The following is a 57671-nucleotide window of genomic DNA, read 5'->3' as shown; positions in this document are numbered from 1 at the left end:
GGACACCGGTTGATATTAACTTCGACAACGACCGGAGCTTCAAACAGAATCTCGGTGCTCGTCGACGAAGATAATAACGGCGTGTTCGGCGAAGCCGCGGAGACGGATTTAATCGGGCTATCGAGGCTCGCGTTCAATCCCACCAGCTATGACGCCGCCGGGAATCCTACCGCCGGCGTTATGAATATGACCCAATCTCAGGCAGCCAGGGACGCCTCGCTTACCGTAAATGGTCTTGCCGTGACCAACTCATCGAATACGATAACGAATGTCATTTCCGGTGTCACTTTGAGCCTTAAGAAAGATTCGGCGGGCGGCACGCTCGCGCTCGATGTTTCGATGGATAGAGACGCGCTTAAAGCGAAGATGACCGCGCTTACCGGGGCCTACAACAACCTGATGGGCACCGTAAAAGATCTTCGGGGCGGCTCGACCGGCAAGGGCTTGCTTCGCACCGACAATGTCGTCAACACGGTCTACTCCGAACTGCGAGGGCTGACAAGCAACGCTTACAGCGGGTTGACCCTGGCCGATATCGGCGTCTCGGTAGACAAATATGGCGTGATGAGCTTTGATGCCGCAAAGTTCGACAGTAAGCTGTCGGCGAGTACGGCAGATGTGACCAAGATGCTCAACACTATGGGTACGAGCCTGGAATCGAAACTCGACAGCTATATCAAGACCGCTATTCCCGACAAGCAAGACGGATACCGGGCGACGATCAAGGTCATAACCAAGCGCGGGTCCGATATGGAACTCCGGTTAAGCAAGACCGAAAAAATGCTCAGAAAGAAATTTGAAAACCTCGACCGGCAGTTGGCGCAACTTCAAGGTCAGGGAAATTACTTAACCCAGCTGCAAACACAGATAAAGAGTATCGGAGGCAGTAAATAATGATGCCAAATACGGCTTACGCGCAAAACGCATATACGCATGCCATGGTCAACACATCGACAACACCTCTCGACCTCGTCATTCTTCTCTATGATGGAGCCATAGGGTTTCTCAATAAAGCGTCGCTCAGCATGAAAGATAATAACGTCTCTCAAAAAACGCAATACATTACGAGGACGATGGCGATTGTCGAGGAACTTCTAGCCTCGCTCGACCATGAGGCCGGCGGGGAGATCGCGGAAAGCTTGCAGAGCCTCTACCTGTATATGCAAAAGGAACTGACGATTGCCAATATCACTAACGATGCCGCGAAGATACGGCAAATCGAAGCGCTGCTAAAAGAGCTAAGGACCGCTTGGCGAGAGATTCGCTAAGCTTCTCAAAAATCAAGCACACCCTCTGGCCACCTTAGGATTTTCTAAGGTGGTTACGTGTTGTCGGAATGTGTCGCTTCTGTTATGGATTTTTGATAACATGGGTACATTATGGTTTCAGGGATTTTGCGACTCATATATCGCAGCGGTAATTAAAGTCTTTGTCTAGAAGTGGTTGAAGAAGGGGTTGCAGGTGAAGGTCGTATTCGTTAACTCCGGCTTGGATTCGGCTGATAAACCGTTTGATAGGTATATCGATTTAACCCTCCGCGATATGGGCGTCGATTACAGGTTGTTCGATTTTGCCGCTCACATCAAATTCTTCGACGATGCGTTTAACCATGCTAAAACAGCATATGACATAGACTATTCATCTAATCAACTCTATAGGCATTCAGCCGCTCCGCTTCTCCAGCTCGTCTCTGATTTTGAGCCCGATTTGGTTCTGGCTACCCAAGGCTGTTTTCTGCCGCCGATGACCGTTCGGTCGATGCAAAAAATGGGAGCCGTAGTCGTATTGTGGGTTTTGGACGACAATGGAGCGGACGAGACACTTAAGTATTCGTATGTTTACGACTACGTATTCACATTCGAGTCGAACCTCGTCGAAATTTACCTCGATGCCGGTTGCGCGAATGTAGCTTACTTACCACAAGCGGCATTCCCGGGTGTCTTTAAGAAACAGCCCGCTTCTCATTTTGAGTTTGACGTGTGCGTTATCGGCTCCGCCGATGGCGGCTCCGCCGAGGTTATCGATGCGATAGCCGGTTTTCTTATCGACGGCGATGTTCGAACGAGAATCTTAGGTGAGCGATGGGACGCGTTAAAATCCGCGCATATGCTTAATAAGTCGATTTCTAACCGGGCGATATACGCCGCGGATAGGGCGAGATACTATTCGAATGCGAAGATAAATCTAAATCCGCGGGGCAACCGCGATTTGACGCTCCGAGTCAACGGGCAAGAATGCGATATCGTGCGCTCTTCGCCGGAGCACAAGACCTTCGAGATTGCGGCCAGTGGCGGCTTCCAGCTAATCGAGAGCGTATCGCCCAATCTTGAAAGATACTTTGAGGTCGGCAGAGAGGTCGATATCTTCACATCGCCCGTTGAGTTGGCCGATAAAATCGCGTATTACTTAGAGCATTCTGACGAAAGAGAAGAAATGGCTCGTCTCGCACGTGAGCGATGTTTAAAAGAGCACACTTATGTCAAAAGGCTAGAGTTTATACTGGAGCATGCGTTACACAGAGATAGCGGGATGCTGATTCGAGATGCCGTCGCGTCCGTAAACAACGATAAGGCGCATACCTATGAAAAAAACAGGTTTAATTCCCGAAGAGATGACGAGATTATTGCGAGGACCGTGCCGGTCGAGGCAAAGAGGGTTCTGGAGATTGGATGCGGTGAGGGACTCCTTAGCGATATTTTGAGGTCGAAAGGTGTTAAGGAGATTTTCGGCGTTGAAGAGAACGAGGTCGTCGCGAACAAGGCCATCGACCGCCTCGACAAGGTTATTATAGGTAATATAGAAGAAGTGGAGCTTCCGTTTAGGAGTAATTTCTTTGATTGCATTATCTATAGGGGGGTGCTGGAGAACTTGCGGGAGCCCTGGCGGGCGTTGTCGAAGCAGGGGAACTTCTTGACCGCAAGCGGCAGGATTATAGCGTCCATTCCCAACACATTGTTTTTGCCGGTAATCAAGGACTTCCTGAAGGGTTGTTGGCGCTATAGCGGTAGCGGCACTTTGGACGGGACCCATCCCAAATCGTTTACCCTGCGCGAAATCGTTTATATCTTCAAATTGGCGGGATTTGAGATCGAAGCCGTAGAGGGGATCACCAATGGGCGTGTCGACTCCGATGAGGCTAGCGCTTTCATGAAGAGCATCAAACCGTTGAATGTGGCGGCGGAGAGCCTGACCGCCGAGATTCAATACTCTCATTATATGATGGTAGCTAAAAAGGTTAGGGCCGACGATAGAGGGGGGGTGGGCTTGTGCCTGGTAAAAAGCTAGACGACGAGAGAACGAGCGATTGCGGTTTAGCTTTTGGCCTCACGAGCACAGCCCCGGGTTTCCCGGCGGATGATTTGGGAGAAAGCGACCCGATAGAGGTCTTTGCCACACGCTTCATGCGGGAGCCTTGGCGATTTCCGGATAAGCATATCGAGCTTGCGTCGCTATCGGTAGCGATGATAGTCAGAAATGACGAAACCAATATCGCACGGAGTTTGGAGAGCATCAAAGACGTAGCGAACGAGATTATTATTGTCGATACCGGCTCATCCGATCAGACCGTAGAGATCGCGCGGAGTTATGGCGCGAAGGTATTTTTCCACCCGTGGAACAACAGTTGGTCGGAAGCCGGCAACATCTGCCTGGAGAACGCTACCTGCGACTGGGTGCTCTTTCTCGACGCCGATGAAGAGTTGATAGCGGAGGACGTATCGAGGCTGGCTGAATTGATTCAAGACATTGATCGTAGTCGATTCTATCTTAGTGAGATATATTACATCGGGGAGCATGAGGAAGATGGCGCCGTTTCAAATCTTTCCTTCAGTCTTTGGCGGAACAAATCGGAGTATCGTTTCGCTGACGGAGGCAAGGAGCAGTTAAAGGCGAGCGCCGGCCCTAACGACCCGAGTGTTGGTGTCGCGGAGGTCAGGGTCAATAATTTCAGCTATCTGAATAGACCAAACACCGGTAAGGCGCAGCGTGACCTTAGGTTTATTGTAGGCGAGCCGGATGACGGCTCGGGCGATTCGAGTATTCGAATCAAGGTCGGGGTCGATTACTTAGCGCAGGGTGACTTCAAGAGAGCGCTCGAGACTTACAAGCGTGCTTTCGCGAATCTCGCGGGTTCGGATATTCAAAACGCCGCGAGGCTCGTGAGTAACATGTCGCTGTGTCTTAAGGGACTGGGCCGGCACCGCGAGGCACTCAAGCTGCTCAGGGATGCTCAAGACGCTTATCCGGAATATGCGGATCTATTCTACTTGGAGGGCTTGGTCCATTTCGAGGAGCGGGACTACGCATCGGCCTCAACGTGTTTTGAGGCTTGCTTGACGATGGGTTCGCGAAGAAGTCTCTATTACGGCCATTCAGGCGTCGGTAGTTATATGGCGGCGTACATGGCCGCCCGAACATGTTTGGCCCTCGGCAACGAGGCGAAGGCTATATGTTATTATGAAAAAGCCCTGGCGTTGAATGCCGGGTATGGCCGGGCCGCGTATGATTTAGGACTGCTTCTAATGCGCAAAAACGGGCCGGAAAATGTCAGGCAAATTTTAGAGTCGCAGGTTGACCCGGCATCCGAGGCCGTGCTTTCTTCCTTATCGCTTCTATTTAGCCAAACCGGCTATTACGATATAGGCCTGATATATATAGAACGACTAGCGGAAAGAGGTTCCGCGCCCTCGCAAACGGCGCTCCTTAAGGGGGAATGCTTGTTTAATCTGGGGTATTTCAAGGAGGCGATCGCTGAGTTCGATAAGGTCGCGATATCGAGCCGACATTACTCCGCGGCATGCGCAAACAAGTCGGTCTGCTATATGCTCATCGGAGATAGTAAGCGAGCGATCGAGGCCATCGACCTCATCAAAAGCATCGAAGATTTTGCTTTGGTTCACGCGATTTATCGATCGGTCGCTTCCCTATCGAAGGGACAGGCCTCTTCGATTTCGCTGAATGATGCCGAGAAAGATAGCGCACTGGAAATTGTCGCCGACCTTATGGGAAAACTCTTAGAGCTGAAAAATCTGGACGTCTTCGAAAAAGCCGTAGCCCTATTAGACGAGTTCGGCCTGTCGCCGGGCGAGAGCAGTCTATTCCTTGGGAAGATATATTATGATGCAGGCTATAACGAAATCGCTGTCGAGGAGTTGATTCACGCGTACGAAAGCGGAAGCGCCGATGGAGAGTCTTTTTATATCCTTGGCAGCACTGCGTTCGACAACGAGTTCTTCGAGGAGGCTAAGACTTTTTTCTTTGAAGCGTTGCATAGAGGAGTCGAAGAACTCGGGCTCTTCGTACTGTTAGGTCGCACCCTCATAAAACAAGGTGAGATAGGCCTCGCAGCGGAGGTCTTCGACGCCGGCGCGGGCAAATACCCGAACTCCCCCCTAATTGCCGAGCTTAGACAGAGCATATAGGCAGGGCTATTAATCTTAAAAAACCTTAAAGCGCTCTCCGCTCCTTGCCGAAGTTAACATTAGGTCGCGAGACCGTTGATAAGGAGCGAAGATGTCGGAAGCAATAGCTTTAAGCATGGATTCTGAGGCGCGAGGCGAACAAAGGGTTGACAGGGCCGGGCTGGTAACAGGGGCCAGGGAATACCGAATGACAGAAGTATTCCGCACCAATCAAATCAACATCAACCTCCCCGAAGATTCCTCAGAGTTAGAGCCGAAAATTGTTTTCTTCGCCGCTCGCATGTAATCGTTCCAGCGCTGCGAGATAGGAAAAGATCAAAAAGATGTTATATCTTATTGAAAACGATAAAATGGCTTGTGGTTAGCACACAAAAAGCGCAAAAAACCGTATCTTATAAAATAGGCTTCTAAAAAATAATAATTTGGCTAATTAGTTGATAAGTAATCGGTTTTTATCTTAACATATAGAAAGCCGTTGATTGCCGGATGACGGATCTGGTGTTTAGCCGGCGAGACCAACGGCGAAGCCGGAGGATTGTGATGAAGAAGAGTACCACAGATATCATGACCGCAAAACAGCTTGCCGAATATTTGCAGATGAGCCGGATTACGGTTTGCAGGCTCGCGCGCGAGAAAAAATTGCCGGGTCTGAAAATAGGCAAGGCATGGCGTTTCCCTAAGGCGCTCATCGACAAGTATATTGCCTCGGGGAGCAATTTCGAAGAGGTCTTTGAGAGTCTAGAGGCGGCTGGAGGCGACCGGAATTGATTGGGAAATTGTTTTCAGGTGCCGCGATCGTCGTTCTGCAAAAAGGCTTGGACGCGACTTCGCTCAGGCAGCAGGTAATCTCGGAGAACATAGCGAATATTAATACACCCGGCTATAAAAAGCGAGAAGTCCTATTTGAGGGGGAGCTAAAGCGCGCGCTGGATAAGAAGTACGATTCGGGAATGCGGCAGACCGATGCGCGGCATTTCCCCGGAGGAAGGTCGCTTGCGGGGGTCGGTGCGCGAGTCGACGTGCTTAACGCGACTTCAATGCGCGAGGATGGCAACAACGTCGACGTCGATGAAGAGATGACGAATTTGGCGGAAAATAATATCCGGTTCAATACTATGGCTCAGCTAATCGCAGGCCGTTTCACCGGTCTTAAGAATGTTATCAACGAAGGAAGGAGGTAAGACGTGAGTATATTTTCGACGCTGCGGATAAGTTCATCGGGTCTTAGCGCAAACCGTTTATGGCTGGATACGATATCGAGCAACATCGCCAACGCGAACACGACGAGGACGGCCGAAGGCGGCCCCTACCGAAGGCGGGATATCGTCATGACGCCGCAGGGTCGAGGCGGTTTTTCTCAATTACTAGGGAGCGCGGGCAGCACTTTAGCAGGACAAGGAGTCAAAGTAGCGGCCATATTGAAAGATAGCGGCGCTCCCCGCATGACGTACAACCCCGAGCACCCGGACGCGGACGCGAATGGATATGTAGCAATGCCGAATGTAAATGTCGTAACAGAGATGGTAAACATGATTGCGGCGACACGTGCCTATGAGGCCAACGTCACTGTGATGAACGCGGCAAAAAGTATGGCTATGAAATCGCTGGAGATATAGTAAAGAAGGTCGGCCGATATGGAAATAGATCCCGTTAAGCTCAATCCGATACAGGGTGCGGCAATCTCACCGGCTAGGGTCGAAAGTCCGTCTGGGAAAGTCTTCGGCTCATTTACCGAGGTCTTCGATCAAACAATCAACAAAGTATCTGAATTACAGAAAAGCGCGGATACGGCGGTCGAGAAATTCGCCGCCGGTGAGCTTGATGTCCATGAAGTAATGATCGCGGTAGAAAAAGCAAGCGTCGCAATGCAGCTGACAATCCAACTCAGGAACAAAGTAATGGAAGCATATCAGGAAGTAATGAGAATGCAAGTTTAAGGTGGGTGAGAATTAGCTCATGGCATCGCCCCCCGGAGTGCTTGAAAACGCCAAAACAGGCTGGGATAAGCTTGATATAAATCAGAAGATGATTATCTTGATGACGGTCATCTTATTTGTCGTTGCGCTGGGTTCGCTCTTCTTCTGGGTCACAAGACCATCGTACTCCGTTCTCTTTTCGAACTTGAGTTCCGAAGACGCGGGCGCGATCGTGGCCAAACTCCAAGAGAAGAAAGTTCCCTATCGTCTCAACGGCTCGAGCATAATCGAGGTTCCGAGCAATCAAGTCCATGAAGCCCGTATCCAATTGGCTGGCGAGGGCCTGCCCGAGGGAGGCACGGTCGGTTTCGAGATATTCGACCAGACCAATTTTGGATTATCGGAGTTCGCTCAGAAGCTCAATTATAGAAGGGCCTTGGAGGGTGAGTTGGGGAGGACCATCTCGCAGATAAACGAGATACAGGGGGCCAGGGTACACATAGTCATGCCCGAACCTTCGCTCTATAAGGATAAGGAGAATCCGGCGACCGCTTCGGTCGTAATAAAACCCCGTGCCGGCGCCAGGCTTGCCGATAATAAGGTTCAAGGTATTGTAAATTTGGTCTCGAAGAGCATCGAAGGGCTAAAGACCGAGAACATAACGGTCGTCGATACCGCCGGCAATATCCTGAATGATGCCACCGGAGATTCGTCGTTCGCATCGGGCGGTAATTACACCAAGACCCAGCTGGGCGCCAAGGAAGCTTATGAGGGAACACTCGAGAAATCGATCGAGTCTATGCTCGGAAAAGTCTTGGGGAGCGAGAACAATGCCGTTGTGCGAGTCTCGGCCGACCTCGACTTCACCCAGAAGAGTACGGCGAGCAAAATCGTCAAACAAGAAGAGACACCTGTCGTAGTCAGCGAAGAGGTCGACAAAGAGAAATACGAGGGCAAAGGCGCCGCACCGGGCGGTATCCCCGGAGTCACGTCCCAAGTGCCGAGTCCTAACACCACCGAGCAGCAGGCATCCGCGACATATCCGAGCAGCGGCCAGGGTGACGGTGAGTCGAATTATTCGCGGCAGAAGAAAACGACCAACTACGGTTTTACCGAAATCAGCGAAGAAGAGGTAAAACCGCCCGGCGAACTCAAGAAGTTGTCGGTCGCGGTAGTCGTCAACAATGACGGCAGTAAGCCGATTCTTGATGAGACGATCGAGCAATTGGTAGCTGCGGCTTGCGGCATCGACAAGGGCCGGGGCGATGTGCTAACCGTTAGCAGCGTGCCTTTTGATACCGAATGGATGAAAAAGGAAGAAAAGGCTATCGCCGATGCCCAGCAGCGGGAGATGTATACGGAATACGGCAAATATGCGCTGGTCGCGATTGTATTTATAGTGGGTATGTTCGCTCTGTTGAAAGTTATCTCTAGCTTAAGGCCCGCAAGGCGACCGGAGTTGTTGATACCTCGCTCGGTGTCGGCGGCCGGGGCCGCGAGTCTAGACCTCGGAGATATAAGTATCAGCAATATTACACCCGAGAAGAAGAGAGAGATGCAGATTGAGCAGCGAAAATCGCAGCTCACGAAAGAGGAGATACAAAACCTCGCGAAAGAGAGACCCGGAGACGTCGCTCAGTTGCTGCGCATCTGGTTAAACACGTAGGCGCTCTGCCGGCCACAGGCTCCGGCACTCGGCGCACAATGCCGGCCTTTTGTCTTAAGGCCCGCGTCTTTTATCGTAACGGTCACGCGGAAAGCATATTAGTTTTATACAAAGTATCACGGGGGTTGATTGCAAGTGGTGGCAAGGATACGTTCGGGAGGCCTTAAGCAAGGAGTATCCGACAGGCAAAAAGCCGCAATCCTCCTGCTCGCACTGGGGCCGGATTTGTCGGCACAGGTGTTAAAGAGGCTCAACGAAGGCGAGGTCGAGCTGCTGGTCGCGGAGATAGCTCACGTTGAGAAGTTACCCCAAGGAGTCACCGACAAGGTTCTCAGCGAGTTTCATGACTTGTATGAAGCGCAGGGCTTTATCACCTCCGGCGGGCTCGAGTACGCGAGCGATATTCTTGAGCGGGCGCTCGGCAAGAACAAGGCCCGTGAGATTATCGAGCGCTTGAGCGCTACTCTCGAAATAGCCCCCTTTCATTTTTTACGTAACGCCGACCCTAACGAGATATTGAGTTTTATAGAGGACGAGCATCCGCAGACTATCGCGTTGGTCTTAACCCATCTTCGCCCGGAGCAGGCATCGTTGATTTTAAAACAGCTCGAGACGGTCTTGCGGGCCGAGGTGGTGCGGCGTATCGCTTTGATGGATAGGACGACGCCGGATATTATCGCTGAGGTAGAAAACATCCTCGAATCTAAAGTATCGTCTCTCGCCAGAGGTCAGGAGTATGCCGCCGTGGGCGGTCTCGATGCGACGGTCAAGATACTCAACCAGGTGGATCGCGGCACCGAGCGGGCCATTCTTGAGATTCTTGAGGACGAAAACCCGGAACTCGCCGACGAGATAAGGCGCAAGCTATTTACGTTCGAGGACGTTATCAACCTCGAAGACCGTGCGATTCAGCGTGTTCTTCGCGAGGTCGAGACGAAGAGGCTCGCCCTCGCGCTTAAGACCGCGAATGACGAACTCAAAGAGAAAATCTTCGCCAACATGTCGCAACGAGCCGGAGAGATGCTCCGCGAAGATATGGAGTTTCTCGGTCCGGTTCGCCTAAAAGACGTGGAACTCGCGCAGCAAGAGATAGTAAACACAGTCCGCCGTCTAGAGGAAGACGGGGAGATCATCATAGCGCGCGGCGGAGAGGAAGAGATAGTTGTCTAGAATTATTCGCAACCGCGACAGCGTAAAGAGCTTGAGTTTCGATAGGCTGGCTTATGAGCCCGGTGCGTCCGGGCTTACGGGGGGTCCCGAGGGCTTGGCCGATGCTCACGCGCAAGCGGCCGCTATTATCGAAAAAGCGCAAGCGGATGCGGTTGAAATCAGGAACGGGGCCCACGAAGCGGGGCACCGTGCCGGCATGGAGAGGGCGGCGTTGCGGGTCGCCGAGACGACTCAAGCGATAATCGCACTAGCCCAAGAAGCCTCCGAACAGAAATGGAAGTTCATTCACAGGGCGGAAGAAAATATCGTCGAGTTGGCGTTGGATATAGCGGAGAAGATCGTTGCCGAGCACGTCAAGCTCAATCCCGAGACCGTAACGAAGATCGCGAAAAAAGCGTTGCTATTAGCGGTGGAGCGGGAGCATATCGTCATACGGGTCAACTCCGAGGACCTCGAGGCGATGAAGAAAGCGAAAGAAGATCTCATGTGCGCCATGGATGGGATTGAAAAAATAGAATTGATTGCCGACCGCAGGATAAGAAGGGGCGGGTGCGTGATAGAGACTAACGCCGGTAATATCGACGCCGGTATCGAGTCTCAATTAAACGAAGCAAGGCAATCCTTAAAGGGAGCAATCGACGTTGATTGATTCGCAACAGAGCACCCCGGATTTCGTCAAGTTGCACGACGCGCTCAGGAGGATCTCGACGATTAAGCAGAATGGCAGGGTTACCCAGGTTGTAGGCCTCGTAATCGAAGCGCAGGGGCCGCCTGCCCAGGTCGGCGAAGTCTGCTATTTGCACATATCCAGGAACCAGCCTCCGGTCGAGGCTGAAGTCGTCGGTTTTAAGGAGAATAGAGTTCTTCTCATGCCTCTAGGAGATATGAGCGGCATCAAACCGGGCTGCGAAGTAGTGGCGAGCGGCAAGTTTCTGTCGGCAGGGGTCGGCAGGTCCCTCTTGGGCAGAGTCATAGACGGCTTAGGTAGTCCCATAGATGATAAGGGTCTGATATTTCCCGAAAAGGAGTACCCGCTCCACAACCAACCCCCAAACCCGCTAAAGCGCGCGCGGATCAGTCAACCGCTCACGCTGGGAGTTAAGGCCCTCGATGGGGTTTTGACATGCGGCAGGGGGCAAAGAATCGGTATATTCGCCGGCAGTGGTGTCGGAAAAAGCACGCTTCTCGGCATGATCGCCAGAAATACGAATGCGGATGTCAATGTTATCGGGCTGATCGGCGAGAGGGGCAGGGAGGTTCGCGACTTCATCGAAAAAGATTTAGGCGCGGAAGGTTTGGCGCGTTCAGTCGTGGTTGTGGCTACATCCGACAAGCCGGCGCTGATACGTCTTAAAGGTGCGTTCGCGGCAACGGCGATTGCCGAATATTTTAGAGACCAAGGCCTCGACGTGATGCTTATGATGGACTCTGTGACGAGGTTTGCTATGTCGCAGCGCGAAGTCGGGCTCGCAATCGGTGAGCCTCCGGCGACCCGCGGTTACACACCGTCTGTCTTCGCGCTCTTGCCAAAGCTGCTTGAGCGCTCAGGTACCGCTAAATACGGTACGATTACCGGGCTCTATACGGTCCTGGTCGAGGCGGACGACATGAATGAGCCTATCGCCGACGCGGTCCGAGGGATTCTCGACGGCCATGTCGTGCTATCTCGAAGACTCGCCGCTCAAAACCATTACCCGGCTATCGATGTCTTGCAGAGCGTAAGCAGGGTAATGCCCGATATCGTAAGCAGGGAACACATAGCCGGCTCAGGCCGGCTGCGCGATGTGCTCGCCACATACAGGGAGGCCGAAGATCTTATCAATATCGGCGCCTATGTAAGCGGCAGCAACTCGCGAATAGACTACGCGATTGATTTGATAGATCAGGCGAGAGCGTTCTTAAAGCAAGATGTTGAAGAATCGCTTCCCTTTAACGATACGGTAGCCGAGCTACTGGAAATATTCGCCGAGCGACAAGAGTTCTAAGGGACATTATGAATAGGTTTGTCTTTAAATTAAAGCCGGTTCTCCATCATCGACATAAGAAGGAAGATTTGCTGAAAAAGGAATTGGCTGAAGTAAAGCGGTTGTATGAGTCTGAAAAAGAGCGCTTGACGGAGCTGAGCGTTTGGCATGCCGATTCCCGTAAAGGTTTGCGCGAAAAGCAAAAATCCGCCATAGACGCGACCGAGATATCGGCGCATGCAAAATTCATAGAACGATTGGAGCGTCAGATAGAGGTACAATTATCCCGGGTAGCCAACCTTGCGTACGAGGTTCGAAAAGTTCAAGAGCGCTTGCTTGGTGCCGCGAAAGACCGGAAGGTTCTAGAGAAGCTCGAGGAAAAACAGCTTAGTGAGTATAAGTTGGAGGCTGAACGAGTCGAACAGGGTATAATCGATGAGATTGCGACGGTCCGCCACAACAGGGACGATGGGAGTCCGCTAAGGAGGAATCATGCCGAGCGATCTTGAGCGAGTCGGCTCGCGCCCTTACAAAATACGATATCGCCTAAGCGCTTTTACACTGTCTCAACATAAAGCTTTTGAGACTCGCGAAGGGATACCGCTGTTTAAAGAAACGCGGGCCTATGTAGAGAAAGTCACGCGACGCCGGAGAGATAAGGGGTTGAGAGGATGAGCGCCGACAAAAAGAAGAAAGGCGGAGCGACGCTCAGCATTATCTTGATATTGGTATATGCGGTAGTGCTGCTCGGCTCGCTCAAATACACCGGCGTAATAAAATTTCCGGCCAAGAAAAAGACTAATGTCGCGAAGGAAGAAACCGATAAAAAGGATAAGAGTGGGTCGACTACAACGACCACAGCAGCGGAAACCGGATCCGAAGCAACTCCGACGACGACAACGACGATATTAACGACAACGACGACGTCTGAGGATCCGGCGGCGGGGGAAGACAAAAGTTCGGACAAGCTTAAAAGACTGGTGAAGATCTACGAAGCTATGGACGCCGGCCAAACGGCTATTATCATGTCCAAGCTTACCGACAGTGAAGCTGTGTCCATATTAAGCGTGATGGACGAGGAGATAGCCGCCGAAGTGCTATCCGCCATGGATACGGATCGCGCTGCCGCTCTTAGCAAAAAACTCGGTCTCTAGCCGTTTGACCGATTTCGCTGAAGGGAGGTGAAAATATGAACATAGCTCATTTGCCCATATCCGGCTCGACTCAGAGCCGTTCATCCACGCCGGCACAAGGAGCGGACCTAAAAGAAGCCGCTCAAGATTTCGAAGGCCTGCTAGCCGGCATGATCTCCGAGAACATGGACGCGGCCGGCTCGACCCCGGCTGAAGCAGAAGCCCGCATACTCGGCGATACCCCGACGTGCTTACTCTCCAACCAAAAGATGAGCGAGGAACAACTCCTGGCGATCCTTGAGGAAGCGGGCGATGCGTTGACCGCTCTCGGTGACAAGCTGGAGGAGATAATGACATCGCTGCTTGGCGGAGAGAGAATTGAGTCTCAGATGGAAGGGCTCAAAGGCGCAATCACCGGTTCGATATCCGAGCTTAGTGAAAGCGCGGAGAAGATGAAGGGAAATAATCTCATCTTGAACGCGCTGCTAAGCCTTGAGGCTGTCCTCAATAGCGAAGGGGCGCCTAACGCACTCGAGAGGTCTGCTGAAACCCTTCCGGAGTCATTGAGACTCAAGCTCAATCTCCATCTGAAGGATGCGGCGAAGACAGGCTTGCCCGAAGGCTCGCGGACCGATACGTTCCGTTTCAAGCTCATTGCGCATGTGATTAGTGGAGAGTGCGCCCAGGCGGACAAGGCAGGCGTTCTCAACCCACACGCTAACATGATGGCTACGATGCGGGGTTTAGGTAATATCCACGCGGAATTGACGAACACCGCGCCCGCTATCGGAGGCCATGCGGCACGGCTACTCGCGGAGAGTCGGATGTCGGTAAGAGGTGACGCGCTCGACGGGATGGTAAACGACAATGAGCGACCGGCAACGGACGGATTGAAGTCGATAGTCGCGAACAAACTCGCCGCAACCTCTAATGCCGGCGAGAACGCGCGGAATGCGGTTCGCGCGCAGCAAGGCGCGGCGGGCGATGCGATGACAGCCGCAATCGATGACGTCGCGCCTGTCCGGCCGGAGACCGTATCCGCGAAGGAAGGTCGTAGCGTAGCGGATACTAGTACGACCGAGGCCCAGGTAGAAGATACGGCGCTTGTCGAGGTCGCCGGCTCGGAGGTTGAAGGTGGTCGAAGTGAGGGCGGCGCGTCACACGACGCACGCGGCGAAACGAACCTTCAAGTCAACGGCTCGGCAGCCGAGCGTAACTCAAGCGTTTCCAGGGCCGGTTTTGCTCAGCACATGGCGAATGCCGCGGAGTCGGCAAAGGCAGGCGCGACCGATCCCCACGGTGTCGTGCGCCAAGTAAGCGATAATTTCGTCGAGAAGTTCGACCTGCTTCTCTCCGCAGGCAAGGGCGAGGCCAAAATTCAGCTTCACCCCAAATATCTGGGCGAACTCAAGATACATCTGCTCGTCGAAAACGGCTCGATCAAGGCGGTACTGGACGCTTCGACATACCAGGTAAAGGAGTTGCTCGAGGCGAATTTACAGAGCCTTAAGCAATCTCTCGAAAATCAGGGCATTCAGGTCGGCAGGTTCGAAGTATTCGTAGGGCAACAGCAGAGCCGCGGCGGGCAAGGTCTCCACAAAAACCGTGCCGATACGCAAGCGGAGCAGGGGCTTCTGAATACCGAAGGTGAAGCGCAAAAGATCAAGGCCGGCAGCAATATCGAAGGCAACATAGCCGTAAACCTGTTGGCATAGGAGGCGATTATTATGACGGTAGGCGCAGTCTACCAGGCCGGTTCGACAGTTGTCGAGAGCGGCCAAAACAAGACCATGACGCTCGGAGACGGACTCGGCAAAGACAGTTTCTTGCAGCTTCTGATAACTCAGATGCGGCACCAAGACCCGCTTGAGCCGGTCAAAGACACCGAGTATATCGCGCAGCTTGCTCAATTCAACTCACTCGAGCAGATGCAGAACTTGAATGACAAGGTCGACAAGATGCTTAAATGGTCGCAAATGACCCAGGCAAGCGGCTTAATAGGCAAGGAAGTCGATGGCGTTACGCCAGACGGTACCATATCCGGAGCCGTCAAGGAGGTTCGCTATGTTGAAGGCGAGCCGAGACTCGTAGTAGGGTCACAGCAATTAAGCCTGAGCGAGATTGCCGGAATCTACGAGAAAGCGGCCCAGGCGCCGATAACTAAGATTAGCGCCTAGCAACTGGAAGAGCCTTGAATATTTAGGGAAAGGAGGATTTACGTGACAGACAAGATTTTCGTGCACCGGCAACCTATACGGCCGATAGAGCGGATAGAGGGAGACAAAAAGCAGGTCAAAAAGACTGCGGCCACCCAGGGACCATCGTTTAAAGATGTTTTGACGGAAGAAATCGGCAATGAACTCAAGTTCTCGGCCCATGCTAGGGCCAGGTTGGAGGCGCGGAATATCAAGCTGACCGAGTCACAGCTAAGCCGGCTTCATACCGGTGTGGACAAGGCGGCGAGCAAGGGCGCGCGTGAGTCGCTGGTGCTCGTCGATGATGTAGCTCTCGTGGTGAGCATAAAGAACAAAACCGTTATCACAGCGGTCGATGATAAGAACTTGAAGGAAAACGTTTTCACAAACATCGATAGCGCCGTGATTATGTAGGTTGTTTTGAACTGGACCTCTCTGAGGAAGTTCGTAGTCGCCGATTGACAGAGGCGGCTAATCGAGGCCGGTTCACCACGGGCGAGATTATTAATAACTACGGATTATTTAGGAGGTAGATGCGCTATGATGCGTTCAATGTTTAGTGCGGTATCGGGTCTTAGAAATCACCAGGTCCGCATGGACGTCATAGGTAACAACATCGCAAATGTCAACACGGTCGGCTTTAAGGGTAGCCGCGTAACCTTTCAGGATATGGTCTACGAGTTGACCAAGGCGGCGAGCGCCCCGTCGGAGGGCCTCGGCGGCTCTAACGCACACCAGGTCGGTCTCGGCATGATGGTCCGCTCAGTCGATACGCTTATGACCCAGGGCTCGCTCGAGTCGACCGGAAAATCAACCGACCTCGCAATCCAGGGCGACGGTTTCTTCGTTCTCGATACCGGCCAGGGAAAGGTGTTCAGCAGGGTCGGCGCGTTCGATGTCAACCTTAAGAAAGACCTCGTCGACCCCGCGACCGGTTACTATGTCATGGGTTGGACGAAGGGCAACAACGCCGCTAAGCCCACCGTTATCGATACAAGCATGAAGCCGACGCATATCAATATCCCAATGGGCCAATTGATGTTGGCGAAAGCCACATCGAACGTCACGTTTACCGGCAATCTCGATGCGGACGAGATAACCGGCTACAAAGCTAACGCGACGGTTCAGGTCTATGACAGCCAGGGTACCGCCCACAACCTAACCTTTGCCTTTACTAAAAACGCGACCGCGAACACCTGGGACTACGCCATCACGACGGTAGCGCCGACAAGCATAACGAGTGGCGGTACGGGTACGCTAAAGTTTAACACAGACGGCTCTATCAACCTTACAGCACCGCCTACCGGCTCGACTATCCCGGCGCTTGTGGTTAACCCCGGCAACGGCGCGAGTGCGATTAACGTCGCCCTCGATTTTGCACGCGCAATCCAGTTCGCCTCGGATAAATCCGATATCGCCGCCCGGTACCAGGACGGCTTCCCGATGGGTGTTCTTGAGAACTTCTTTATCGGTGTGGACGGTGTCATCACCGGAACGTTTACCAACGGTATGAACCAAGAGCTTGCCAGGGTCGGGCTGGGTGTCTTCGGCAACCCGGCCGGCCTCTTGAAGGCGGGCGCCAACGCGTTTAAGCAGTCGAACAACTCGGGTGAACTCCACTACGGCGCTCCGGCGACCGGCGCGAACGGAACGCTCGTCTCGGGCTCGCTGGAGATGTCAAATGTCGACCTCTCTCGAGAGTTTACGAATATGATCATCACCCAGCGCGGCTTCCAGGCGAACTCGCGAATCATCAGCACATCCGACGAGATGTTGCAGGAGTTGGTCAATCTTAAGCGGTAGTCTCTAACGATTAAAAACAGACCGCAAATTAGCGGCATAATATCACTGCGGAAGGGCGGCATTGCCGCCCTTCCGTTTTACTAAGGTCGGCGGGTATTCTTGCCGATAAGAATAATCGTAGCTTGAAAAGCAGTAGTTTAAATTAGGTCGTTATCGTATCAATGATTGCTAGATTGGCGAGGTAGACCAGTGATTAAGTTGACACGGATAGATGGAAGCGAATTAACAGTAAACGCAAATCTAATCGAAGTAATAGAAGCAAACCCCGACACGGTAGTAACCCTTATAACGAACAAAAAGTTTCTCGTAAAAGAGTCACCGCTCGAAATCACCGCAATGGCGGAAGACCACTACAAAAAGGCCGGAGGGCCTAGATTGATAGTGAATCTTGCGCACACCTCCCATTCCGACGACCACCCGGACTCGAGGCTCGCAAAATAGTGCGATTTTTCGCGTGAAGAAGGTGCGTTTGTGGATATCACAACTATAATCGGTATTATTATCGGTCTTGTCTTGATTACGTCGTCCATCGTAATGGGAGGAGATATAGCCGTATTCTTCAACCTGCCGTCGATCTTTATCACCTTTGGCGGGACCTTGGCGGCCACTCTAATTCATTTTAAGGTCGGCCATGTGGCCGGCGTAATGAAAATTGTTAAGAAAGCGTTTTCGGACCCAAAATTGAATTCGGCCGAATTGATAGCGACGATGGTAAGGATTGCCGAGCGCGCCAGGAAAGAGGGTCTGCTCGCGCTGGAAGAGGATATTAATGAGATAGGCGACGATTTTCTTGAGCGAGGCATGCAGCTCGTTATCGACGGCGCGGACCCTGAATTGGTACAAGAGGTCATGGAGACCGATATTATATATGTCGCGGAGCGGCATGCGCAAGGCAAAAGTATTATAGAGGCCATGGCTTCTTACGCACCTGCGTTTGGAATGCTCGGGACCTTGATCGGTCTGGTTCAGATGTTGAACCAGCTTAACGACCCCTCAAAGATCGGTTCGGGTATGGCGGTCGCGATTCTTACGACACTATACGGGGCGCTCCTGGCATACCTCTTCCTAACCCCCATGGCGGGCAAGCTCGGGGTAAGGAGTGCCGAGGAAGTCCTGCGCAAAGAACTAATACTCGAAGGCATTCTCGCGGTGCAGGCGGGCCACAACCCGCGGATGATCGAAGAAAAACTCAAGTCGTTTCTAGCTCCGGACGGACGAGAGACCGTCGATAACATAAGAGAGCGGAGGGTCTATGCCGAACATGAGACGCCGGTTGAAACGGCCCCCGGCTAGCGGAAACGGGGCGCCGGCCTGGATAGTAACCTATGGCGATATGGTAACACTTCTTCTAGTCTTCTTCGTAATGCTCTTCTCATTTTCCGTAGTAAGCCCCAAGAAATTCAGCACGGCTATAGGTTCGATACAAGAAGCCATGACCGGCAGCAACGGGAGGCAGTTCAAAGTAATGGATATGCCCGAGAAATTCGAGGTCGTGTCGCCCGGAAGCGGCGACCCCGCGGAGCAGTCGGAGGGCCTTGGACAGCGCTCGCCTATTCAAGATTTGAAGAAACAATCGAAAATCGGTATTCCGCAAACCGAGGTTCGGGCCATGGAGCAACTGAAGCATCAGCTCACGAAGGAGTTCGAGGGTACTCCGTTAAGCTCCAGCATCGAGATGGAGGTGACCGAGCGGGGATTGGTGATTCGGTTAAATGAAAGTATTCTCTTCCAAAAGGGAAAAGCGGAATTGCGGCCGCCGGTGTATCCGGCGCTCAAAATAATCGGCGGTACTTTGGCGTCCACAAACTATTCGATAAAGGTTGAGGGTTATACGTGTGACTTGCCGATAAGCACGCCGCAGTTTCCCTCTAATTGGGAGTTATCAACGGCGCGCGCCATTTCGGTTCTGCGCTTTTTTGTGGAAAACCAAAACATCGAGTCGTCGCGTTTGGCGGTATCCGGTTACGGCGAGTACAAACCCGTCGCTCCAAATTCCAGCGATGTGAACAGGGCTCAAAATCGCCGGGTCGAGATAGTAGTTCTCTTCCCGACGTTGAATATTCAAGAACCAAGGCAATGACTTAAGGAATGAAAAGGTGATGTTTGAATGGCCGTAGAGCAAGCTGTCAGTGAAGCGAAAGAGGTTTCCCAGTTGGAAGTAGTTCCGGAGCCACAGAAGGCCGGTCTTCTGTCAAAACTTGGAGGGCTCAAAATACCGATCATCATTTTAGCGGTGATATTGCTTGCCGTTGGGACCGCCCTCGTCATAACTAAAGCGGTAGGCGGTGAAAGCAAAGAGAAGGAAGCAAGCGAGAAGAAAACGAAAAAAGAGGTCGTAATCGGTAAATTCATAACTCTCGATGCCTTTACCGTAAATCTTGCCGGAGGGCAGAACTACCTGCAAACAGTGATTGCTTTAGAGCTTGACGGCAAGAACGTTGAGCTGGAAAAGGAAGTGAAAGAGCGCAAACCCCAGATCAATGATGCGGTCTTAACGATCTTAAGCGAGAAGTCGATCGACGCGATAGCGGATAACCAAGGACGGGAGAAGCTTAAGGAAGAGATTAAAAAGTCGGTAGACTCTTTGCTCGGCTATGGTAAAATTGAACGTGTCTACTTTACTACGTTCATTATGCAGTAATATTTTTATCTTAGATGCTGTAGGGGTTTGCCATGGCAGGAACGCTTTCACAAGATGAGATCAATGCATTATTGACAGCATCGTCTTCGGGCGTGTCGCTCGATCTTGAGGAAGAGATTTCGCCGGCACCGGCCGGTTCTAGGCACGTTCGCATATATAACTTTAGGCATCCGGATAAATTTTCAAAGAGTCATTTAAGCACCATGGAGCTGATTTATGAGGGCTTTTCGCGCCACCTAAAAGCAGCTCTTTTTATTTATGTTCGACAAAGTATCAACTTTAGTCTGGCCTCCGTCGAACAGCAGTCTTTCGAGGAGTATCTCGAAGGACTTTCCACACCCAGTTCCCTTATTACGTTTACAATGAAGAGCCTTCCGGGGAGCGCGGTTCTGGAGATAAGTCCTGAGTTGACCTTTCTCATACTCGACAGGTTGCTTGGTGGTCTCGGCGACCAGCCGGTCAAGATACGCGATTTGACCGAAATCGAGCATGGGATAATTCGCAAGGTCGCCGACAGGACTTTGATGGCGTTTAGGATGGCGTGGTCTGAGATCTATGACGTCGAGCCCAACATCGAGTCTCTCGAAACCAATCCGCAATTGCTCCAAGTCGTCCCGCCGAACGAAATCGTCGCCGTGGCGACGCTCGAAGTCAGAATCGGCGAGGCGACTGGGGCAATGAGTATTTGCTTGCCGTATCTAACGCTCGAACCCATCATGGCGAAGCTGACGCGCCAGACGTGGTTTTCGGCGAGATTCGAGCAAAAAGACGGCGAGAATATCGAAAGCGCGAATGTCCAGGAGAGCCTCAACAAGGTGTTGCTGCCCGTCTCGATAGAGCTTGGCCGGGCGAAATTGACGGTCAAAGACTTGCTGGCGCTCAAACCGGGTGATGCCATAGAGCTTGACACATCCGCCGGCAATGATATAAGAGTCTTGGTCAATGGAAGGCTCAAGTTTCTCGCGCGACCGGGCCTCATCGGGAAACGATTGGCCGTAAAGACGACTACGACTGTTGAGTGAAGAGAGGCGCGGTATGAGTAAAAAAAAGCAAACAGTAGGGCTTTCAGAGATCGAAAAAAGTGCTGTTGGTGAAATCTGCGACTTGATGACCGCGTCTCTCGCCAAGCTGTTTAGCGAGAAGTTGGGGGACGATGTCGGCATGAGCCCGTCCGTTGTGGATGTGGCGAAATTCGAGAGCTTGGCGACGGAGGTGCCGGTCCCGGTTCTGTTGATACAGCTTAGTTGTTCATCCGGTCTTGACGGGCAACTCTTTCTGTACGTTAACGGAGAAGGACTCCCAGCCGTGTTCGACCTGGCGATTCCTGAAAGCGCAAAGGACATCGGCGCGGATGACGATGCGATTCTTGAGAATCTCAAAGATATTATAGGCGGCGCGATTTCGGAAGCGATGAGCAATTTCGCTGAGAGCATGGGTCGAACTATCGATTGTGCTGTCATCGACACCTTGATTCTCCAAGATGAATCGGGCCTAGAGAGCATAAGTTTTATGTACCCGGACGGGAATCTCTTGCTGGCTTCAGCGGAATTGACCCTTCCGGGCGCGGGGGCGAATGCCGGTTATCTCATCCCGACTGAACTTGGCGGGCAAATCATCGATATGCTCTTGGGCGACGCGCAAGCGGGCGACACCGCCACGGCTGTTCAAGATGCTTCTGAGGATTTGGCGGATGATGATATTGAGGTCGCAGCCGGCGATGAGGCGGTGAAGGAGAGCAGAGCTATAACCGAAGGAGTCGTTTACCTGGACGAAACCGAAATACCTTCGATAATAGATGATGAAGATGTGTTTATACGGGAAGCGGTTCCTCAAGTCAGAGATTTGCAGCCGGCTGCTTTCGATGTGTTGGGTGTAGGCGCAGTCGGCGAAGGGTCGAACAACATATCGCTCCTCCTCGACGTAGTGCTCGATGCCTCGATAGAGCTTGGAAAGACAAAGATGACAATATCCGACATACTGCGGTTGGGCAGGGGTTCGGTCATCGAACTCGATAAATTGGCCTCCGAGCCGGTCGAATTTCTTGTAAACGGCAAGGTAATCGCGAGGGGCGAGGTCGTCGTTATCGATGATAACTTCGGAATTCGCATAACCGAAATAATGAGTCCGAAAGATATGCTGGAGCAGCTCTAGCCCGCGCCTTAGCGACCTGCTTATAATAAAAACGTGTAGGTTGTCGAGGGGCATGCCGATAACTTTACTGAGGAAGGGCTCAAGCTCTCATTTCAAAAGCTCTCCTTCAGGGTTTCCGGTTTGTCCTGCTGCCGAGCTCTTCCTCCCCCCTTTAAGGCTATCTCCTCCGGCGACACGACTGCGGGGTCGCTCAACGCCCTTCTTGAAGCGGCTAAGGAGCTATTCTAAGGATGACCCCTTGCGTGCAGTGTGTTGCCGATAACTACCGGGTACTTCAAGCGCATGCGGGGGAAGGCTCTTGAAAATAATAATCATACGAAAATGCTCGGAATTATTGACAGGCAATAATTATTTGTTTAATCTCTTAGTAACAATAGTATCATAGTTACAGGAAGTACATCGACTGTTCTCTTGATATAGCATATTGTTATGGGGGAGTTTTATGCGACATACAATGAGAAACGCAGCGGTAATAATCCTTATAGCGGCCTTGATTTTATTTATCTCGGTTGCGGTGGTCATCTTTGAACAAGGGATCGCCGTGCAGCCGGGTCGTTAGTTATTGTGCGGCGGTAACCCTCACGAGCCTTGTCTCAGCGGTGCTTACGTCCAACCCGGTGTGCTCTTCGACTCATCAATAGCGGACAGGCAATAATGTCGGTTTTTTGGCTTGCCGGTCGCATGATTAATCTCCGCGCCTCCCTTTATCGTATTTTACGCAGTTTTCAACAGCAGGTTTCGATGTCGATTTTGCGCGAGGTGAGTGCTTTATTGAGCCGAAATCCCGAAGGGGAGAGTTGTTGCGATCTTTCTAGAGTTCGGTTGTCCGGCAATCGAGAAATATGCCGGTAAGTGCTTACATATTATGCCAAAATATGGTATATTGTTACCATAAAGCGCATGCTAAGATATCGCACCTGGTGTGTGGAGGTGTTACTTGAACGTATATGAACTCAGTTCAAAGCGGAAGTGTATCTGCGCAGACCTGAGGAGATGCCCGGCGAGCCATTACCACAATTGCGCGGCGTATAAGAACGGCACAAACTGTTGGGACTCAGAGGACATCCCGTGTTGCAGGCGAAACGACAAGAGCCGTTGCGGCTCCTGCAGTATTTACCGGGCAAAATTGCTCGGCATAACTTCTCAAACATATCCGCGGACGGTCTAAACATCAGCCTCCGGCAGAGAGCATGCCTTAGGCTAACAGCTTGTCAAGTCGACCAATCTCAATCGACAGAGCCATACTTGTTTTCGCTGTTCCAGGTTGCCCGACGGGGAATTTTCTGTGCCGGCCGACCGTTGTTGTCTGAAGGCTCTCCGAATACCCGATTCGATCTCGCCCATCCCGCTTAAGATACTATTGTCTAAGGTCGATTTAGTAGTATAAGCGCGGTTGCGACTAATAAGGGATTGGTCTTGGATTACCTGCGGCGGTTGGATTTCACACAGAAGAACTATGATGAGCGTGTGCTCATCATAGTGCTCAGATGGATTACGCTGGTGTTGGCGCTGGCTTATGTCTATACGGCTCGATCGACGCCGGGTTTTGACGGGTTGCTCATTACAGCCGCAGCCGTATCCCACACCGCATTGGTAACATTTTCGGCGCTGCGAAGAGTCGGCGGACGCGGATTGTTCGTAGTCCTCGATGCGACTACTTGCGGATGGTTGCTGTTTTTCAGCGGCGCCTCATTGAGTGGTTTTGGAGCCTACGCGGCGGGCTCGGTGCTGCTATCCGCTTTTCTCTTTGGCGGTAGGGCCGGCTTGTCGAGCGCCACCATAGTCGCCATATTTTTCATTACGGCGCGGTATTTTACCCAAGCGCCCGACCTTGTAGCCGCGTCGACCTATTATGGTTTTCTTAATAATGTCGCCTATATCGCGGCTTTGTATATTATAGCGGTCTTTTTTGCGCAGGTGTCCCTTATTATTAAGCGGCATAAAGATACCGCTTCACGGCTTGAAGCGAATATCGATACGCTCTCATCCATTTATGACGTGGCTTCGAGGATATCCTCAAAATTTTTTCTCGACGATATCCTCGAGTCGGTGGTCGACCAAGCTAAGCGAATTATCAAGGGCGAGAAGACGGTCTTGCATCTCATCGATATCGACGAGAATAAACGCGCGTCCAGCCGGCATCTGGCGGCCGTGCGGGGAAGTCGCGGCGAGCATCCGGAATCGTGGTGGCGGCTGCAAATCGCGGATATCGCGGATGATGTCATGGCCGGCGGGAATGAACGACTTATCGCGCGTGCGCCCGAGGGGGCCGGGCACGCCGGTTCTTGGCTCTTGTGCGTTCCGGTAAAGGTCAAAGACCGGTCGGTGGGGCTTCTTTCCGCGATGAACTCATACGACAAAGGATTTACCGAAAATGACATCGAGGCGCTCAAAATCCTAGCCGGTTTCGCGGCGGTCGCAATTGAAAACGCGCGTCTTGTTAACCGGGCGCAGCTACTGCTCGTTGCCGATGAGCGCAATCGTATCGCGAAGGAGATGCATGACGGGCTGGCGCAATCGCTCTTCAGTCTGGTGCTCAACTTACAGGTGTGCCGGAAGAAGATAGATGATGACCCTCAGTCGGTCAAGGAGAAGATGGGCGAGATGCAAGCCGTCGCATCGCAGGGCATGGCTGAATTGCGGCGCTACATATATGACTTGCGCCCGAAGAACCTTGAGGACATGGGCCTAATCGGCGCGATCGTCTTTCATTTGGAGGAGATTAACAAACTCAATGGGTCCGCTGGTCGTCTGCGGACTTACGGCAAACGGCGCAGCCTGCCGCCACGCGCTGAATCCGCGATTTACAGGGTTGTGCAGGAAGCCACTAATAATATTGCTAAACACGCTAAGGTCGATAATTTCATGGTTTCCCTTAAGTACATGGAAGACAGGGTCGAATTACTGGTAAGAGATAAGGGGCGGGGTTTTGATGTCGATAGCGCGCTTGCGGCGGCGGAAAAACGAAAAACCTTCGGCCTTATGAGCATGCGCGAAAGGATTGTTGAGCAAGGGGGAGAACTTAGGATCGCGAGTGGTCCCGATGGCGGAACCGCGATTCGGGTCAGCCTACCGGTCGAGGAGATATGTGTTGGATAGAGTCAAAATTCTCATCGTCGATGACCATGAACTGGTGCGCCAGGGTCTGAAAGCGGTTCTGGAAATCGAAGACGGTATCGAGATAGTCGGTGAGGCGTCTAGCGGGCGCATGGCCATCGATAAAGCGCGGGCGCTCGACCTCGACGTTGTCTTGCTCGACCTGCGCTTGCCCGATATCGACGGCGTGGAGGTCTGCGCTCGGATAAAAGAATTAAGACCCGAAGTAAAAGTCGTTATTTTGACGACCTTCGATGACGCGGAGGACATCCAAGGCGCTATGAAGGCGGGAGCTTCAAGCTATGTATTAAAAGATATCGCCCCGTGTGACCTTGTGCAGGCGTTGGATGCCGTCAATAAGGGGAAGACTATCCTCGACCCCGGCGTCGCCGACAAGCTGCTGGCGCCGGCTATCAGCCGCAAGAGCGAATTCTCCGCCGATATTCTCTCCGACCGCGAGTTGGAAGTCCTTGAGCTGATGGCTAAGGGCTTGAAAAATAAAGATATTGCCGAGAGATTGTGGATAAGCCAGACGACCGTAAAGACGCACGTCAGTCACATTCTGCAAAAGTTGGGACAGAGCGACCGGACCCAGGCCATACTCCGTGCGATAAAGTTAGGACTCGTGGAAGTCCCGGCGAGAGTCGGGTAGCCAACCTTTCCTGTAACGTTTTGACCTACACCCTAGAACTATTCCGAGCCGACCGTGTTATTCTATCTCGCGCAGCATATTTTGACTTATAGGTAAACTGAGCGTATTATATGGTCGAACAGTGTAATTTGGTTACTTGCGCGCGTGAGATGTGAAAAGCGTATCCGCGCATGTAAATCCTTAAACTTCCAGGAGGCCACGTGTTCAAACGTATATTTCTTACCTCGCTCGTTTTGTTTTCGATTCTTAGCGCTATGGTCTTATCGGGTTGCTCGGAGCCGGTCCCGACAAAGTCGGAAGGCGAAGAGACTATCAAGATAGGTTTAATCTTGCCGATGAAGGGCGAGCTGGAGGTGTACGGTGTACTCAGCAAGCGGGCAATCGACCTGGCTGTTGACGAAATCAACGCCCAAGGCGGTCTGCTCGGTATGAAAGTCGAGACCATCGACGGCGATGACACCTCCAATCCGAATGTCGCATCGCATATAGCCAACGAATATACGCAGATCAGACGCGTGTCCGCGATAATCGGTCCTTTCACGACACAGTCGGCTTTGACCGCGGCTCCGGTCGCGAACCGGGACGGTGTGCCGCTTATTACGATTCGCTCGTCCGAGGCGAATATAACGGCGATAGGCAAGTACATCTTCAGGGCCTGCTACGTCGACACATACCAGGGAACGATGCTCGGCAAGTTCGCCGGGCGCGACCTCAAGGCGAAGAAAGCCGCCGTCATATTCAATACTGAAGACCAGGATGCGCAGGCGTTAGTGGACAGTTTCAAAAAAGCGCTGGCTGAACACGGGGGCAAGGTCGAGACGGTTCAGTCGTATGGGTCCGGCGTCACCGATTTTTCCGCACAGCTCAAAGAAGTCGCCAAAGCACAGCCGGACGTTATATTACTCAACGACTATGACGACAACTCGAGCTTGATAATGAAGCAGGCGGCCGAGTTGAATATCACGGCGAAATATCTCGGTACCGATTTTTGGAACGCGTTTAGCTTGGTAAAAGAGGCCGGGGCGGCCGCCGAAGGAAGCTATTATACGGCGCATTTTTCCGCGGACGACCCCAATCCAAAAGTAAAGGATTTTGTCGAACTATATGAAGGTGACTATGTCGCCAAACCGGAGTTTTCCTCAGCGCTCAGCTATGATGCGATGCACCTTTTATTTGAGGCCGTCAAGCGTGCTGATTCGACCAGGCCCGAGAAGATCGCGACCGCTCTTGCGGGGATAAAGAACTTTGAGGGCGTCACCGGAAAATTCACCTTCGATGAAAACCGCAACCCGGTCAAAGGCAGCGTTATTATGACCATCAAAGACGGCAAGCCGGTCTTCGCTAAAAGGTTGGAGCCCTAAGTCGCGGTCGACATTGGTAGCCGGCGGCACATATTTATGGTAATAACCGGAACGCGGCGTCTACATACCGGTAGGCGCCGCGTAGCGTTTCGGCCATCGAGCGGCCGCGATGAGTAGTTGTAAGGGCGGGTCGAGGCGGTGCCGGACTTGGCAGGAGCCGTTAAAGCCATTATACTTGTAAAGGCAACGGAAGATATTGGGGAGCCCGCGAGGGCGTTTTTTATTCTGGCTGGGCTGGGTGATAGCGTTGGTCGGCGCAAGCTTTTTCGACCGCGTTCTGAAGACGATTAACAACCACGGTATGCTTCGCGGAGGCGAAAGCGTGCTCGTTGCGGTCTCCGGGGGTCCGGATTCCGTTGCGCTTCTCCATGTTTTAAAACGACTCCAACCGGTATTAGGCTTAGATATAATTGTCTTTCATCTCAACCACAAACTGCGTGGGCCCGAGGCCGATGCCGATGCGCGGTTTGCGGGCGAATTCGCCGCCGGCATGGGCTTAAAGGCCATACTTGTCGAGTCCGATGCGCGACTGCTTATGGAGCGGGAGCGACTTTCGTTGGAAGAGGCCGCTCGCGAAGCCCGCTACCGGGAGATGGAGCGTCTGGCGGCGGAGCTGGGCATCGATAGGATAGCGCTGGGACACCATGCCGACGACCAGGTCGAGACCTTCTTGATACGTTTGCTCCGAGGCTCGGGCCTCGGAGGTCTGGGCTCGATAAAGCCGGTCCGGGACGGATACATCAGGCCGTTGATCGATGAGACGAAGAGCGAGATATTCCGGTATATCGAGGAATATTCCCTCGAATACAGGGTAGACGCTTCAAACCAAGACGAGTCTATCTTAAGAAACCGCATCCGGCACAAACTCATACCCCTTCTTGGCGAGTACAACCCGAAATTTCGAGAGACGCTTCTAAACACGATCGAGATTGTCCGCGAAGACCAAGCGTTTATCGAAGAAATAGTCGCCGGTGTCTTTAGCGGGCACGCTCAAAGAGAGCCTGGATTGGCGAGACTGCCGATAGTCGAAATCACAAACCAGCCGCTTGCGATTGAGCGCAGGCTTGTTCGCTTGGCAATCAGGTCGGCCAAAGGCGATTTGAGGGGTATTGAGTTTAAGCACGTCGACGCGATTCTCCGCGGCCTGCGAAATGGGTCCGGGCGCATGGAGATAGACCTACCGGGGCAAATAATAGCGAGAGTCGAGTATGGGCAGCTGGTCATCGGCGAAAGAGCGCTCTTTGAGGCGTTGCGGCTCGAATCGATCGAGCTTAAGGTTCCCGGTGTGACGCGAATCGACGCGCTAGGGGTCGAGATAAAGGCGGAACTGACCGAACCGGCGGGGCTTGTCTTTGGGCGCGACGGTGATATTGCGTATCTCGACGCCGCGGTCGTCGGCTCGGTGCTGAAGTTGCGCGTAAGGCGGCCCGGAGATTCTTTTAGGCCGTTCGGCATGACCGGTGAGAAAAAATTACAGGATTTATTTGTCGATAAAAAAATATCGAAACGAGAGCGGAATAGGGTGCCCATTATCGAATCGAATGGTAAAATTGCATGGGTGGCCGGCTTTCGAATCGATGATTCGTTCAGGGTCACCGAGCGGACGAAAGAAGTTTTGGCCCTACGGCTGCTGCGAATCTGAACTCAGGCCGTTTGTCCTGTTCCGTTTGGTGATATAGAATGGTCGAGCGCGACAGGCAACGCGGCTTTGATAATAAATGGCGCGGCTGAAACCGGGCATTATCCGAGGGGCGGCTTCGGCAGCTAAGGAGTATCTCTTGACAGCGTGTTGCGACCGAATTGTATTATTTGTGAAGTCGGAATGATTGGAGAGACGATGAAGGCGGAAATTATGGAACAAATCCTCGCGAACGACATCGACGAGGTCCTTGTTACCAGAGATGACATTCGATCGAAGGTCGAGGAACTCGGCGCTTTGATAAGCAAGGATTACAGCGACAAGAATCTCTTGATGGTAGGAATTTTGCGCGGCGCCTTTGTTTTTCTGGCGGATCTTATCCGTGAAGTTCATATAGCCATGGAGACGGACTTTATCGCGATATCGAGTTACGGGTCATCGACGAACACCTCGGGAGTAGTTCGAATCTTAAAGGACCTGGACGATGATATCGAGGGCCGGCATATCCTGATTGTCGAGGACATACTCGATACCGGGCTTACGCTCAACTATTTGGTCAAGAACTTGAGTTCACGCCGTCCGGCAAGTCTCGAGGTCTGTTCCTTCATCATCAAGGAGGGCAAGCAGCGGGTTCCGATAACACCGAAGTACTCGGGATTTACCGTCCCCAACACCTTTGTCGTCGGATATGGGCTGGACTATGCTCAGAAGTATAGAAATATTCCGATTATCGGGACGCTCAAGCGTTCCGCTTATGAGGACGACGGGCTCGTGTAAATTGTCCGGCGGGTGTAGTTGTGATAGCATCTTAAGCAAAGAAAAAATAAGGAGGAGCTTTTTTGAAGAAATTGTTTAGAAGTGCCGGCTTTTGGTTCATCATGATGTTGCTGGTGGTTCTAGTTGTCATACAGGGTCTTAAGCCCAGTGCGAAGCCGGAGGAGCTGGTCTACACCGAGTTTCTCAGCCAGGTCGACAAGGGCCGGGTGGCGAAGGTCGAGGTGTTCGACAAGGACAACCGCATTGACGGGAATTACAAGGCCGACTATAAGAAGGGCGGCGACTTTACCGTCTTCTATAGCGAAAACGATGATGAGCTGGTCAAAAGTTTGAGGCGCAACAATGTTGTCGTCAAGGTCGACCCGCAGACAGAGACCGTTTGGTGGTCGATTGCGCTAAGCTTCTTGCCGTTCGTGCTCATATTGGGCATCTGGTTGTTCATGCTCCAGCAGATGCAAGGCGGCGGCAACAAGGTCATGTCGTTCGGCAAGAGCCGGGCGAAGCGGCTTACAAAAGAGCAGCCGAGGGTGACGTTTAAAGACGTCGCCGGGGCCGACGAGGCCGTGGAGGAACTCGAGGAGATAAAGGATTTTCTCGCAAATCCCGCGAAATTTCAGGCACTGGGCGCGAAGATACCGAAGGGTGTCTTGCTCTACGGGCCTCCGGGCTCGGGAAAGACGCTGTTGGCGCGCGCGGTCGCCGGGGAGGCGGGTGTGCCGTTCTTCTCGATTAGCGGCTCTGACTTCGTAGAGATGTTCGTCGGCGTCGGCGCCTCGAGAGTTCGTGATTTGTTCGAGCAGGCTAAGACCAGCGCTCCTTCTATCATATTTATGGACGAGATAGACGCGGTCGGAAGGCACAGGGGCGCCGGTCTGGGCGGCGGGCACGATGAGCGAGAGCAGACTCTCAACCAGCTCTTGGTCGAGATGGACGGGTTCGATATAAAGGATAACGTTATATTGATAGCGGCGACGAACAGGCCGGACATCTTAGACCCGGCGCTCCTTCGTCCGGGTCGTTTCGACCGTCAAATAATCGTCGACCGGCCGGATTTGAATGGCCGGAGGGGTATTCTCGATGTACATGCCAAAGGCAAGCCTTTCGCCAAAGATATCGACCTGGACGTGTTGGCGCGAAGAACCCCCGGCTTCACCGGAGCCGACCTTGCAAACCTGGTCAACGAAGCCGCGTTGCTCGCCGCTCGCCACGGAAAGAAGGAGATCGACATGCGCGAGCTTGAAGAGTCGATTGACAGGGTCATGGCCGGGCCGGAACGCAAGACGCGTCTTATCAGCGAGCATGAAAAGGAGATTATCGCTTATCATGAAGCAGGTCACGCGCTGGTAGCGCATGAGCTGCCCGACACCGACCCGGTTCACAAGATATCGATTATCCCGAGAGGAAGGGCGCTCGGATACACCTTGACCCTTCCGACCGAGGATCGGTTCCTGGTTTCAAAAGCGGAACTTACGGCGAAGCTCGCGGTATTTCTCGGCGGCAGGGTCGCCGAGGAGATGAGGTTCGATGACGTTACAACGGGGGCCCACGACGACCTGAGCCGGGCGACCAAGGTCGCGCGACAGATGGTCTGCGAGTACGGCATGAGCGAGAAACTCGGGCCGCTTACGCTCGGCCAAAAACAGGAACAGGTATTTTTGGGACGCGATTTCGCGTCGCACCCCGATTATAGCCAAGAGATAGCATTCGAGATCGATAAAGAGATTCGCCGAATTGTGGACGATGCGTTTAAGAAAGCGAAGACTATCTTGACCGAGCGGCGGGACCTTCTCGAAAGTATCGCCAAGTACCTTATAGAAAGAGAGACTCTCGAGCGGGAAGAGCTGGAACTTATTTTCGACGGCAAAGAGCTTGCCCCCAAAGTAAAGGAGAGCACCGGCAGCGCTACACCGGCTGAGGAACAAACTCCCGCCAAGGGCAAAGAGCAAGAAAAAGAACGAGTCGATATTCCCGGCAAACTCAGGCCGGCCGAAGGATAATCTCGAAACCGAAGGCTTCTAAAAAAGCCGGATGATTAGAATTTAACGAAAGGCCACTACCGCAGTGGCCTTTCGTTTCCCCATATTCGCAAATCGTCGGAATTGTGACATAATATGGTATGCCGGGCAATTGCTCTGAAAGGGGTTTCTTTATTGGACAGGGAGAAGATCGAACAGGGAGTTAGGCTCATCCTGGAAGGTGTCGGGGAAGACCTAAACCGCGAAGGCTTACTCAACACGCCGCGTCGCGTCGCGGCAATGTATGAAGAGATTCTTCAAGGCGTCGAGCAAGACCCGGTCGCGGTCTTAAGCGTTACCTTCGGCGAGGAACATGATGAGATGATTATGGTCAAGGACATTCCGATTTATTCGATGTGCGAACACCACTTGATGCCCTTTATCGGGAAGGCGCATGTAGCATACATCCCCAGTGAAAACGGGAGAGTCACAGGGATAAGCAAGCTGGCGCGCGTCGTCGACGTGCTGACTAAGAGGCTCCAGGTTCAGGAGCGGCTGACGACGCAAATCGCGGACGCGATGGTAGAGGCGCTCAACCCGCAAGGGGTCATGGTCGTCATCGAAGCCGAGCATCTTTGCATGAGTATGCGCGGCGTCAAGAAGCCGGGCTCGACTACGGTCACCTCGGCTGTGCGCGGCCAGTTCAGAAAGAAAGCGGCTCGCTCCGAAGCGCTGTCGCTCATTGCGAATAGTATTTAGATAACGACCTTTAAATAGGGCCTTTAAGTAGGGGGGTTGGCGGTCGATGCGGCCAAGGGTTTTAAATATCGATTCGGTAGAAGCTGTGCGCGAAGCGCTGAAGATGATGCGCGTGTCGCCGGAGGGCATCGATATCATGTCCCCGAAGGGGATATACCGGTTGGTCAAGATTACCGGTATCGACTGTAGGGCGGCAAACATAATCAAGCAGGAGATGCTGGCCCGAGGCGGCGAAGCCGCCGCACCGTATGAGCTTTACATGCTCGACGCGAGAAAAATCGATATGATTCTCATGGGTACGGCCAAGCAGTTCGACGCGTTACTCGACAAGCTCTCCAAGCAACCGTTTGGCCTGCCGGCGCTCGCCAAAGACATCGAGAAAACGCTCGAAAGCTATACAAAGAAACCACCTGTCTTACAGGCCGGCCGGTTTGCGCTCGAATTGGCGTCGCGAACGCACATCATGGGTATCCTCAACGTAACACCCGACTCGTTCTCTGACGGAGGACGGTATTTCAGTTTGGAAGACGCGCTCGCACAAGCGAAGCGAATGGTAAGCGAAGGGGCTGATATCATCGACGTCGGCGGTGAGTCGACGCGTCCGGGGGCGGCGGAGGTAGGTCTCGATGAAGAGTTCAAGCGGGTCGTCCCGCTGATTGAGCGGTTATCCGCCGAAATCGATGTCCCGGTATCGATCGATACCTACAAACCCGACGTCGCGAGGAGCGCGCTCGATGCGGGAGCATCGCTCATCAACGATATAGGCGGCCTTCGCGACGGGGCGATGATAGCGCTCGCGGCTGAGCGAAACGTTCCGGTTGTTATAATGCATATGAAGGGCACGCCCCGGGATATGCAGCAAGACCCGGTCTACGGAGATGTCGTCGCCGAAGTCATCGACCGGCTCGACGGGCAGGCGCGGCAGGCGATAGCGGCCGGTGTGGCCGAGCACAATATCATAGTCGACCCGGGTATCGGTTTCGGCAAGACCCTCGAACACAACCTGGAGCTGTTGCGGCGCTTATCGGAGTTTAAGAGCCTGGGATTCCCGATTCTTATCGGCACGTCGCGTAAGGCGTTTATCGGAACGATACTCGATGCGCCGGCGGAAGAGCGCCTCGAGGGGACGCTCGCGACAATCGTTTACGCAATATCCAAGGGCGCGGGCATCGTTAGGGTACATGATGTGAAAGAGGCACGCCGGGCGGCGACCGTCGTCGACGCTATAACCGGCGGGGCGGGTTCGTGACCGGGTCGGTCGAAGCCTATCTCGGCTTAGGTTCCAACCTGGGTGACCGTCGTCGCAACCTCAAAGAAGCGCTCAGAATAATAGGCGAGAGCGACGGGGTTTCCGTCGAAAAACTATCTCCGCTCTACGAGACGGTCGCGGTCGGCGGCGTCGAGCAGGGCGATTTTTACAATATGGTAGCGCGTATCGAGACGAGTCTATCCCCGCGAGAGCTGCTAAACATGGCACATCGAGTCGAGGAACGGCTCCACAGAGTCCGGGGCGAGCGCTGGGGCCCGAGAACCATCGATATCGATATCCTCCTCTACGGGGACGCCTTGATTGCGGAGAAGGACTTGGTTATTCCTCATCCGGAGATGGAGAGTCGGGCGTTCGTGCTGGCGCCGCTCGGCGATATCGCGCCGCGGCTGGTGTTGCCGAGCGGGTGTGCGGTAAGTGAGCGTCTCGCCGGAATCGAAGGTCAAGCGGTCAAAATAATCGGCAGTTTGGATTGAGGGCGCTATAACGCTATAATGGCAGAGCGGGGGCGTGACTAAATAAAAAGCAAGGGCGCGACTAAATAAAAGCGAGAGGTGTTAGCTGTCTTGGATTGCGGTGAAAATTTAGTAAACGAGATTCTCAGGCTGAAAAAAGAGAGGAACGCGATAATACTGGCTCACAACTACCAGATAGGCGAGGTTCAGGACATAGCCGATTTCGTCGGTGATTCCCTCGGTTTGAGCAGGCAGGCGTCGGATACCGACGCCGATGTCATCGTCTTCTGCGGCGTTCATTTTATGGCCGAGACTGCGGCGATTCTTTCGCCTCAAAAGACGGTGCTGTTACCGGATATCGATGCGGGGTGCCCGATGGCCGATATGGTGACGGTCGACAAACTAAGAGAACTCAAGGCCGAGCATCCGGGGGTGCCGGTCGTCACATATGTCAATTCCAGCGCCGAGGTCAAGGCCGAAAGCGACTACTGCTGCACCTCGGCCAATGCCGTAAAAGTCGTCAACGCCGTCGATTCCGATGAGATAATCTTCACGCCCGACCAACATCTCGGGCATTATGTCTCGACGCAGACCTCGAAGAAGATAATTCTCTGGAACGGTTTTTGCCCGACCCATCGCCGGATTACCGCCCAGTCTGTCACCGCGCGCAAAGAGGCGCATCCGAACGCCAAGATAGTCGTCCATCCCGAGTGCACAGAGGAGGTCATCGCGCTTGCCGATGCGGTGGCGAGCACCGAGGGAATCCTCCGTTACGTCAACGCGTCGAGCGATACGGAATTCATCATCGGCACCGAGATGGGGATAATCCATCGCCTGGAGAAGGAAAATCCGGGCAAGATATTTTACACAGGCTCCGAGCGCTCGGTTTGCCCAAATATGAAGCGGATAACTCTGGAAAAAGTCTTATGGTCCCTCCAGGACATGGAGTATGTCATAACGGTTCCGGAGGATATCGCGGCGCGGGCGAAACGGGCTATCGACCGGATGCTCGAGATAGTCTAGATGTTCCGGTTTTAGCAGGCAACACGCGCTATTCGCGCATAATCATCGTTGAGAAGTTTGCGAATATGATTCCCAGATATTTAGTAAATTACGATACGGACAATATCGAAAAGGTCTTCACCGACGCGGTGGTTGTCGGAAGCGGCATCGCGGGCTTGACCGCCGCGCTCGAAATTTCGAAACAGTTCGATGTGGCGGTCGTCACCAAAAGCGAACTCAAAGAGACGGCCACCTGGTATGCCCAAGGCGGCGTCGCGACCGCAGTCAGCCGGGAAGACTCTCCGAAACTCCACTTCAGGGATACGCTCGAGGCCGGCGCCGGTCTCTGTGACCGGGAGGCCGTAAGCGTTCTGGTGGGCGAAGGTCCCGACCGCATCGGCGACCTGATTAGCATGGGCGCGCAGTTTGACTGGCGGGGCGACCGCATCGGCCTCTCCAGGGAGGGGGGGCACTCGCTGGCGCGGGTACTCCATTCGGGCGACTCGACCGGCAGCGAGATCGAGGCCACCCTGATTCGAACCGCTAACGCCTGGCAGAGCATCCGGGTCTTCGAGCACAGGTTCTCGGTAGACCTGCTGGTGGATAAAGGGCGCTGCGTCGGAGTGCTTACCTTCGATGAGCCCACGGGAAGCATGGTCGCCCATTTCGCCAAAGCCGTGATTTTGGCGACGGGCGGAGCGGGGCAGTTGTATTCGGTGACGACCAACCCGACGATATCGACCGGCGACGGCATAGCGATGGCTTACCGCGCGGGAGCGGTCCTCGCCGATATGGAGTTCATCCAGTTCCACCCGACCGCGCTCGACCGTGACGCGATGCCGAGGTTCCTCATAACCGAGGCTTTGCGCGGCGAGGGGGCTTATCTTAGAGATTGCGACGGCGAGCGCTTTATGGTCGGCAGGCACCCGCTCGCCGAGCTGGCGCCGCGAGACGTCGTGACCAGAGAGATGGTCCGGGTGATGGAGTGTTGTCACGATAAACCGGTCTATCTCGACGCCACCCATATATCGCAATCGATACTGCGGGAGCGCTTCCCCAATATCTGGAGCCGTTGCCGGGAGGTAGGCATAGATATTTCGAAGGATTTGATACCGGTGAGGCCCGCGGCGCATTATACGGTGGGCGGGGTCAAAACCGACCTCAATGGCGAGACCAACCTTGCGGGTCTCTATGCCACCGGCGAGACCTCCTGCACCGGCGTGCACGGCGCAAACCGGCTCGCGAGCAACTCGCTGCTGGAGGGGTTGGTCTTTAGTAAGCGCATCTCGACGGCGGTCATGAGAGAACTCGCGGCCGAAGAGGACCAGCCGGTCGAAGAGATAAGGTTCCGATATAGCGCGGACAAACCCGTTAGCGATGTCGATATCGCCGCGGAGCGGAGTCGGCTCCAGAAGCTGATGACCGATTACGCCGGGGTCGTCCGCAACGAAGAAGGCCTCTTGTTCGCGCTATCCGAGGTCAACAGGAAAGACGATATCCTTAAGGCCGGTTTTACGGAGCCGGCCGGTTTCGAATTCCAAAATATGTTGTGTATCGCGGGTTTGCTGATAAAATCGGCGCTCACGCGTAAGGAATCGCGCGGGGTCCATTACCGGGAAGATTACCCGGAGCCGAGTGACCGTTGGCTGATACATCTTGAAAATCGTTACGCGGAGGATATGGTTGCCGGATAAGCATCTGCTGGAGCGGGAGATCGAAATAGTGGTGGCGCGCGCGCTCGGGGAAGACCTTGGCGAGGCCGGGGATGTTACGTCAAAGGCGACTATCGGACCCGGGCTGAAGGTGCGCGCCGAGATCCTCGTCAAGAGTCCGGGAGTGATTGCCGGACTGGCCGTGGCGGAGCGGACTTTTGCCTATCTCGACGACGCGCTCGAGTTCAAGGCTTTCTTCGATGACGGGGCCCAAGTCGAGGCGGGCACCCGGATTGCCGAGGTGTCGGGGGACGCGCTGGCGGTGCTCGCGGGCGAGCGGACCGCGCTCAACTTTTTGCAGCACCTCTCCGGCATCGCGACCGAGGTCGCCAAGTACGTGAAAGCTCTTGAGGGGACCGGCGTCGACCTGTTGGACACACGAAAGACCACGCCGGGGTTGCGCTATCTCGAGAAGTATGCCGCCCGAACCGGCGGTGCGCGTAACCACCGATTCGGACTCTACGACCAGATACTCATCAAAGACAATCATATCGGGGTCACCCGTGACATCGAAGCGGCCGTGCGCAAGGCCCGCGACGCATACCCTAACCTTGTCGTCGAGGTCGAAGCGGAGACCTTAGACGAGGCGCGGGCGGCGGTCGAGGCGCGAGCCGATATCATTCTGCTCGACAACATGGACACGACACTCTTAAGGGAGGCGGTGGGGCTCATCGGAGACCGGGCGCTCAAGGAGGCCTCCGGCGGGATTACGCTCGCGAATATCGCCGATGTCGCCGCAACCGGCGTCGACCGCATCTCGGTCGGGGCGCTAACGCAGGCGGCGAAGCCGCTCGACATATCGCTCGAGGTCGTGGGGTATCGCCGCTAGCCGGAAGCGGATTTGTCCGACGGTACCCTTGTGTTTATAGGCTATTTCCACTTTAATATCTACAGGGTTCGATGTCGTTGCCGGCCTGGTTCGGCGGTCGAAGGTCGAGATGATGATTGAGAGGCTGTGGAGTTGAACGAAGCTCAGATACTGGATTTTCTAATCCGCTATTTCGATATGTACGGGTATTATATTGTCTTCCTGTTTCTCTTGATGGAGAACCTCTTCGTAATTGGCCTGGTGGTCCCGGGGGAGACGGTCTTGCTTTTGGCGTCGTTCGTCGCCGCACAAGGGAATCTCAATATCTACTACGTCATCATCACAGCCGCCGTAGCCGCGATTCTCGGCAATATCACGGGATACGTAATCGGCCGGAAAGGCGGCCGCCCGTTTATCAAGCGGTATGGCGGACGCTTGGTATCGCCCGAAAAGATCGACGCGGCCGAGGAGTATTTCGCGATTCACGGCCCAAAAACGGTCTTTATCGGAAGGTTTGCGGCCGGGGTCAGGGTCTTTGTGCCGCTCATCGCCGGCGCCTCGAAGATGAATTTCGGGAAGTTTCTCATCTATACCATAGCCGCCGTCGTCTCGTGGACGGTCGGAATCGGTTTACTGGGGTTCTTTTTCGGTCAGAATTGGCGGCTGCTCAGCAAGCTCGTCGGTAACTTCAGTCTAATTGTTCTAGCGGTGGTAATCGCCTTGAGCGCGCTGTATATCATAAGGAGGAGACGTGGTCGAGCGGACAAAGGAACAAGCGGTGATAGCGACGCTCAAGGAGCGTAAAGATCGCTATGTGTCCGGGCAAGAACTCGCTGTCGGCGCGTCGGTATCGCGGGCGGCTATCTGGAAGCAGATAGAGGGTCTGCGGACTAAAGGCTATGTGATAGAAGCGGCTCCAAGGCGCGGCTACCGGCTTGTCTCCTCTCCCGACCTTCTCATACCGGAGGAGTTGGCGGCACTCGTTAGAGCCGAGACCATAGGCCTTAGAGTCGTCCACCGCGAAGAGGTCGACTCCACGAACAATCTCGCCAAGGAATTAGCGGAAAACGGGGCTCCGGAGGGAACCGTCGTCATAGCCGAAGCGCAGACGGCCGGTCGGGGACGACTCGAGCGGAGCTGGGCCTCGCCGCGCGGCGGCATTTGGCTCTCGGTCATCTTACGCCCGCCGTTAGCGCCGCTCGGGACGACCCGCTTCACACTACTCGCCGCTGTCGCGGCCGCCAAGGCGATTGAAACCCTCGATATTACACCGGAGATAAAATGGCCGAACGATGTCTTGATAGAGGGCCGTAAAGTATGCGGGATACTGCTGGAGCTGAGCGCCCAAGCGGACCGCATCGAGCACCTCGTCATAGGGTTCGGCATCAACGCCAATATCACGAAGGATGCTATCCCGGTTGAAACGCGAGAGCGCGCGACGAGCCTTGCCGAGGTGTCGGGCCGGGAGATAGCGCGGGCGCCCTTTGTCGCGACGCTCTTCTCGATGCTTGAGCAAGAATATCGCCGATTGCTCGCCGGGGACTGGGAGGGAGTCCTCTCCGATTGGCTGCGGCGCTGCAATATGGTAAATAAGCATATCGTTCTCGACACGCATCAAGGGGTAGAAGAAGGTCTTTTCGCGGGCGTCGACGATTTCGGCGCCATACGTCTACGTCAGGCGGATGGCGAGGTCCGGACCTTTGCCGCCGGTGATGTCACAGTCAAAACATAGGATACTTGACCGCGGACTCGGTTCTTAATATAATTGTAAACCTGGATAATGTAGAAGGTTTACAATAAGGAGCTGAGTTATTTGAACGTCTCTCTCATGGCGAAAGCCGCGCTTATCGCGGCGCTTACCGCCGCGACGGCCATAGTCGCAATCCCTATCGGATCCGTCCCCGTCACCCTTCAAGTCTTTTTCGTGCTGCTCGCGGGCTTAGTGCTCGGACCGGTATACGGCGCGCTCAGCATGGTCGTCTATATCCTTCTTGGTATCGTCGGCTTGCCGGTCTTTGCCGGCGGGACGGCGGGAATCGGTGTGCTTGTCGGACCGAGAGGGGGGTATTTGTTCGGCTTCATCCTGGCGGCTATCGTAGTCGGCGCTATAGGCTTGGGCTCGCGAGGGGAAAGCTCCATATGGCGGCCGGCCGTTGCGATGGGCGCGGGCATCGTTGCCATTTACGTTCCCGGTGTCGCCCAGCTAGCTCTCGTGACCGGAATGTCGCTTACGCAGGCGGCTCTCGCCGGCGCCGCGCCGTTTATAATCTTTGACGTTATTAAAGCGGTCGCCGCGACGGCTGTAGCGAGGAAGGTCGGCCTCGCGGACGGTAAGTCGACCCACCGCTAACATCACCACCAAGCCCCGGGCCGATCAACTCTTATGGATTCGCTAGATAATGACTTTTTCGATTAGATATATTATATTCGAATTAATACCTAGTATATTTCGAGATTATTCGGGATTATCTAAAAGGGGCGGCTTATGAGAATAGATAAAGAAGCAAGAGAAGATGCGCTCAGTCTCGAAGACGCTATATTCGCCAGAAGAACCGTCCGTAAGTTCCAGCCGAAGCCGGCAACCAGGGAGATGTTGGAGAAGGTCATAGAGGCGGGCACCGCGGCCCCCTCGCCTCTCAATAGTCAGCCGTGGCGCTTTATGGTCGTAGCCGGCGAAAAACGAGATGAACTCGTCAAAATCTTGAGGAAATTCCCGGCCTATCTGGCGGACATTCTCGCCCTTTACCCGGGAGAGGCGCAATATATTAGCGAGGAATCGATAACGAAGTTCGCGCAAGACCTGGGCGGAGCCCCCGTCGTAGTCATTGTCTATATGGGCAAGAGGAGGAGCGATTACGCGCACCGAATCGATTTGCTGGCATGTGGCGCCGCTATCCAGAACATGCAGCTTACGGCCTGGTCGCTGGGGCTTGGTTCGGTTTGCCTGACATCGACGCTTTGGATAGAGTCCGAAATCATGGTCCACTTGGGACTAAAAGATTTCGAGCTTGTGGCCGTCCTGCCGATGGGATATCCGGAGGCGGAACCCGCCGCCGTACCTCGCAATCCGGATGTTACAACATGGATAGGCTTGTAGGGTAATCGATTTAGAAGCAAATCTATTTTTTATATATAAACCTCTCGCAGGCTTCCTGCTATAATGTTGGTGTTTATATTTTTTCCTTAAATAAAGGGGGTTCTCGGTAATTGCCTCAACGCTTGTTACTAACGATTGATGTTGGAAATACGCAAACGGTTCTAGGTCTCTTCAAGAAGAGGGAATTGGTGGGCGGTTGGCGCGTCTCCACGAGGCGCGATACGACCTCGGATGAGTTCGCGGTCTCGATCTCGGATCTCTTTAAGTTGGCCGGCTTTACGTTCAAGGACATTACGGGGGTAGTTGTCTCGTCGGTCGTTCCCTCGGTGACCGGTGCGTTGCGCGAGATGTCGACCGGCATCCTCAATATGGAGCCGCTCTTTGTCGATTCGGAGACGAAAACAGGCATACCCATACTATATGACGACCCCTTTGAGATGGGGGCCGACCGTATCGCCAACGCCGTCGCGGGAGTAGAGATCTATGGCAGCCCGCTTATCGTAGTCGATTTCGGGACAGCCACGACCTTCGACGCGATAAGCAAGAGCGGCGAGTATCTCGGCGGGGCTATCGCGCCCGGGGTAGAAGTCTCGGCCGAGGCCTTGTTTGGCAGGGCGGCGAGACTATCCAAGGTCGACCTGATCCATCCGACTTGCGCAATCGGCACGAACACCAGAAAGAGCATCCAGGCCGGGGTGATGATAGGAACCGGCGGCCTTGTCGACCGTGTCGTGGAGCGCTTCGAAGACGAGATGGGCAAGGTCGAGCATGTCGTAGCGACCGGCGGCCTGGCCGCGCTCATGGCGCCCGAGTGTAAACGTATTACCGCAATCGACACGTTGCTGACGCTCACCGGCCTTCAGCGCATCTATGAGCGCAACAAGGAAATCCCAGGCTAGGACAGAGTTCCGCTTCGACACGCGGATTCAGCGACCCGCGGCTATCTCGCAAATCATAATACACGGAAATCGAAGTCTTTATCGATAACGAACGAACCAAGCCCACAAACCATTACTTCTTAGCACCGGCTCAAGTCTATTTATGTCAGGGAAGGAAGACACATATGTGGAAAACAGCCATTACGAGCCTTGTCGCAGCTATTGTCGGCGGCGCGCTGGTCTTTGGGGGTATCACTTACGTTGTCCCGCAACGGGACGCTGCGGTTACCGGGGCGACGACCACTACGACCGCGCCCGACTCCGGGGCTAAAACGTCTCAGCGGGCCTTATCGCCGGCTGAGGTGTACGAGCGATTCAACAACGGTGTCGTCCATGTAAGGTCTGCCTTTACGGGAGCGCGAACCGACTTCTTCGGCTTTCCGATTGTCGAGACGCAGGTAGCCGAAGGTTCCGGCTTTATTATCGACGGCACAGGCCTCATCGTCACCAACGCCCATGTCGTCGAAGGCTCGAACGTGAAGGCGAGCCGAATTACCGTGGTCTTAAGTGACAAGTCCGAGGTCGAAGCTAAACTTTTAGGCACCGACATCAACACGGACCTCGCGCTTCTTAAGATAGACCCGGGTAAGCGCGAGTTGGAAGTCCTCGAGCTTGGCGACAGCTCGAAGCTGAAAGTCGGCGATTCGGTATATGCCATCGGCTCACCGTTCGGGCTTGAGGGGACGATGACCGAAGGGATTATCAGCGCCCTCAACCGGACCATCGACTCGCCGAACGGGCAGTTTAAAATCCGCAATGTCGTCCAGACCGATGCGGCGGTCAACCCGGGCAACAGCGGCGGGCCGCTGATAGACGCGACCGGAAAGGTAATCGGCGTCAATTCGCAGATTGCCGCGCGCTCGGGCGATTTCGCCGGTGTCGCGTTTGCGGTGCCCAGCAACACGGTCAGGGACATCACCGCGCAGCTCGAAGATGAAGGGAGAGCGAGCCATCCGTGGGTGGGCATAAGCGGTATCGAGATCAACAAAGAGTTCGCCGACCTCATGAAGCTACCCGTGGACCGGGGGGTTCTGATAGTACGGGTCTTCCAGGGAAGCCCCGCGGCGGTCGCCGGGATAAAAGGCGGCGACAAGCGCCTTATTACCAGCCAGGGTGAGATAATAATCGGCGGCGATGTCGTGACAAAGATCGATGGTGTGACGATCGCGACCATGGATGAGTTGGTCGGCATCGTCCGGGACAACAAGGTAGGCGAGACTATCGAACTCGAGATTTACAGGGGGGGCAAAAAGGAATCGCTCTCGCTTAAGCTCGGCGAGCTTCCGCAAAGCACGAGCGAGTGATAGTTGAACTCCCGCGAGCGTTGGTTTAAACTATAGAAGAAATTGTACACAAAATTGTGCACAAGGGGAACGATGAAGCTGCTCAGAATCGGCGATAAAATAGTCGACCGCGACAGGCTTTCAAATATCATCGGCGAGATCCTAAATCGCCGTGCCGTCGGGGCGACCCAGCAGGAGGTCGCGTTCTCGCTCGGTGTCGAGAGGGCCTTCGTATCGCATCTCGAAGGCTTGGGGGAAGTTCGGCGGGGAAACCGTATCGCCGTCATCGGCTTTCCTTTAGCCAATAAAGAAGAGCTGGAGTCGGTCGCGGGGAAGTTCGCGGTCGACCTCGTCTATTTCTTGAGCGAAAAAGAGCGCAAGGACTATGTGCTGAGGCGGAGCGGCGCGGAGATATTCAATGAACTCCTCGAACTCTTGGCGAGTCTCAAAGATTTCGATGTGGTCGTCTTTCTGGCGTCGGATAAGCGCATCGCTATGCTCGAAAAAATCCTCGACCGCGAGGTAATCGGCGTCCCGCTGGGGAACTCTCCCATCAAAAAAGATAAGAAGGTAAAGCCCGAGGTCTTATGCGATCTGCTGGAAAGCATTACCGACGGGAGGGGGCCGAGCCTTGAAACGAGTCGTAAGCGCAAGTTTGGGGTCTTCAAAAAGAAACCATAGAGTTGAACTAGAGCTTCTTGGTGAACGAATGACAATCGAGCGCCTCGGGACCGATGGGGACATGAAAAAGACCATGGAGGTTCTGCGTGAACTCGACGGCAAGGTCGATGCGATAGGCCTCGGCGGCATCGATTTGTACCTCGTTGCCGATGGCCGGCGTTATGCCATACGCGATGCGCAAAAACTCAAGAATGTCGTCAAGGAGACTCCGGTCGTCGACGGAAGTGGGCTTAAAGACACTTTGGAGCGCGAGACGGTCCGTTATCTGGTCGAGGACGCCGGGCTGTCTTTTTCCGATAAGACGGTCTTGATGGTCAGCGCGGTCGACCGTTTTGGGATGGCCCAAGCAATCGACCTACAGGGTTCGAGGATGATATTCGGCGATTTGATATTCGGCCTGAACATACCGCTTCCTATCCGGACGATGGACAATTTTACGAGAATCGCAAAGATAGTATTGCCGATCGTCACCAGAATGCCCTTTAAGTTGTTGTATCCGACGGGAAGCAAGCAAGAGCAGGAGTCGAACGAGAAGTATGCGCGCTTTTACGAGGAAGCGGATATCATAGCCGGCGACTATTTGTTTATAAGAAAATATATGCCCGCGAATCTTAAGGGTAAATGGATATTGACCAACACGACCACCGCGGACGATGTCGCGGACTTGAAGCGGCGCGGAGTCGAGCTGCTAATTACGACCACGCCGGTCTTTGAGGGCCGCTCGTTCGGGACGAATGTGCTGGAGGCGGCCTTCTTGGCGCTTTTGGGTAAAGAGTGGGAAGAGGTCGAAGCACAGGATTATTTAGAGCTTCTTAAGAGGCTCGATTTCAAACCGAGAATCGAACGACTGAACTGACAGCATAGACAGCATAGTCGATGAAGAACTAATGATTTGTTTGGCGCAGGGAGAAGAGATGGAGACTTTTGGTTTTTTAATACATCCGATGGACATCGAAGACGTGGCAAAAAAATATAAGATAGCCAAGAAGATTTCGCCGCGCGTAATCGGGAGCGTCCTCAAAAGGCGCAAACCGTTTGTGATTTCGGAGATTACCGGCATAAAATCGCAAACCGGCAAGCTTGCCGCCGGCTGGTTCATAGTCGTCCCGTTCTTGCCCAACCAATTCTTCGACCTGGAACAAGAGTATGTCGTCGAAAAGATAGCCAAAGCCTGCGAAGTCGGGAGAAAAGAGGGGGCGAAAATCGTCGGGCTCGGCGCGTTTACCGCAATCCCCGGTGATGGCGGTAGAGAAGTGGCGAAAATCTCGAAGGTTCCCATTACGACGGGTAACACCTACACGATAGCGACGGCTATCGAAGGCACGCTCGAGGCGGCGCGGAAAATGGAGATAGATTTGGCCGTGTCTCGGCTGGCGGTTGTCGGAGCGACGGGCTCGATAGGGAGCGCATGCGCGGAGATACTCGCCGGGCAGGTCGGCGGCTTGACGCTTATCGGGCGGGATGAGAGGCGACTCGACAAACTCGCCGCGCGGCTTGCGGGCAAGGTCGGTTCGCTCGAGGTGAGCACATCGCTCACGGCGATAAGCTCGGCGGATATTATCATCACCGTAACGGGAGCAGCGGATGCGATAATCAAGCCTGAGATTATAAAAGCGGGAGCCGTCGTCTGCGATGTGGCTAGACCGCGCGACGTTGCCGAGCTGGTCGTCAGGGCGAGACCCGATGTTTTGGTAATCGACGGAGGCGTGGTCGAGGTGCCCGGGCATGTCGAGTTCAATTTCAATTTCGGCCTTCCTAAGCGGTTGGCGCTCGCGTGTATGGCCGAGACCATGATTCTCTCCCTGGAGGGGCGCTATGAGAACTATACGCTCGGTAAAGATATAAGCGTCGATAAAATCCGCGAGATAAACGGTTTTGCCGAGAAGCACGGCTTTAAGTTGGCGGGGTTGCGGAGTTTTGAGCGAAAACTTACCGATGCCCATATCCAAAAGATCAAGGAAAAAGCACGATTTGAGATGGCCCTAGCCCAATAGAATCACGTGAGCGCAACCTAAACTCTCCGGCATATCCTGAGCGTGCCGAGTTTAGCACGGGACCCGCTTTTAAGCACGATGATTCAGGCGATACCCGCTAATACTCTTTTCCGTATTGCCGATATCTTTTACGACCATGCGCGGGTACAAATATTTTGACAATTATACGGCGTTTCCATATAATACTTAGCTAGTCTCGCGTGAGGTCGGCATCGTTGCCAAAGGCCTCTAAGATGTAAAGGAGCGAAACGGTTTGTCAGAGAAAGAAGTCATTCTCACCAAAGAAGGTTACAGCAAATTAGTCGAAGAGTTGCGCCATTTAGAGACTAAGCGTCGCAAGGAAGTAGCGCAGCGTATCAAAGAAGCCATCGAGTTCGGAGATTTGAGTGAAAACTCCGAGTATGACGACGCAAAGAACGAGCAGGCCTTTCTGGAAGGCAGGATTATCCAGATCAACGATATGCTTGCGTTGGCAAAGGTCATTGAAGAGAACGGCCAGAGCAAATCGACAAAGGTCGGCGTCGGTTCACGCGTTGTACTGCTCGATGTCGAGTCGGGCGATGAGGAGGAGTATCAGATAGTCGGGTCGTTCGAAGCCGACCCTACGAATCACAGGATATCGAACGAATCTCCTGTCGGGCGCGCTATTATGGGTAAGAAAGCGGGGGAGGTCGTCCAGGTTCGTGTGCCGGAGGGCTTTCTCGAGTATAAGGTAGTCGAAATCAAGAAGAACGCCGCAAAGAAATAGATGACACATGAATAACGAGCCAACACAACAAGCCTCAGATATTAATGAGTTGATGCTGCAGAGACGCCGGAAGCTCGATGTTATGCGGGCTTCCGGCGATAATCCGTTCAAGTCTAAATTCGACCGCACGCACATCCTCTCCGAAATAATCGAGCGATTCGAGTCGATCGAAGCGGGGGACCAGACCGGGGAGACGGTTATCGTAGCCGGCAGAATCATGGCTATTCGGCGCCACGGGAAAGCCGGTTTCATAGTCTTGAAAGACCGCACCGCCGGCATACAGCTCTTTCTTTCCATGGGCGCCCTCGGCGAAGAAAGGTACAAGGCTTTTCTCGATTACGACATCGGCGACATCGTCGGAGTCACCGGCATAGTCTTTAAGACGAGGCGGGGTGAGCTCTCGATAGACGTTAGGGACTTCAGTCTGCTGACGAAGTCGCTGAGGCCGCTTCCCGAGAAATGGCACGGACTCAAAGACGTCGAGACCAGGCACCGCCGGCGCTACGTCGACCTCATCATCAACGAGCAAGCGAGAAAGACGCTTCTCACGAGGACCAAAATCGTCAAAGCGATGCGCCGGTGGCTCGATAGCAGGGATTTCATAGAGGTCGAGACGCCGATGCTCCAGCCGATACCGGGCGGGGCGACGGCCAAGCCGTTCATCACTCATCACCAGGCGCTCGATATCGATCTATATATGCGAATCGCGCCGGAGCTGTACTTAAAGCGCCTTATCGTCGGCGATATGGAGCGGGTCTACGAACTCAACCGCAATTTCCGCAACGAGGGGATATCGGTCCGGCACAACCCGGAGTTCACGATGCTCGAGGTCTACCAGGCCTATGCCGACTACGAAGATATGATGGATTTATGTGAGGGCCTTATCAAGCATGCCGCGGAAGCAGCCCTCGGAACACTACAATTCGACTACCAGGACAAGCCGGTCGACCTCTCTGGAAAGTGGCTCCGGCTGACTATGGTCGAATCTATTGAGCGGTATGGCGAAGAAACGGTCTCTTTCGATATGGACATAGACGACTTGCGCTCGGTTGCTAAAAAGCACGGCATCGAGGTCAAGAGCTATTACGGTAAGGGAAAGCTTATCAACGAACTCTTTGAGAAGCTGGTCGAGGCGAAACTGTGGCAGCCGACCTTTATCATCGATTATCCGACCGAAATCAGCCCGCTCGCCAAGAAGAAGCAGGATGACCCCGAAGTAACCGAGCGATTCGAGTTGATAGTCATCGGCCTCGAGGTCGGCACGGCGTTTTCCGAGTTGACCGACCCCATAGACCAGCGTGAGCGTTTTGAGGCGCAAGTCGAACTCTTCGAATACGGCGATGAGGAAGCGCCGAAACAGGTCGACGAGGATTATGTCCGGGCGCTGGAGTACGGCATGCCGCCTACCGGCGGAATGGGCATAGGTATCGACCGGCTCGTCATGCTCTTGACCGATAATTACTCGATTCGCGAGGTCATAAGCTTTCCGCACATGCGTCCCGAGAAAGATTAGCGGCCGGCGGCCGTTAAGTCGGCGCCCAACCCCGGTTTGGCGCCTTATTCATATTGCCTTCGTCTTTGCGGAGCTGGATTCTCCCTCCCATCTACGGTATCCTAATTGTAGGTTCGCGCGCGAAGCGGGCGAGTAATGAATCGCGAAACGCGTGCCGATAATCATAACTATCAGACAGTCACAACTATCGGAGGTGCGAGACATCTAAGTTTTCGCATTCTACTGCGTTTAATGCGAACAATCGGCGGCTTGGCGGCGGCTTTGCAGCCATTCCAGTAGATTGCTCGCTTTAGCGGTCGCGCGAGTTTGATGGTAATATAGTAATAGCTGTTTGTGCCAAAAAATTTGTGGGCATATTACAATTACGTAGCCGCGCATCCATCGCACTCATGGTAAGCGGAAGGTGCATAAAGCTTAATTGAAGTAAGGAAAGGGAGTATGGGTCGTGTTTGAGCGATTTACGGAGAGAGCGCGCAGGGTAGTGGTGTTCGCCCAGGAAGAAGCTCGCATGCTCAATCAAAACTATATAGGAACCGAGCACCTTCTCTTGGGCCTGATAAGAGAAGAAGAGGGTGTCGCCGCGCGGGGCCTTCAGAGCCTGGGTATCAGTCTTTACGACGTTCGCGCGCAGGTCGAAGAGATTATAGGGAGGGGCACGTCGGCTCCGGTCGGGCATATACCGTTTACACCGCGGGCAAAGAAAGTTCTCGAGTTGTCGTTGCGTGAAGCACTGCAACTCGGTCACAACTACATAGGAACCGAGCATATTTTGCTCGGTCTCATCAGGGAAGGTGAGGGCGTTGCGGCCCGCGTCTTATATAATTTGGGGGCCGATTTGGACCGCGTCAGAAATCAGGTCATCCAGCTTCTGAGCGGCTACTATGGAAAGACGAGCGAACCGGCGACCTATGGTCGCACCTACAGCGGCTCGCTCCTCGACGAGTTTGGTCGCAACCTCACGCGGCTGGCTCGCGAGAATACGCTCGACCCGGTTATCGGCCGGGAGAAAGAGATAGAGCGGGTTATGCAGATTCTGAGCCGTCGGACCAAGAACAATCCGGTTCTCATCGGTGAGCCCGGCGTCGGCAAGACGGCCGTTGTCGAAGGTCTCGCCCAGCGCATAGCCAATAATGACGTGCCCGATATCCTCAAAGACAAAGAGATATATACGCTCGACCTTGGAGCGCTCGTAGCCGGCTCGAAGTATCGCGGTGAGTTCGAAGAACGCCTGAAAAAGGTGATTAAAGAGATTCGCGAGCGAGGGGACGTCGTTCTCTTCGTCGATGAGATGCACAACTTGGTCGGAGCGGGCGCCGCGGAGGGCGCAATCGACGCGGCCAGTATTTTGAAGCCGGCGTTGGCCCGGGGCGAATTGCAGACTATCGGTGCGACGACACTCGATGAATATCGTAAGCATGTAGAGAAGGACGCGGCGCTCGAGCGCAGGTTCCAGCCGATTGTCGTCGGCGAGCCCTCGGTAGAGGAGACCGTCGACATACTAAAAGGTCTTCGCCAACGCTATGAGGATCATCACAGAGTTACCATCACGGACGACGCATTGATTGCGGCCGCGCAGCTTGCAAGTCGCTACATAGCCGACCGCTTCTTGCCGGATAAAGCGATTGACCTGGTCGATGAGGCCTCGTCCAAGGTCCGCATGAAGAGGATGAATGTGCCCGACGAGAGCGTCGAGATTGAAGAGGACTTGCGCAATCTGCGACGTGAGAAAGAAGCCGCGATCGCGGTTCAAGATTTTGAGAAAGCGGCGAGTATCCGCGATAAAGAGCGCGGTCTCGAAATAGAGTTGACTATGAAAGACTCGACATGGGAGGCGCTTGCCAGCATGCCGGTTGCGGCCGTTACCGATGAACAGATTGCCGAGATTGTCGCGACCTGGACGGGAATTCCGGTATTTCGCCTAACCGAGGAAGAGACAGCGAAACTCCTTCGGATGGAGGAAGAACTCCATAAGAGGATAGTCGGACAGGATGAGCCGATAAAGGCGGTCTCCAAGGCGATTCGAAGGACGCGCGCGGGCCTGAAAGACCCGAAGCGACCCTCGGGTTCGTTTATATTTCTCGGCCCGTCGGGCGTCGGCAAAACCGAGCTTGCGAAAGCGCTCGCCGAGTTTCTCTTCGGAGACGAGAAAGCGCTAATCCAGCTCGATATGTCGGAATACATGGAGAAGCATACCGTATCGAGGATGGTCGGCTCTCCGCCGGGATATGTCGGTTACGACGAAGGCGGCCAGCTTACGGAGCAGGTGCGCAGGCGGCCTTACTCGGTCGTACTCTTAGACGAAATCGAGAAGGCGCACCCCGATGTCTTCAATATACTTCTGCAGATATTGGAGGACGGGCGTCTTACCGACGCACAGGGGCGCTCGGTCGATTTTAAGAATACCATAATAATTATGACGTCGAATCTCGGTGCTCGCTTCATACAGAAAGGAACACCGCTAGGTTTCGGGAAAGCGCAAGAAGGCATATCATACGAAGAGATGAAATCCAAGGTCATGGGCGAGATAAAGAAGACCTTCAGGCCGGAGTTTCTCAACCGGATAGACGACAGTATAGTTTTCCACGAGCTAAACAAGGAACACGTTAAGACCATTGTCGACCTGATGTTCAAGAGGGTCGTTGACCAGCTCAGAGAGCAGGCTATCGAAGTCGAGCTGCGCGAAGAGGCCAAGGAGGTTCTCGTCAAAGAGGGCTATGAGCCCGCGATGGGAGCGAGGCCGCTTCGCCGCGCGATTCAGCGGTTTATCGAGGACCCGCTATCCGAAGCGTTGCTCAACGGCTACTTCAAAGCCGGCGACAAGATAATTATCGACGCCAAGGACAGCAAGATAGATTTTGTCCGTCTCGATGCGTCACCGGTCGGAACAGCCGGTGAGCGCGGCGTATGAGCAAAATAAAGTATCTCGTGCGATGCCGGGCGTGTGGGTGTACCGCCCCTAAGTGGATGGGACGGTGCCCCGACTGCGGTGAATGGAACACCATGGTCGAGGAGCCCATTGAGTCCGGCATTTCGCTGTCGAAAGCGGGTTTGGCGCCCGCTGAGGCACCGCAGCCCGTAACCGGCATAGTATCGGACGTTGAAGCCCGGGTGCCTACCGGCATGCCGGAGTTCGACCGCGTTCTCGGCGGCGGAGTGGTGCCGGGTTCGCTTGTTTTAATCGGCGGCGAGCCGGGAATCGGCAAGTCGACCCTTTTGCTGCAGGTCGCGCACAGCCTCGGTGAGCGCCTCGGCACGGTGCTGATCGCTTCGGGGGAGGAGTCGCCGAGGCAGATAAGCCTGCGGGCGAAGCGTCTAGGCGCGCTCTCCGAAAAGCTGCTCCTTCTCTCCGAAACCGATGTCATGGTACTCGAGCGCCAGATATGCCAAAGCGAGCCGGCGCTTCTTATCGTCGATTCGATTCAGACGATGTTCCATCCCGACCTGCCGTCCGCGCCGGGGAGCGTGGGGCAGGTGCGCGAGTGCACCCACTACCTTATGCGCATCGCCAAGCAGACCCACCTGCCGATTTTTATCACCGGTCACGTGACGAAAGAGGGCTCCATCGCCGGGCCGAGGGTTCTCGAGCATATGGTCGATACGGTTCTCTATTTCGAAGGCGACAATTACCATTCTTTCAGGATTGTCCGGGCGGTAAAGAACCGTTTTGGCTCGACGAATGAGATAGGAATCTTCGAGATGACCGACGCCGGTCTCATGGAGGTCGCAAACCCTTCGGCGCAGTTTCTAAGCCGGCGACCCGATTGTCCTTCGGGGTCGATTGTCGTCGCGACAGTCGAGGGAACACGGCCTTTGCTCGTGGAGCTTCAAGCGCTTGTTTCATCGTCTTATCTGACGATGCCGCGCCGGATGGCGACCGGATACGACCATAATCGACTCTCGCTCATCGTAGCGGTGCTCGACCGGCGCGTCGGTTTGCACTTGGGCCGGGAAGACATCTATCTCAATGTCGCCGGGGGGATAAAGATATCCGAGCCGGCCGCGGATTTGGCGGTCGCTATTGCGATAGCCTCATCCCACAAGGAGATACCGATAGATAAAGAGCTGGTCGCAATAGGTGAAGTCGGCCTTACCGGAGAGGTGCGTTATGTGAGCCGGCTCGAGGCGCGGCTCAAGGAGGCGTCTAAGCTGGGATTTAAGCGCGCCGTTGTCCCAGACCAAGATGTTGCCGGTAAATCCGACCTCGGTATCGAGTTGCTTAAAGCTAAAAGCGTTAGAAGCGCGCTCGACCTGGTTGAATAATTTAGCTTCTCGAAAAAGTCTATTAACCGGGCTCGAATTTTCGCCGATGGATTAAACAGAAATTTTTGGTTATTATTAGGTATATCTATGCCGGTCTAATATTTCTTCGATAGCCGCACCCAAGATCTCTTAGGTCGGGGAGGTCTGTATATCAAATGTCGGGTCGGCCAAGCCGGACTTTTATGTAGTCGACTCCAGTAGGTGCTCAGATGCAGTTTAGCCGCCGTGAAGAAAAGGAATTGATAAAGACCTTAGCCAGGGTCGCGCCCGGAACCGAGTTTAGGGAAGGGCTTGAGCACATTCTAAGCGCGCGCACCGGCGCTCTCATCGTAATCGGCGACACCGAAGAGGCGGAGACTCTCTGTAACGGCGGTTTCGAACTGACTGTGGAATTTTCAGCGCAACGCTTGTTCGAGCTTGCTAAAATGGACGGCGCGATACTTTTGGACGCCGACCTAAGCCACATAATAAGGGCCAATGTCCACCTGGTACCCGACCCGACTTTGCCTACGAGCGAGACGGGTATGCGTCACCGGACAGCGGAGCGCGTCGCGCGACAGACGAAAGCGCTGGTCATCTCGATATCTCAAAAAAGGGATCTCATCAGCATCTACTACGACGGCATCAAGTATGCCTTGCAGGATATCAGAGTTCTTTTAGCTAAAGCGAACCAAGCCTTGCAGACCCTGGAGAAATATAAGCTTCGCCTCGACGAGGTTTTGGCAAACCTTAGCGCCCTTGAATTCGAAGACCTAGTCACCCTCTTGGATGTCGTTACGGTCTTGCAGCGTTCGGAGATGGTCGGGCGCGTCTCGCGGGAGATAGAGCGCTATATCAGCGAGCTTGGCACGGAAGGGCGTCTTATCAGGATGCAACTCGATGAGCTGGTCGGCAACACCGAAGAACAAGCGTCGATGATAATCAAAGACTACACGGCCAATCTCAAGAAAATAACCGGGGTTAAAGAGAGCCTCGTAAATCTGACCTCGGAGGAGTTGCTCGACCTTTCCGAGATCGGAGTCGTTCTGGGCTATAAGGATACCGTCGATTTTCTCGAACAACCCTTGCATTCGCGCGGGTATCGTTTGCTAAGTAAGATTCCGCGGCTGCCGTCGAGCGTCATCGACAAGATAGTCAACAAGTTCCGTGACCTGCAGTCCATCATGGGCGCGAGTATCGAAGGTTTGGATGCGGTAGAGGGCGTCGGTGAGATAAGGGCGAAAGCCATCAAGCATGGCCTGCAGCGCCTCAAAGAGTACAACATCCTGGAGAGGTATATCTAACCCCAAGCCGCGAGAGCGGGGCTAAGTCAAGTTGTAAAACCCCAGCGTTTCCAGGCGATTATTCTCTCTGCAGATAATATTGTCCATTTCCAGGCCGAGAAGATTGCAGATTCCCGCCAGGTAAAAGAGGGTGTTACCCAGTTCGCTCTCGACGTTTTCCAGGCAGTTCGAGCAGAGATCCCCGGAGACGTGGGTCTGGATATAGTCGATGATGTCGATGAGCGAGGCGTCGTCCGGCACCGTTTGTTTGCCCGCATCGATCTTCAGACATCCGCAAGCCGTGACCGACTTGACGATGGCGCGGTTTACATGGGCGGTGGAATCTTGGAGTCTCGACATGACATCGAGGATACTCTTGTGTCGCACAAGATACTCCGAGACAGCACTTTGAAATTGCCGACAACCTCTATCGCCCATTTAACACCCCTTGTAGGCTCCGGTTGAACTAATTGTAGTAACCCGACGGACGCTTGTCAACGCGTCGCATAGCGTCGATTGAAAACTCCCCCTGTTGTAACTCGAATATTTGTCCGGCTTGTTCATGGCTAAGCATCGGCTAACTGTGCTATCCTTAAAAATGCGTAATTATTTAGCTTTAGCAAAAAACGAAAAAGTACCGACAAGGTTTTTTAAATTTATCGATCTTAAGCAGTCTATGTGCAGTCATCATTATGCGTACCTCGGCAAGCGCTAGAAGGCTTGCTGAAAAATGCTGGGAAATGGGTAAGTTCTGCTTGGAGGTGAGCGCCTATAATGTAGCTTTCTTGATGCAAGAATTGACCAAAACTTAAGATAGGGGTGATTGATGTGTTACAGTTAATACGCGTTGTTTTCATTGTAACCGGCGCCGTCGGGGCCTATCAGCTGGCCGTCACCACGCCCATACCCGAACCGCTCTCCCAATATGAATTTCCCGCACTTATACTTTATATATTACTGGGAGTCGCTATCGGTTATGTTCTCGGTGGTATAATCGGGCGCCGGTTGTTGGTGACTTTAAACTGGTTGGAGAATAATGCGCAGAAACTTCCGACCGGAGACCTTTTTCTCGCGCTCTTCGGACTCTTGTCGGGGTTGATTTTGGCGTGGCTGGTATCTATACCGTTCGGTTATATCCAGATTCCGTTTCTGCAGTTCTCGGTGGCCATATTCGCTTTCGTCATCCTCGGGTATTTGGGCGTTCGAATATCTCTCAAGAAGAGAGAAGAGCTACAGTTATTCATGCGCGCCATACCGTCACCGTTGGCTAAAGGGCAGGCGCCTTCAGGGTCGAAACTCGATTTAGGAACAGCGAAGCTGCTGGACACGAGTGTGATCATCGACGGGCGAATCGCGGATGTCGCAAAGACCGGATTTGTCGAGGGAGTCCTCAATATTCCGCGGTTTGTCTTGCGGGAGCTTCAGATGATAGCCGATTCCGAGGATTCGCTCAAACGGAACCGGGGAAGAAGGGGGCTGGATATCTTGAAGACGCTCCAGAATATACCCACGCTCCACCTCGAGATTCTCGAGCGCGACTATCCCGACGTGGCGGATGTCGACGCGAAACTCGTTAAGCTCGCGAACGATACGGGCTCGCCGATAGTGACGAACGATTATAATCTCAATAAAGTGGCGGATTTTGAAGGCGTGCAAGTATTGAACTTGAACGAGCTGGCTAACGCTCTCAAGCCGGTGGTGTTGCCGGGCGAGGAGATGTATGTCGGGATTATCCGTGAAGGCAAGGAAGCGGGCCAAGGAGTCGGCTACCTGGATGACGGGACGATGGTCGTCGTCGATGGCGGAAAAATCCACGTCGGCGACGAAGTCGAGATAACGGTGACCAGTGTGTTGCAGACGCCGGCCGGGCGCATGATTTTCGGTCGGATGAAAGTTTGATTGGTGGCGAAAGAGTAGTATGAACCTGGCGCTGATAGTCGCCGCCGGAAAAGGCAGGCGCATGGGGACGGAAGGCGGCAAGCAGTTTTTGGAGCTGGCCCGAAGACCGGTGATAGCCCATACGCTTGCGGCCTTCGAGCGGGCGCTCTCGATCGATGCGATTGTAGTCGTGGTAGCGGAAGAGAACGTTAAGAAGTGCCTGGATGTGATAGATGAACACGGCATCATCAAGGCGGACCGTGTAGTAATCGGTGGAGACGAGCGCCGGGATTCGGTCCACAATGGCCTGTTGGCGGCTGCCGAGTTTGAGGGCGTCGATCTCGTGGCGGTCCATGACGGGGCGCGGCCATTGGTCACGTCGCGCCTTATCGATGAGGTCATAGGCGCGGCCGGCGATTGCGACGGCGCGGTAGCGGGTGTTCCCGCCAAGGATACGATAAAACTCGTTCGCGACGGCTATATCGCGGAGACATTGCCGCGCGATTTGACATGGCAGATACAGACGCCGCAGGTTTTTCGATACAAACTGCTCTTCGAAGCCTACCAGCGCGCCCGGCGCGAGGGCTTTAACGGGACCGATGACGCGGTATTGGTCGAGCGGGTCGGAGGGCGGATAAAGGTAGTCAAGGGCTCTGATGAGAACATCAAGATAACGACGTCTACCGATTTAGTCTTCGCGGAAGCACTTATGGAGGAGAGGTTCGCTGAGACCGACCGCGACCGATGAGAGAGCCGTTCGCGCATATCGCAGGGTGCCGTAAGTCGCGAGATTTAGATGTCATATGGCGATAAACCACAAGTGAGAGACGGATGAGGGTTGGAACCGGTTTCGATGTGCATAGGTTCGTTGAGGGGCGTCCGCTCGTTCTCGGTGGCGTCGAGGTTCCGTTCGAGTTCGGCCTGGAGGGCCATTCCGATGCCGATGTCCTGACGCACGCGATTATCGATGCGATGTTCGGCGCAGCGGCCGCCGGCGACCTGGGCCGCTACTTTCCCGATACCGATAGCGCGTTTAAGGATATCTCCAGCATAGCTTTGCTCCAAGACGCTGTCGGTATTTTGGAAGAGAAGGGATTCCGGCTCGTAAATATCGATGTGACCGTTGTTCTCGAGCGACCGAAGCTCGCACCGTTCAGGGAGCGGATGCGCGAAGTTATTTCAGCCGCCGCCGGGCTCGAAGTATCGAGGGTAAGCGTCAAGGCGACTACGACCGAAGGGCTCGGGTTTACGGGCCGCGGCGAAGGAGTCGCGGCGCAGGCGGTCGTACTGGTTGAAGAGATATAGCGCAAGCCGAGCATTTAGGCGGCGATGAAAATACGACCTTTGGGTATTAGGTCGATTAGGTTGCCCTTTCAAGAGTAAAAGCACTTCACGAAGAGAGGTTTTAAATAGAATGAGCGATGTACGGGTTAGATTTGCGCCGAGCCCGACAGGGCACCTGCATATCGGCACCGCGCGAACGGCACTTTTAAACTGGCTCTACGCCAGAAAGATGGACGGGTCGTTTGTGATAAGGGTCGAGGATACGGATTTAAGCCGTTCGACGGCCGAGTTCGAGACCTCGATTCTCGAGGACCTGGCCTGGATGGGGCTGAATTGGGATGAAGGCCCCGATATCGGCGGCGGTTTTGGTCCATACCGGCAGAGCGAGCGTTTTGATATTTATCGCAAGAAGACCGATGAATTGCTCGATACAGGGCAGGCTTATCGCTGCTATTGCGCTCCCGAAGAGCTGGAAGAGCGACGCAGAACGCGTCTGGCTGCCGGGCTGATGCCCAAGTACGAGGGGACCTGCCGCGAACTCACCGCTGAGCAGGAGGCGCGGCACCTGGCCGAGGGTAAAAAAGCGGCGCTACGATTTCGGGTTCCCGACGGGATGATAACGATACGCGATTTGGTCCGGGGCGCTATCGATTTCTCGAGCGAGGTCATAGGTGATTTCGTAATCCTCCGCTCCGACGGGTCGCCCTCCTATCACCTGGCGGTCGTAGTAGACGACGGCGAGATGAAGGTATCCCATGTCATACGCGGTGAGGACCATATAACGAACACGGCGAAGCACGTGCCGCTCTTCAAGGCGCTCGGGTACCCGGTGCCGGAGTTTGCCCACAACGCGATGATTCTAGGCCCGGACGGCGGCAAGCTCAGCAAACGGCACGGCGCGACCTCGGTCGACGAATATCGCAGGCGCGGCTATCTGCCGGAGGCTATTAATAATTACTTAGCCCTTTTGAGCTGGGCGCCCGAAGAGACAAGAGAGGTCTTCTTACTCCATGAACTGGCCGCAGCGTTTAAAATAGACCGTATCTCAAAAAGCCCCGCTATCTTCGACATCGCCAAGCTCAATTGGCTGAACGGACAGCATATAAGGGTCGCCGGCGTGGAGAGGGTGACCAATCTCTGCCTGCCGTACCTGCGAGAAGCGGGCCTTATCGACGGGGACGAGCCGCTCGA

General features: G+C 54.0%; 56 protein-coding genes (1 of these 56 running past the window's edge). 55 read left to right on the top strand and 1 reads right to left on the bottom strand.

Translation table 11 applies throughout. From position 1 onward, the window contains the following. The 51 genes from fliD to disA all read left to right on the top strand — a co-directional run. Positions 1-894, top strand: partial view of a flagellar filament capping protein FliD gene (gene fliD / locus KGZ93_01910; GenBank protein MBS3908384.1) — the 3' portion only. 522 nt of this gene lie to the left of the window's left edge; 894 of the gene's 1416 nt are visible here — the last part of the coding sequence; the start codon falls outside the window, past its left edge; its stop codon occupies positions 892-894. Continuing rightward, positions 894-1268 (top strand): flagellar export chaperone FliS, encoded by a 375-nt coding sequence (gene fliS, locus KGZ93_01905; GenBank protein MBS3908383.1) that lies wholly within the window; start codon positions 894-896, stop codon positions 1266-1268. Before fliD ends, fliS begins: the two co-directional genes overlap by 1 nt. Positions 1269-1461: 193 nt before the next feature. Further along, positions 1462-3285 (top strand): glycosyltransferase, encoded by a 1824-nt coding sequence (locus tag KGZ93_01900; protein MBS3908382.1) that lies wholly within the window; start codon positions 1462-1464, stop codon positions 3283-3285. After that, the gene (locus tag KGZ93_01895; protein MBS3908381.1) at positions 3267-5420 is read left to right on the top strand and encodes a glycosyltransferase; all 2154 of its coding nucleotides are present in this window, start codon (positions 3267-3269) and stop codon (positions 5418-5420) included. The genes KGZ93_01900 and KGZ93_01895 overlap by 19 nt, the downstream gene beginning before the upstream one ends. A 91-nt stretch (positions 5421-5511) precedes the next feature. Beyond that, positions 5512-5706, top strand: coding sequence for a hypothetical protein (locus KGZ93_01890; GenBank protein MBS3908380.1), 195 nt, complete (start codon positions 5512-5514; stop codon positions 5704-5706). Positions 5707-5960: 254 nt separating this feature from the next. Beyond that, positions 5961-6188, top strand: a complete 228-nt coding sequence (locus tag KGZ93_01885) for a helix-turn-helix domain-containing protein (protein ID MBS3908379.1) — start codon at positions 5961-5963, stop codon at positions 6186-6188. Further along, positions 6185-6601, top strand: a complete 417-nt coding sequence (gene flgB, locus KGZ93_01880) for a flagellar basal body rod protein FlgB (protein MBS3908378.1) — start codon at positions 6185-6187, stop codon at positions 6599-6601. Before KGZ93_01885 ends, flgB begins: the two co-directional genes overlap by 4 nt. Positions 6602-6604: 3 nt before the next feature. Continuing rightward, on the top strand, positions 6605-7036 hold the full coding sequence (flgC, locus tag KGZ93_01875) for a flagellar basal body rod protein FlgC (GenBank protein ID MBS3908377.1): 432 nt from the start codon (positions 6605-6607) through the stop codon (positions 7034-7036). Between the two features lie 18 nt (positions 7037-7054). Beyond that, positions 7055-7357, top strand: coding sequence for a flagellar hook-basal body complex protein FliE (gene fliE, locus KGZ93_01870; protein ID MBS3908376.1), 303 nt, complete (start codon positions 7055-7057; stop codon positions 7355-7357). A gap of 19 nt (positions 7358-7376) precedes the next feature. Continuing rightward, positions 7377-9002 (top strand): flagellar M-ring protein FliF, encoded by a 1626-nt coding sequence (gene fliF / locus KGZ93_01865; GenBank protein ID MBS3908375.1) that lies wholly within the window; start codon positions 7377-7379, stop codon positions 9000-9002. A gap of 129 nt (positions 9003-9131) precedes the next feature. Then, the gene (fliG, locus tag KGZ93_01860) at positions 9132-10172 is read left to right on the top strand and encodes a flagellar motor switch protein FliG (GenBank protein MBS3908374.1); all 1041 of its coding nucleotides are present in this window, start codon (positions 9132-9134) and stop codon (positions 10170-10172) included. After that, a complete protein-coding gene (locus tag KGZ93_01855; protein ID MBS3908373.1) occupies positions 10165-10821 on the top strand; it encodes a hypothetical protein in 657 nt (218 codons plus the stop codon). The genes fliG and KGZ93_01855 overlap by 8 nt, the downstream gene beginning before the upstream one ends. A gap of 31 nt (positions 10822-10852) precedes the next feature. Then, positions 10853-12157, top strand: coding sequence for a flagellar protein export ATPase FliI (gene fliI / locus KGZ93_01850; GenBank protein ID MBS3908372.1), 1305 nt, complete (start codon positions 10853-10855; stop codon positions 12155-12157). 8 nt (positions 12158-12165) lie between these two features. Beyond that, positions 12166-12645: a flagellar export protein FliJ gene (fliJ, locus tag KGZ93_01845; protein ID MBS3908371.1), complete on the top strand. Its 480-nt coding sequence runs from the start codon at positions 12166-12168 to the stop codon at positions 12643-12645. Positions 12646-12807: 162 nt separating this feature from the next. Continuing rightward, positions 12808-13290 carry a hypothetical protein gene (locus KGZ93_01840; GenBank protein ID MBS3908370.1) on the top strand — a complete coding sequence of 161 codons (483 nt, stop codon included), beginning with the start codon at positions 12808-12810 and terminating at the stop codon, positions 13288-13290. A 35-nt stretch (positions 13291-13325) separates the two neighbouring features. Next, on the top strand, positions 13326-14984 hold the full coding sequence (locus KGZ93_01835; GenBank protein MBS3908369.1) for a flagellar hook-length control protein FliK: 1659 nt from the start codon (positions 13326-13328) through the stop codon (positions 14982-14984). Between the two features lie 12 nt (positions 14985-14996). Next, positions 14997-15446, top strand: coding sequence for a flagellar hook capping protein (locus KGZ93_01830; GenBank protein ID MBS3908368.1), 450 nt, complete (start codon positions 14997-14999; stop codon positions 15444-15446). Between the two features lie 42 nt (positions 15447-15488). Next, positions 15489-15878 carry a flagellar protein gene (locus KGZ93_01825; protein MBS3908367.1) on the top strand — a complete coding sequence of 130 codons (390 nt, stop codon included), beginning with the start codon at positions 15489-15491 and terminating at the stop codon, positions 15876-15878. Between the two features lie 126 nt (positions 15879-16004). Continuing rightward, positions 16005-17267, top strand: coding sequence for a flagellar hook protein FlgE (locus KGZ93_01820; protein ID MBS3908366.1), 1263 nt, complete (start codon positions 16005-16007; stop codon positions 17265-17267). A gap of 189 nt (positions 17268-17456) precedes the next feature. After that, positions 17457-17708 carry a flagellar FlbD family protein gene (locus tag KGZ93_01815; protein MBS3908365.1) on the top strand — a complete coding sequence of 84 codons (252 nt, stop codon included), beginning with the start codon at positions 17457-17459 and terminating at the stop codon, positions 17706-17708. 30 nt (positions 17709-17738) lie between these two features. Next, positions 17739-18560 carry a motility protein A gene (locus KGZ93_01810; protein ID MBS3908364.1) on the top strand — a complete coding sequence of 274 codons (822 nt, stop codon included), beginning with the start codon at positions 17739-17741 and terminating at the stop codon, positions 18558-18560. After that, positions 18520-19347: a flagellar motor protein MotB gene (locus KGZ93_01805; protein ID MBS3908363.1), complete on the top strand. Its 828-nt coding sequence runs from the start codon at positions 18520-18522 to the stop codon at positions 19345-19347. The genes KGZ93_01810 and KGZ93_01805 overlap by 41 nt, the downstream gene beginning before the upstream one ends. Positions 19348-19374: 27 nt before the next feature. Beyond that, positions 19375-19908: a flagellar basal body-associated FliL family protein gene (locus KGZ93_01800; protein ID MBS3908362.1), complete on the top strand. Its 534-nt coding sequence runs from the start codon at positions 19375-19377 to the stop codon at positions 19906-19908. A gap of 32 nt (positions 19909-19940) precedes the next feature. Continuing rightward, positions 19941-20930 (top strand): flagellar motor switch protein FliM, encoded by a 990-nt coding sequence (gene fliM, locus KGZ93_01795; protein ID MBS3908361.1) that lies wholly within the window; start codon positions 19941-19943, stop codon positions 20928-20930. 13 nt (positions 20931-20943) lie between these two features. Then, entirely contained in the window at positions 20944-22059 is a 1116-nt protein-coding gene (gene fliN, locus KGZ93_01790; GenBank protein ID MBS3908360.1) for a flagellar motor switch protein FliN, read from the top strand. Between the two features lie 1416 nt (positions 22060-23475). Next, positions 23476-25158, top strand: coding sequence for a GAF domain-containing sensor histidine kinase (locus KGZ93_01785; protein ID MBS3908359.1), 1683 nt, complete (start codon positions 23476-23478; stop codon positions 25156-25158). Further along, the gene (locus tag KGZ93_01780) at positions 25103-25807 is read left to right on the top strand and encodes a response regulator transcription factor (GenBank protein ID MBS3908358.1); all 705 of its coding nucleotides are present in this window, start codon (positions 25103-25105) and stop codon (positions 25805-25807) included. Before KGZ93_01785 ends, KGZ93_01780 begins: the two co-directional genes overlap by 56 nt. Before the next feature lie 200 nt (positions 25808-26007). Continuing rightward, positions 26008-27168, top strand: coding sequence for an ABC transporter substrate-binding protein (locus KGZ93_01775; protein ID MBS3908357.1), 1161 nt, complete (start codon positions 26008-26010; stop codon positions 27166-27168). A 238-nt stretch (positions 27169-27406) separates the two neighbouring features. Next, on the top strand, positions 27407-28810 hold the full coding sequence (gene tilS / locus KGZ93_01770) for a tRNA lysidine(34) synthetase TilS (GenBank protein MBS3908356.1): 1404 nt from the start codon (positions 27407-27409) through the stop codon (positions 28808-28810). Between the two features lie 210 nt (positions 28811-29020). After that, on the top strand, positions 29021-29584 hold the full coding sequence (gene hpt, locus KGZ93_01765) for a hypoxanthine phosphoribosyltransferase (protein MBS3908355.1): 564 nt from the start codon (positions 29021-29023) through the stop codon (positions 29582-29584). 101 nt (positions 29585-29685) lie between these two features. Continuing rightward, positions 29686-31581 carry an ATP-dependent zinc metalloprotease FtsH gene (ftsH, locus tag KGZ93_01760; protein ID MBS3908354.1) on the top strand — a complete coding sequence of 632 codons (1896 nt, stop codon included), beginning with the start codon at positions 29686-29688 and terminating at the stop codon, positions 31579-31581. A gap of 153 nt (positions 31582-31734) precedes the next feature. Further along, entirely contained in the window at positions 31735-32298 is a 564-nt protein-coding gene (folE, locus tag KGZ93_01755; GenBank protein MBS3908353.1) for a GTP cyclohydrolase I FolE, read from the top strand. Between the two features lie 46 nt (positions 32299-32344). Further along, positions 32345-33547, top strand: coding sequence for a dihydropteroate synthase (gene folP / locus KGZ93_01750; GenBank protein MBS3908352.1), 1203 nt, complete (start codon positions 32345-32347; stop codon positions 33545-33547). Next, a complete protein-coding gene (gene folK, locus KGZ93_01745; GenBank protein ID MBS3908351.1) occupies positions 33544-34041 on the top strand; it encodes a 2-amino-4-hydroxy-6-hydroxymethyldihydropteridine diphosphokinase in 498 nt (165 codons plus the stop codon). The genes folP and folK overlap by 4 nt, the downstream gene beginning before the upstream one ends. Positions 34042-34131: 90 nt before the next feature. Next, on the top strand, positions 34132-35043 hold the full coding sequence (gene nadA, locus KGZ93_01740) for a quinolinate synthase NadA (protein MBS3908350.1): 912 nt from the start codon (positions 34132-34134) through the stop codon (positions 35041-35043). A 65-nt stretch (positions 35044-35108) separates the two neighbouring features. Continuing rightward, positions 35109-36716, top strand: a complete 1608-nt coding sequence (nadB, locus tag KGZ93_01735) for an L-aspartate oxidase (GenBank protein ID MBS3908349.1) — start codon at positions 35109-35111, stop codon at positions 36714-36716. Beyond that, complete coding sequence (gene nadC / locus KGZ93_01730; GenBank protein ID MBS3908348.1) at positions 36700-37563, top strand: carboxylating nicotinate-nucleotide diphosphorylase; 864 nt, start codon at positions 36700-36702, stop codon at positions 37561-37563. The genes nadB and nadC overlap by 17 nt, the downstream gene beginning before the upstream one ends. 126 nt (positions 37564-37689) lie before the next feature. Continuing rightward, on the top strand, positions 37690-38346 hold the full coding sequence (locus tag KGZ93_01725; protein ID MBS3908347.1) for a DedA family protein: 657 nt from the start codon (positions 37690-37692) through the stop codon (positions 38344-38346). Next, complete coding sequence (locus KGZ93_01720) at positions 38294-39274, top strand: biotin--[acetyl-CoA-carboxylase] ligase (protein ID MBS3908346.1); 981 nt, start codon at positions 38294-38296, stop codon at positions 39272-39274. Before KGZ93_01725 ends, KGZ93_01720 begins: the two co-directional genes overlap by 53 nt. Positions 39275-39370: 96 nt before the next feature. After that, complete coding sequence (locus tag KGZ93_01715) at positions 39371-39892, top strand: biotin transporter BioY (protein MBS3908345.1); 522 nt, start codon at positions 39371-39373, stop codon at positions 39890-39892. A 135-nt stretch (positions 39893-40027) separates the two neighbouring features. Then, positions 40028-40639, top strand: coding sequence for a nitroreductase family protein (locus KGZ93_01710; GenBank protein ID MBS3908344.1), 612 nt, complete (start codon positions 40028-40030; stop codon positions 40637-40639). Between the two features lie 122 nt (positions 40640-40761). Then, a complete protein-coding gene (locus KGZ93_01705; protein MBS3908343.1) occupies positions 40762-41538 on the top strand; it encodes a type III pantothenate kinase in 777 nt (258 codons plus the stop codon). 164 nt (positions 41539-41702) lie between these two features. Continuing rightward, the gene (locus KGZ93_01700) at positions 41703-42881 is read left to right on the top strand and encodes a trypsin-like peptidase domain-containing protein (protein ID MBS3908342.1); all 1179 of its coding nucleotides are present in this window, start codon (positions 41703-41705) and stop codon (positions 42879-42881) included. 72 nt (positions 42882-42953) lie between these two features. Next, positions 42954-43541, top strand: a complete 588-nt coding sequence (locus KGZ93_01695) for a transcriptional regulator (GenBank protein MBS3908341.1) — start codon at positions 42954-42956, stop codon at positions 43539-43541. Further along, positions 43492-44397, top strand: coding sequence for a quinate 5-dehydrogenase (locus KGZ93_01690; protein ID MBS3908340.1), 906 nt, complete (start codon positions 43492-43494; stop codon positions 44395-44397). Before KGZ93_01695 ends, KGZ93_01690 begins: the two co-directional genes overlap by 50 nt. 58 nt (positions 44398-44455) lie before the next feature. Continuing rightward, positions 44456-45535, top strand: a complete 1080-nt coding sequence (locus KGZ93_01685; protein MBS3908339.1) for a shikimate dehydrogenase — start codon at positions 44456-44458, stop codon at positions 45533-45535. Between the two features lie 253 nt (positions 45536-45788). Next, a complete protein-coding gene (greA, locus tag KGZ93_01680) occupies positions 45789-46283 on the top strand; it encodes a transcription elongation factor GreA (GenBank protein ID MBS3908338.1) in 495 nt (164 codons plus the stop codon). Between the two features lie 7 nt (positions 46284-46290). Beyond that, the gene (gene lysS, locus KGZ93_01675; GenBank protein ID MBS3908337.1) at positions 46291-47796 is read left to right on the top strand and encodes a lysine--tRNA ligase; all 1506 of its coding nucleotides are present in this window, start codon (positions 46291-46293) and stop codon (positions 47794-47796) included. Between the two features lie 445 nt (positions 47797-48241). Further along, positions 48242-50704: an ATP-dependent Clp protease ATP-binding subunit gene (locus tag KGZ93_01670; GenBank protein ID MBS3908336.1), complete on the top strand. Its 2463-nt coding sequence runs from the start codon at positions 48242-48244 to the stop codon at positions 50702-50704. Next, complete coding sequence (radA, locus tag KGZ93_01665) at positions 50701-52056, top strand: DNA repair protein RadA (GenBank protein ID MBS3908335.1); 1356 nt, start codon at positions 50701-50703, stop codon at positions 52054-52056. The genes KGZ93_01670 and radA overlap by 4 nt, the downstream gene beginning before the upstream one ends. Positions 52057-52265: 209 nt before the next feature. Beyond that, complete coding sequence (gene disA, locus KGZ93_01660; protein ID MBS3908334.1) at positions 52266-53339, top strand: DNA integrity scanning diadenylate cyclase DisA; 1074 nt, start codon at positions 52266-52268, stop codon at positions 53337-53339. A gap of 21 nt (positions 53340-53360) precedes the next feature. Here disA and KGZ93_01655 read toward each other — a convergent pair whose 3' ends face one another. Continuing rightward, entirely contained in the window at positions 53361-53756 is a 396-nt protein-coding gene (locus KGZ93_01655; protein ID MBS3908333.1) for a DUF1573 domain-containing protein, read from the bottom strand. Positions 53757-54146: 390 nt separating this feature from the next. Between KGZ93_01655 and KGZ93_01650 the strand changes: the two genes are divergently transcribed. The 4 genes from KGZ93_01650 to KGZ93_01635 all read left to right on the top strand — a co-directional run. After that, positions 54147-55217, top strand: a complete 1071-nt coding sequence (locus KGZ93_01650; GenBank protein MBS3908332.1) for a TRAM domain-containing protein — start codon at positions 54147-54149, stop codon at positions 55215-55217. A gap of 19 nt (positions 55218-55236) precedes the next feature. Beyond that, positions 55237-55944 (top strand): 2-C-methyl-D-erythritol 4-phosphate cytidylyltransferase, encoded by a 708-nt coding sequence (gene ispD, locus KGZ93_01645; protein ID MBS3908331.1) that lies wholly within the window; start codon positions 55237-55239, stop codon positions 55942-55944. 83 nt (positions 55945-56027) lie between these two features. Beyond that, positions 56028-56501 (top strand): 2-C-methyl-D-erythritol 2,4-cyclodiphosphate synthase, encoded by a 474-nt coding sequence (locus KGZ93_01640; protein MBS3908330.1) that lies wholly within the window; start codon positions 56028-56030, stop codon positions 56499-56501. A gap of 109 nt (positions 56502-56610) precedes the next feature. Beyond that, a partial coding sequence (locus KGZ93_01635; protein ID MBS3908329.1) for a glutamate--tRNA ligase occupies positions 56611-57671 on the top strand: 1061 nt, incomplete at its 3' end.

The organism is Actinomycetota bacterium, assembly GCA_018333515.1.
Lineage (GTDB): Bacteria > Actinomycetota > Aquicultoria > Aquicultorales > Aquicultoraceae > Aquicultor.
The sequence above is the reverse complement of the archived record's forward strand: the minus strand, read 5'-3'. Positions and strand labels throughout refer to the sequence as shown.

What these genes read in the sequence shown, in the direction of transcription:
- KGZ93_01835 (MBS3908369.1), top strand. Translation starts at nt 13,326, where the DNA reads ATGAACATAGCTCATTTGCCCATATCCGGCTCGACTCAGAGCCGTTCA.
- KGZ93_01830 (MBS3908368.1), top strand. Translation starts at nt 14,997, where the DNA reads ATGACGGTAGGCGCAGTCTACCAGGCCGGTTCGACAGTTGTCGAGAGC.
- fliN (MBS3908360.1), top strand. Translation starts at nt 20,944, where the DNA reads ATGAGTAAAAAAAAGCAAACAGTAGGGCTTTCAGAGATCGAAAAAAGT.
- KGZ93_01700 (MBS3908342.1), top strand. Translation starts at nt 41,703, where the DNA reads ATGTGGAAAACAGCCATTACGAGCCTTGTCGCAGCTATTGTCGGCGGC.
- disA (MBS3908334.1), top strand. Translation starts at nt 52,266, where the DNA reads ATGCAGTTTAGCCGCCGTGAAGAAAAGGAATTGATAAAGACCTTAGCC.
- nadB (MBS3908349.1), top strand. Translation starts at nt 35,109, where the DNA reads ATGATTCCCAGATATTTAGTAAATTACGATACGGACAATATCGAAAAG.
- fliJ (MBS3908371.1), top strand. Translation starts at nt 12,166, where the DNA reads ATGAATAGGTTTGTCTTTAAATTAAAGCCGGTTCTCCATCATCGACAT.
- KGZ93_01840 (MBS3908370.1), top strand. Translation starts at nt 12,808, where the DNA reads ATGAGCGCCGACAAAAAGAAGAAAGGCGGAGCGACGCTCAGCATTATC.
- fliS (MBS3908383.1), top strand. Translation starts at nt 894, where the DNA reads ATGATGCCAAATACGGCTTACGCGCAAAACGCATATACGCATGCCATG.
- fliF (MBS3908375.1), top strand. Translation starts at nt 7,377, where the DNA reads ATGGCATCGCCCCCCGGAGTGCTTGAAAACGCCAAAACAGGCTGGGAT.
- KGZ93_01805 (MBS3908363.1), top strand. Translation starts at nt 18,520, where the DNA reads ATGCCGAACATGAGACGCCGGTTGAAACGGCCCCCGGCTAGCGGAAAC.
- KGZ93_01655 (MBS3908333.1), bottom strand. Translation starts at nt 53,756, where the DNA reads ATGGGCGATAGAGGTTGTCGGCAATTTCAAAGTGCTGTCTCGGAGTAT.
- KGZ93_01695 (MBS3908341.1), top strand. Translation starts at nt 42,954, where the DNA reads ATGAAGCTGCTCAGAATCGGCGATAAAATAGTCGACCGCGACAGGCTT.
- KGZ93_01890 (MBS3908380.1), top strand. Translation starts at nt 5,512, where the DNA reads ATGTCGGAAGCAATAGCTTTAAGCATGGATTCTGAGGCGCGAGGCGAA.
- fliM (MBS3908361.1), top strand. Translation starts at nt 19,941, where the DNA reads ATGGCAGGAACGCTTTCACAAGATGAGATCAATGCATTATTGACAGCA.
- KGZ93_01885 (MBS3908379.1), top strand. Translation starts at nt 5,961, where the DNA reads ATGAAGAAGAGTACCACAGATATCATGACCGCAAAACAGCTTGCCGAA.
- ftsH (MBS3908354.1), top strand. Translation starts at nt 29,686, where the DNA reads ATGATGTTGCTGGTGGTTCTAGTTGTCATACAGGGTCTTAAGCCCAGT.
- KGZ93_01710 (MBS3908344.1), top strand. Translation starts at nt 40,028, where the DNA reads ATGAGAATAGATAAAGAAGCAAGAGAAGATGCGCTCAGTCTCGAAGAC.
- radA (MBS3908335.1), top strand. Translation starts at nt 50,701, where the DNA reads ATGAGCAAAATAAAGTATCTCGTGCGATGCCGGGCGTGTGGGTGTACC.
- KGZ93_01715 (MBS3908345.1), top strand. Translation starts at nt 39,371, where the DNA reads ATGGCGAAAGCCGCGCTTATCGCGGCGCTTACCGCCGCGACGGCCATA.
- folP (MBS3908352.1), top strand. Translation starts at nt 32,345, where the DNA reads ATGCGGCCAAGGGTTTTAAATATCGATTCGGTAGAAGCTGTGCGCGAA.
- KGZ93_01685 (MBS3908339.1), top strand. Translation starts at nt 44,456, where the DNA reads ATGGAGACTTTTGGTTTTTTAATACATCCGATGGACATCGAAGACGTG.
- lysS (MBS3908337.1), top strand. Translation starts at nt 46,291, where the DNA reads ATGAATAACGAGCCAACACAACAAGCCTCAGATATTAATGAGTTGATG.
- KGZ93_01640 (MBS3908330.1), top strand. Translation starts at nt 56,028, where the DNA reads ATGAGGGTTGGAACCGGTTTCGATGTGCATAGGTTCGTTGAGGGGCGT.
- fliE (MBS3908376.1), top strand. Translation starts at nt 7,055, where the DNA reads ATGGAAATAGATCCCGTTAAGCTCAATCCGATACAGGGTGCGGCAATC.
- KGZ93_01780 (MBS3908358.1), top strand. Translation starts at nt 25,103, where the DNA reads ATGGCGGAACCGCGATTCGGGTCAGCCTACCGGTCGAGGAGATATGTG.
- ispD (MBS3908331.1), top strand. Translation starts at nt 55,237, where the DNA reads ATGAACCTGGCGCTGATAGTCGCCGCCGGAAAAGGCAGGCGCATGGGG.
- hpt (MBS3908355.1), top strand. Translation starts at nt 29,021, where the DNA reads ATGGAACAAATCCTCGCGAACGACATCGACGAGGTCCTTGTTACCAGA.
- KGZ93_01800 (MBS3908362.1), top strand. Translation starts at nt 19,375, where the DNA reads ATGGCCGTAGAGCAAGCTGTCAGTGAAGCGAAAGAGGTTTCCCAGTTG.
- KGZ93_01820 (MBS3908366.1), top strand. Translation starts at nt 16,005, where the DNA reads ATGATGCGTTCAATGTTTAGTGCGGTATCGGGTCTTAGAAATCACCAG.